The sequence below is a fragment of the Marinicrinis sediminis genome (assembly GCF_042685085.1).
Classification (GTDB): Bacteria; Bacillota; Bacilli; order Paenibacillales; family KCTC-33676; genus Marinicrinis; species Marinicrinis sediminis.
Window position 1 is genome coordinate 1 of sequence record NZ_JBHUMM010000002.1, and the last position, 57,671, is coordinate 57,671.

Here is a 57,671-nt window from a genome sequence, read left to right on the forward strand (position 1 = left end):
CTCTTTCACCACTTGCAGTTTAAATTCTCTTGCATACTTTTGTCTTTTCAAATGAAGCGCCCCCTGACTATGAATAGTATAATCATATGAACTTATATTGTCCAAATACTATAGGGGGCTTAAGAGAAAGGGTGTTTTTATGAGAGAGGTTGAATTTAAGCTATACTTGGAACAAGACAACGCAATAACCAGTAAGAAGAAGTCCGTAAGTTCCAAAGTCGGGAAGGCGTTAATCGTTGAGCGCGAGCTGAGCGTTGACCTAGACGAAATCGTAAAGGACGACGAAAAGACCTATCACTTACTTCTCGCCGTCAAGGAAAAGCTAAACGATGAATTATATCATGGCGTCTATCAAAATTCTGTCAGACGTTACTATGCTATTGTAAACGGCAAGGAGTTCCCGACACTTAAACAGTTTGAGCGCAGTTACAAAAAAGCTACATAACAAAAGTACCCCCTGGAGGGATACGGTGATTTCAATTCGGTGATTTCAATTCACTTCAAGCACAATCCACAACGCTTATACGGCAATTCCTTATCAACCATTTCGCGTTCCAGTTCGCTAATCTCCGTCGAACACAATTTAGGGTGTTCAGGCGTAACAAGGCGCTCGCGATTTTCTGTTCGCGATTCATCCAGCGAAGCACAGTAACGAGCTGAATGAATGACGTTCTTAGTCGAAGAAGATTTCGGATTCCACGTGTTAATGTTCAATACAAATCCGTCCGGGTTTTGCTTTCGCCAATCCAAATACTGTTGTTTTTCCTCTGCTTTCGTAAAATGAATTATCGTCATATAAACTTCTCCGAAAGATAGCTAGCTTTTGTCTATCCTTGACTAGTCTCTGGCTAATCCTTTTTACTATTAAGTGAATTAAATAAGCTTTTAAGTAATTCTTCTCGGCTTTTTTCCAAATACTCTTGTAATTTGAAGTGTACTAAATCTGTTCCCTGCTCAGGAGCGACAGCCTTTGCTTCGAAGCAAAGGTCGTTGATTTTATAAACTTTTGAATCAACGGCTTCACATTTGTCGTAATTAAATATAGTTACATTTCTCCCCCTTCCATGTAACGAACTATTAAATCTAATACCATCGAATCCAAGGTTCTTAACATACTCGGCAATATACTGTGTAGGTATGTAATCCTTCCTATTTGAGTTTGAAGGTTTGGAAAAGTCTGACATAATAAAATAAAACAAATGCTCTTCAATCCCATTGGTTTTTGAAAAACCATCGTATGTAAAGTCAGCCACCCTAAGGTTCTCGTTAACTTGTATTTTGGAAACACTGACCAAACTGTTCAAATAAGGTCTTATTTCTACAAGTGCAGTATAAGCATCCTCCGCCGTATAAAGATACTTTATAAATGCCGGATTTGCCCTGCCATCCGAAACAAAATCATTGTTTTTGGGTACAAATGAACCCTCTGCATCATATCCATTGAACGGACTTTCGTCGTTTCTATCCGATTTAAGTTTATGATAATATCTAAAAAACGCTTCGTCCATATCAAATAATCTTGCGCGATATAATGATTGTCCAGCAGTAACTTCCTTTGTGCTTCTTTCTGTAAATGATTTTATTATTTCAATAACTCTATGGCTTATAAAAAACCTGTTATTATAAAGCACTTCATTAGTAAAGTCTTGCCACATCTCATAAGCTTCCGTAAATTCCTTCTCGTTTATAGCCATTTAGTTTCACTCCTTTCCTCTATTGATACGCATCTTTGTAGTTCTGACCCTGGTGTTATTCTAAGGTAAACTCTTCCAAAGAAATTCTATTCCCTAGTCGGAAGTGGTTATGGATACCTTTCTCGTACTTATACTGCCCACAACATTTTTTGAATTTACGTCCACTACCACATATGCAAGGGTCATTTCGCCCAGCCTTATCGTACCCATCGTTGTATATTAGTTTCTCATACTGATTAAGTGAAAAAATACGTAGGGGGTCTTTATTATTGGCAATAAAATAATCCAATACCATAAACTTTTCTTCTTCGGAACGCGTATCATCGGCTAATTCCATGACACAGCGTTTGTTTGCGGGGTTTTTTACAAGTGCTACGGCTTGTAATTCAGCATCCTTAATGACTCCTACGGCCATTTCACCCCAATAAATCTCGCCAGGGATATGTAAGCAATCAGTATCTAACATTGATTTGTTACAAATGCTGCACCTTTTTTCTCGTACTACGGCTTCGATACTCGCAAAAACATTGTAGGGGTATAACTTCTCTAGCTCATATAAATGGTTCAGAAAACATTCAAAAAAACACTCGTTTTGTTTGTCCAAAAACCTGTAAATTGTACTGACAGTACCAATTGTATCTTGTAATGTTATCCAGGAATCCTTATATTTTTTCTGCAATAATAACTGCCAATATCTTGAGTAATATTTGAAAACGGAGAAGTATTTTTTCAATAAAAAAGAAGTATTTGCTGTTCTTTCGTCATTCATATTTACGGCATTTATTCTAATGATTTGACAGATTTCTATTGCCTCATTGCAGGTCCCTATTACTACATCGTAATTAGAATCTGACAACTCTCGATGTAACTCATTTGACTTTAGTTTTAGTTGAGCATACTCAGGATAAATGGATATTTCCACATGAAACATGGAAATCATACCTTGTCCCTCCAGAGACTATTTACGTCAATTTTCTCAAAACTGCTATTAAAATCTTTTGCTGGACCCTTATAATATAACTGTTTACTTCTTCCTGATTCTTCATCACTTACTATTAGTTGAAAGTGAACGGTTGGTTCTTCTTTAGGTCTGCTCCTCATTCTATCGTAAACATAGCTGCTCACAAGATTAACGACAAGGGGAAGCAGCACACTATTTAATATCGCAATCGTCGGAATCCAAACGTCATATGAATGTAGCACAAGGAATTTTTCTTCGCCTTTATTTTCAAACAGTTCTAGTTTAATCTCACTATCTTTCTTAGCCAATGTATACTTATAAAAGTTAATAGTGTCAGGTTGAAAAGCTCTTTCAACCCCTTCTTTTACATTGAAATCCGGCAATAAAATAACCTGCGCACCTTTTACGCGATTTTTGGTTTCTTCCGTAAAAACATCCAACTCCATATATGTTTGAAAAGTTCTATTTGAGTCATGTATCTCCAACATAAGTATCCCCTCCACTTTGATTTCAAGTAAAACATTCGACAAATAATTCCATCTCCCTTTTATTTAATCATAAAAAATAGCGCTCAAATTTGCGAGCGCTACAGTCTAATGAACTCCACTTTACCACTATCATAAATCCTTATCTCTCGAAACACCTTGCGAAGATACTCCTGCTTGCGTTCAATCGTAAGCAGTTGCGGTGATTCCTCAGTTAAATACTGCTGTATCGTTTCATTAAGAATCTCCTCGTTGGCTTCCTCGTGCTGTTGCGATTCCAGAAGCGCTATGATTTCGTCTTTCTGCTTCAACAAGTTTTCCTCATTCGCCTTTAAGTCTTTTAATTGTTCCCGAATGTCGTCCTCGTCAACAACGTCTATGTTGTTCGTCAGGAACTTAATTAACCGTTGACGCGCCACCTTAATGCGTTCCAGCTCAGCTGTAATCCGTTCCACTTCGTTCTGCTCATACGAAGCCTTATCGTTCTCCTCAGTCGTAGCCGCGGCTTCTGCGGCTGCTTCCCCGCGCGTTACCATTAGATTTACGAACGTTTCCCAAACGAAGTTATCTAACTCCTCACACTTGATTCGCTTGCCACAGCCACGTTTTCTAGCGCCCGCTGTATTCTTAACGTCGGTATACTCCATGACGTATTTGCCCCAATTCTTGCTCTGTCGGCCTGGCATCGTATTACCGCAATCTCCACAGCGTACCAGACCGCTTAGCAGATATTCACGCTTGGGGCTGCCCGCCCAGCGCCTGCGTGATTCCTTCAACAGCTTTTGCGCGTAGTGGAATTTTTCGCGCTCAATAATCGCCGGACATGGTACTGGAATCCATTCTTCTCGTGGACGCAGCTTCATCGAAACCTTTTCATTGTTTTCTCGGTATTTGTTACCGAGCATTCCTTCGGTATTCCACTTGTTATGATAGAAGACGCCAGTATACGTTTCGTTCATAAGAATCTGACGAACGGTTTGCCGATGCCAAACTCCACCACGCTTTGTAGGAACTCCAATATCGCTTAGATAATGTGCTATGCCGTTAATACCTTTAACTCTTCCCTTAGGGTCTGTAAACAGGTCGTAAATAATCTGGACGATTCGCGCTTCGGGTTGATAGATTTCTAGTTCTTCTGTATCTCGATTGAATATGTAGCCATATACTTTCACGTCTTTAACGACCTTCCCTTGTTTGGCTTTTTCTCGGCGACCGCGCGACATCCTTTCGTTAATCTTGGCTTTCTCAAACTCAGCGATTGCTCCGCGCATTTGATAAAACAACATGCCTTCAGGTGTTTTTTGGTAATCGCCATTTACGAAGATTAGTTCAGCATATTTTTCGATTTCTTCCGACACTAGAAGCTGATTCATTAACTTACGTGACAGACGGTCGGGGTCATAAATAATAACCTTATCTATTAAGCCTTCCCGAATGTCATTCCGCAGTTTCGATAATGCAGGGCGTTCCAGAAATTCACCAGAATAGCCTTCGTCAACATATTCGATAACGTTGCTTCCGCTCTCTGCCTTATCACGACATTGGCGAACTTGGTCTTTTAATGAATACCCGCTTTTAGCTTGTTCTTCCGTCGATACCCTTGCGTAAATTGCTATCATTTTTTATCCTTTTCTCCTTTCTGACTAAGTCCCTTATTGCGTTGTAGCAATCGGCTAGGGGTTTGTCGGTCGAATCGGATTCGATGATAGCAGCGTACAGTTTTGAAGTAACGACGCCCTTATCCTTTCTGCTCATACAAAACGCCCCCTTAAACCTTGTCCATGTTGGTTGCGTTTCGTGATGTCGCAAGGTAGGGGGCGTTTGTGACGCTGTATGAAGTTTTTAGCCTTTTGATTTTTCCATTTTCTTCCGCGACCGATTGACCTTACAATCTCATTCTCAATACATCTTGCAGCAAACGTGGCCAGCTTCGTTCCCTTGTCAGGCTGAAAGCTCTCGATCGCCTTAATCAGGCCAATGGTTCCAATCGAAATCAAATCTTCCGTATCTTCGCCTGTATTATCGAATTTCTTGACAATATGCGCCACAAGCCGCAAATTGTGCTCAATCAGGACGTTCCGGGAATAGGCATCTCCTTCTGCCATTCGCTTCAAGTGCTTCATCTCGTCCGCTTCCTTCAGCGGCTGTGGAAAAACGTTGTTCTTCACATAAGACACAAGCAGCATAAATTCCTTCGTAAACCAGGCGATTGCAGACAAAAAACTAGGCACAGATGACACCTCCTGATGGATTCAATGAACTCCGGCCTTGCGTTACCAACGGTTCCGTAACGTCATCACACGATAATCCTGTGCGGTAGTTCATTGTATGTGGGCGGAAGCCTATCTGTGCCTGTACGGAGAAAATATCAGGTCACTTTATCGATGAATGGGTGCATACAGAACAGGCATGCAGAACATCATCGGCCTGTTTTCATATGGGAGTGTGGCTGCAAATGAGGCAGCACATCTTCTACGTATGCTCTTAAAATCTCACCCACGCTCCAGGCCTGGGAGTAGCAGCCTCTGCTCACCGAACTGAAATCCCCATCGAAAATTTCGGCAATGCCGTTGATGCAGCCATCTCTCAGATGATCCTCGAACACGGCACACATTTCGCGGGCCGTCTGAACCGCTTCCTCCGCATAATCATGCACCTTGCAGTAAGCCGTGATGAATCCGCCTAGCGGGAATGCCCAGGTCGTACCCATATGATACGCGGCATCCCGATCCATCAGTTCACCCAAGTAGATCGGCTTGTATGCCTCATCCATAAAGGAAAGAGAACGAAGTCCGTACGTCGCGTACAAGTGCTTGTATACGGCTTGCACCACCTGCTTTTCCTTTTCTCTCGGCAGCATCGTATGCGGCAAGGACACGGCCCAGATTTGATTCGGACGGATTTTCCCGTCGTTCTCATCGATGACATCGTACAAACACTGGGTCTCCGTATTCCAGAACTTTTCATTGAACGATTGATGAACACGCGCAGCCAGATCTCGGTATTCGCCTGAATCCTCGCCAAACCGTTCCGCAAGTCCGGCCATCACACACAGGGCATTGTACCAGAGCGCACTAATTTCGACCGGCTTGCCATGCCGAGGCGTAACGACCCAATCGTCTACCCGCACATCCATCCATGTCACCTGATCGAGGCCATCTCCAGCCATGATGAGGCCATCCTCATCCATTTGAATGGAAAAGGCCGTTCCTTCCCTGTAAGCACGTATAATTTTCTTCAGCGTCGGATAAATCCGTTCACGTATAAACGCATAGTCTTCCTCTGCTCCCGTATAGGCGAGGTATTGATCCACCGAATGGAAATACCACATGGACGCATCAACCGTATTGTACAACGGCTCTGTGTTCGCATCCGGGAACATGTTCGGGATCAGTCCGTTTTGCTCATATTTGGAAAACGACTCCAGAATCTCGCGCGCTTCTGCAAAACGTTTGGTAGCCAGGGTCAGCCCCTGGAAGGCAATCATCGTATCACGACCCCAATCGGTAAACCACGGGAAACCGGCCAGGATCGTCTTGAGACCGGTAGACTGACGATCCACAATGAAAGGATCGGCTGCTGCCACCAAATGACGGGCAAACACATCCTCATAGCCGGCCTGTTCCACCAGCTCCCGCATCCGCTTCTGGTAAGCCCTGGCGATGTCAAATCCGTTCACTTCCGGCAAAGTCTCGGTCGTACAGACGAAGTAGAAGGTGGCATGTTCGTTTGGAGCCAGCTCGATTCGAATGTCATACGGCGTAAAATGGCTGTCCGTCCCCTTGAACCCTGTGCGATTGTCAAAGCGGTAGGAATGTTCCTCTTCATATAATGCGTCCTCGCCCTGCTCAGCCCGGCTTACGAACGTCCCGTGAGACGCAAAAAATTGAATGTTCATGTCTTTGTTTTGATGGGGAACCAGCTCCAGCAAGCGATCCTGCTGACGGAGATCAAATTGCAGATCTGACCGACTCGAATGCTCACCAGCCGAACGATAATTAAACAGCGGCACGACATTCAGGCTGCTTGCCTCTTGCCCATTTTGGATGTCATAACAAACCACCGCAGTGTTATGCCCGTAGTCGAGGGCAATGGTTTTGTGAATCCGGATGTCCTCCACCTGGTAGTGATAGGTGGGAATATGAGCGAATGTGAATCGCTGCAAATAATGCTGGCCATGCTTGCTGGGCTTGTTCGCATATTCCTGGGAAGTCAGATCATAGGCTCTGTCCCCGATGGTAATTTGCTCCTGGGTACGGGTGAAGACGAGATAGCGCTTGACTGGAGCCACTTCTGCCGCTGTCAGGTAACCGTGATACAGTCGATATCCCCCGCCGATGATCGAATGGTTGGCATAACCGCCCAGTCCATTCCCGAGCAGCCATTCCCGTTCGTTGCCTTCCTCGATAGACTTCCAGTCTCCTCTTCCAAATGCATATACCTGTTCCATGTTCCTTCTCCCTTCTCATTATGTATGGATGACGTTGTGGAGGCGTTTATGTGGTGATATTCAAGATGGTAACGTTTGCATCTTGCTATGTATGTGACTCATCTCACCGTTCATGATTTGTGTTCCTTTTAGGATGTGTGCCCATTGTAAACTTCCAGATGATGGCATGTCAATGAGAAAAGGAGCCTGTCACGTTCTCCAGGCTCCTCTAGCTCTTGCAGGCGGTTTTGCAGTTGTTTTTATCTCTGCTTGGTCCACATCCTGATCAGGGTCAGGAACATATTAATCTATCTGCAGGGTTACGCTTTGCCAAGAAAGCGCCAGAAGTTAACATCCAGCATATCTTCCACATCACGCTGAATCTCTGCTTCTGTCAATACCCAGCCTTCCTGCATGAGGGTCGCGTACTTTTCATTCAGAACGTTCGCCAAAATTTTGCGGGAATGCTCCCATTTGTATACCAGTTGCTCGAACACACGACAGTCCGAATGCTGGGGAATAAAGCTCGTTCCCAGCAGTTCCAGACGAAATCTCGTCATTTCCTCCACCATCGATTCAATATGAAGGAACCACCAGCAGCCAAACACCATCAAATTTCTGAATTTGCGGGCCAAGACCGTCAGCTCATGCTGATTCTCACGGGACAGCATCGTCACCAGGAATTTTTGATCCGGATACCGGTTGCACAAGTTCTGTACCGCTTCAATGTTGGAGCGCATACTCATATCTCCCGCCAGACGAAGCTGCGGGTTCACCTGTCTCTTCACCCCGATCATCAGCCCGAACGGAATCCCCTTGTCCTGACAGACCGGGATAATAACATCATCGATCATGCGCGAACGATGATCTTCGGACGGATAGGAGAAATCACCTGGCATGGAGATCGCCAGATAGAGCGCATCCATCCGCTCAATCCACTCGGAAAGAAAGCGCCGGGTTTCCTCAATCGTCCGCGTTTCCCACTCTGCGGATACGTCATAGCCCAGTTCATTCAGCTTGCTTACGGATTGATCCCACTGGTTGACAATCGGATCGACGCGCAGCGCCGCATAAAACCGGCTATCCTGATTACCCTGCTTCTCCGTCCATACGGCTCTTTCCTTATCATCAAACGGATCGTTGGTCATGACAATCTTCTTGACCTTCGCCGCAGCCATGACATCATCGACTTGCTGCTCTGCTGACTTCTGTGCCCACTGTGCGCGGTAGTCATTCAGATTGCGGGACGAGGTGTCCAGCCCGAGCCGATTGAAGATAGTAATGACCCCTCTGGCGGCTTCGCTGATCGGTGAATGTTCAACAAACAGCTTCTTCCATACCCAATCCGCCTGTTCGGTCTTGCTCATCTCCCAGAATGAGGCATAATCCTGCTCGGTCCAGCGAAACGTCTCCGATATGAGGTAATGATAGATTAACAGCTCGTCTACTCCCCACAGGTTCAGATCGCCAAAATCCGGCGAGAACAGATGGGTATGCATATCGGTCACTTCCGTCTGATAGACCAGTCGATCCACAATTTCCTTCAGTTGCGCTTCGTTTTGTATCGTCAACGTATTCACCGCTTTCTGTACATTTGGGTTGTTTAGTTGTTCTTCATCCATTCCACATGGAAGGTCCCTTCCTGATCCACCCGTTGAAAGGTATGAGCTCCGAAATAGTCACGCTGGGCCTGGAGCAGATTGGCTGGCAATCTTTCACTGCGATAGCTGTCATAATAGCTGAGTGCCGAAGAAAAGGCCGGAACCGGAATTCCTTGCTTCACAGCCGTGGCAATCACGTCCCGCCACGATGACTGATAGGTTTCAATGATGTTGCTGAAATATGAATCTAGCAGCAGGTTGGTCAGTTGCGGATTGCGGTCATAGGCTTCCTTGATGTTCTGCAGGAAACGGGCACGAATAATGCAGCCTCCACGGAAAATCATCGCAATATCCCCATAGCTGAGCTGCCAGCCATACGCATCAGAGGCTGCTTTCATCTGAGCAAATCCTTGTGCATAGGAGCAAATCTTGCTCGCATACAGGGCCTGTCTGACCTGCTCTACAAAAGCTTCCTTGTCGACCGAATCTGCTGTTGCCTTAGGTCCTGACAACACTTTGCTGGCTGCTACTCGTTCTTCCTTCATCGCCGAAATGAAGCGGGAGAAGACCGACTCGGTAATCATCGACAGCGGCACACCCAGGTCAAGCGCACTCTGACTCGTCCACTTTCCTGTCCCTTTTTGACCGGCTGCATCAAGAATGACATCCACCATCGGTTTCCCGGTCTCCGCATCCGTTTTCGTGAATATATCAGCCGTAATTTCAATCAGATAGCTGTCGAGCTCCCCTTCATTCCACTCTTTGAAAATCGTATGCAGTTCCTCGGCCGTACAGCCGAGTACATCCTTCATGACGTGATAGGCCTCGCCGATGAGCTGCATATCTCCGTACTCGATTCCATTGTGCACCATTTTCACATAATGGCCGGCCCCTTCTGCGCCAATGTATGTGCAGCACGGCTCTCCATCCACCTTCGCTGCCATTGCCTTCAGAATCGGCTCAACCAGACGATAAGCACTTTCCTGACCGCCCGGCATCAGGGAAGGTCCCTTCAGCGCGCCTTCCTCCCCGCCAGACACCCCCATGCCAATAAACCTGATGCCTTGCTTCTCGAGTTCCCTGCTGCGACGGTTCGTATCTTCAAAAAAGGTATTTCCGCCATCAATGAGAATATCTCCTTGATCCAGATGAGGAACAATCTGCTCCATTGTCGCATCTGTAGGGGCCCCGGCTTTGACCATCAAGATGATTTTACGGGGAACCTCCAATGATTGCACAAACTGTTCGATGGAATACGCTGGAGACAGGTTGCGATCTGGGTATTCAGCCAGCATCTCGTCCACCTTGTCCGCACTCCGGTTGTAAATGGCCACGGAATAACCTCTGCTCTCGATATTCAAGGCCAAATTTTTGCCCATTACTGCTAACCCGACTACACCAATCTGTTGCTTGGACATTCGTATCATCCTCGTTTCTCTAGGTTCGTATTTTTCAGGTTATCCATGATTCGATTTGTTGAAGTGCATGTATGCTTCCACTCTTGCAAATCGTGATCGCGTCATACTGTTTAAATTGTCATCGCGCCAAAACCGCCGTCAACCCGAATCAAGGAACCGGTGACAAAGCCTGACGCCTTGTCAGAAGCCAGCCACACCGCTGCCCCTTGCAGCTCTTCGGGATTGCCGAATCGATTCATCGGCGTGTGGCCCATGATCGCCTCGACACGCTCCGGCTTCAGGATCTTGCGATTCTGCTCAGCAGGGAAGAAGCCCGGAATGATCGCATTGACACGAATTTGGTGAGGAGCCAGTTCTCTCGCCAGAAACTGGGTCATATTGTTCACGCCAGCCTTGGAAATGGAGTACGTAAATACTTTGGAGAGAGGCGGGCTGGAAGACACAGAAGAAATATTGATCAGGCTGCCGCCTCTGCCCTGTTCAATCAACTTCTCGCCGAACACCTGGGAGGTTAGCATGACGCTTTTCAGATTGACGTCCATAATCGCATCCCATTCCTCTTCAGGAATGTCGAAGAACGGGGTGGCGCTATTGCGTCCCGGACAGTTGACCACAATGTCTACACCGTTATTCCAGCCAAATACTTCCTCTGCCAATCGAACGAGATCTTGCTTGCTGGTCGCATCTGCCTGAAATACTTCACTCGTACCCCCTGCGTCCTGTATGCGCTGCTTGACCGCTGCAGCCGTTTCCTGATTGCGTCCCACAACTGCGACCGCACAACCGTGTGAAGCCAGTCCCTCTGAAATGGCGCCCCCAAGCACCCCGTTTCCACCAATTACAACCGCTGTTTTTCCTGTCAAATCAAATAAATTCATCTCTTTGTCTCCCTTCATTTATGTCAATGGTTTTTTAGGTCTATACGTTTTTTGGTTGTATGATTTTATGTTCGTTCCTGCGGCTTGTATCTGCTCTTCTGAAACGCTGTAATCTGCTCAAAGGAATCACCCAGGCGTTCATAGACTCCAAGATAAATCGGAAGAAGCTGTGTATAAATCTCGTGATGATCGGCATTCACTGTATATCGGCTGCCTGCCTGACGTGACCAGCCTGCATCCAGCGATGAGGTAACGCCCATGGCGAACAGTCCAAGCTGGGCCGCCCCCAGTCCGGAACTCTCAATTTCATCAGGAATCAACGTCTCCACCCCTGAAATGTCAGCCATCATTTGCCTCCATACGAGGGAATTGGCGAACCCGCCTGATGCGCGCAATTCGGTCAGCGAGCCTCCCACTTGCTCGACGGAACGGATGACCCGCTCCAACTGAAAGAGCACACCCTCCATGACCGCACGAACCATATGACGCTGTTTGTGAGACAAGGTCAGACCGAAGAATACCCCGCGGGCGTTGGCATTGTAATCCGGTGCCCTTTCCCCGGTGAAGAGTGGAATACAGAGCAAGCCGTCCGCTCCCGGCGCTGTCTCCGCCGCCCATTCATTTAATCTCTCCAGCTTTTCCTGACTGGACTGCGCCTGGCCGGAAGTCTGCTCGTCCTGCAACAGATCCTGCACCCATTGCAAGGCGACTCCGCCGTTGTTGACTGCGCCTCCAGTCACCCAGTAATCCTCTGTCAGACAGTAGCAGAACAGATCCCCTTGCGGGTGGGTCTGCGGTTTCTTGAGCGTTGTGCGCACGGCGCCACTTGTGCCGATGGTGACGGCTGCCACTTGCTGATCCAGAATACCCAGTCCGAGATTGGCCAATACACCGTCCGAAGCGCCCACCACAACGGGAATGTCTCTCGTCAACCCGAGCTGCTCCTTCACGGAAGCCTTCATGCCACGAAGCACTTGCGTGGTCGGAACGGGCTGTGAGAGCTGCCCCTCTTCAATGCCGGCCACAGACAACGCCTCGCTGTCCCAGGTAAGTTGCTCCAGGTTAAACAGTCCCGTTGCACTCGCCAGCGAATAGTCAATCACATATTGGTCAAACCACTGATAGCACACATATTCCTTGATTCCGATAAATTTACGGGTTTGTCTGAATACTTCGTCATCATGCTCCCGCATCCACTTGATTTTGTAGAGAGGCGACATGGGATGAACCGGGGTGCCTGTCCGCCGATAGATCTCCAGTCCCAGCCCGTTCGCCTTCAACTCATTGACCTGATGAACCGCACGCTGGTCGGCCCAGGTTATGCAAGAGGTTAACGGATTGCCCGATGCATCCATCGCAATGAGGGAATGCATGGCCGAGCTGAACGACACGCATAGAATCTGTTCCTCCTGCACGTCAGCTGTACGCATAACGTTGCGAATGGCCTCCAATGCGGCTTCGGCAATCTGTGCCGGGTCCTGCTCGGCATACCCCGGTCTCGGGACATGCAGCGGATATTTCACGGAATGCGTCGCATGAACCTCACCCTCACGGCTGACGATCAGGGCCTTCGTGCTGGTCGTTCCGATATCGACAGCCAGTACGACTGATTGTTCGGCATTTGTTTGGGGTTGTGCTTCAAATGGCCGCTTCATGGATTCCTTCATTTTGTCAAATACCCACTTTCATCAAATTCCAGCTCGTAGCTGTCAGATATGATTTCAATCTCTGGGTGCTGCCTGGCTTCCTCCAGCAGCGTGGTAGAAATCTCGATCTCGCCCAGATGGAGCGTATCTCGGATACGTGCCAGCCGGCAGGTTGTATAGTCCAGAATATTGCAGGTCTTGACCGCAGCTTTTATGGCATCTCTGTCGCTCGGGAGGGTGGTGGCAATCTTCGTTGGTGCACAGACCGTCGAGGTCAGTCCGTTCGCATAGGTCACAGGCCAATTGGCCTGATCGACAAGGCGCTGGGTTGTGAAATCAGCCGTCCCTACCCCGTTGGCATTTCCTTTCGTCTCCGGTGTCAAGTCCAGGACGACCATTTTGTTCACCTCTGGCCCTCCGTGCGCATACGGAGTCGGATACCTGCCCGTCACATTCGGGTCCATGCCGTCGCCGCTGATGTTCTTGCCGATATAATCGATCACCAGCACATCCAGTTGCTTAAACAAGAGCTTCGGCAGCCGTCGCTTGGCTTCTTCAAGCAGTTCCGGCTCTTTGTGTTCAATCTCCTGAGCACCCAGCACTTCAATGCGGCAGGTTTCATCGTAAGCATTCTCTACAACGGCCACTCCGAACACGATCGGCAGCGCCTGCAGCATGAGTTTGGCCATGGCTGGCACATTCTCCGCCATATATTTAAATCCAAGCTGATGACAAGCTTCGGCTCCCTTCTGTTTGCCGAGGCCAATGGCAATCATTTTCATGATCCCGCTTTCAATTGGACCGCGAAAGGCAGTATGCGGTTTTACCCGATTGAGGACCACAATGGCATCCGCTTTGGAAGCGATCTGATCCACATAGACTGGGAGACCATTATCGAGTTGGCCCAGCTTGACGACTTCCATGGAAGAAAGAATGGGGGCACCTGTGGAAGCTTCGGTGATGCCCAGATGAGCCAACACCTCTATCTGTCCATCTGCCGTAGCCCCGCCGTGACTGCCCATGCAAGGCACAATAAACGGCTCCGCACCCTGGTTTTTCAATGCATCAATCAAGGTTTTCGTCATCGAAACCAGATTGGCAATCCCTCTGCTTCCAACTGCAACCGCGACTTTCTGACCGGACTTTATCTCCTGCAGGGAAGCGCTGGATGCCAGCTTGTCCGCTAGCTCCCGGGCGGGATCATTCAGTTTGGTCTGATCAAATCGTTGTCTGATCCTCACCATACGGGGTACCGGAATCGGCTCCAGCAGCTCACTCAATATATTCATGTGTGCGATCTCCTCTCTCATTCCATCCATGGTATCTTCCATACACGGTGTCAAAGGTTCACCATGTCTATTGTCCTTCATACGTGCCATTCCCATCCCGGACAGGATTGAGGTGGGAAAGGAAACCAAGTCGATTACCTCTATGCTATCAAAAAAAGAAACAGAAATCTTGCTCCCCGTTTCTGAATTGAATCTCATATTTAACTCTCATTGGTGTTTCCCTTTCTACTCCCTGCACGTAATCGATAAAGAACTCCTCTTTTTCTCACCTGACAAAATGACAAACAATTTAAACAGGAAGCCATTCTCAATTAAACCGGTCCTGCCTACAATTAAATCATAGCAGACAGGAGGGCGCAGCAAATGAAAAAACCGAACATATTGCTTATTACAAGTGATCAGCAGCACTGGAATACCCTTGGCGCATTTCAGGAAGAAATCCATACCCCCCATCTGGATCGGCTCGTCAGTGAAGGAACCACCTTCACACGTGCCTACTGCCCGAACCCGACCTGCACGCCAAGCCGGGCCAGCATCATCACCGGCATGTACCCGAGTCAGCACGGAGCATGGACGCTCGGAACTAAGCTGCTCGAAGATCGACATACCGTCGGCGAGGACTTCAGCCGCGCAGGCTACCAGACCGCTCTGATCGGGAAAGCGCACTTTCAGCCGCTTCGATCCACGGAAGCCTATCCGTCGATGGAAGCCTATCCCGTCTTGCAGGACTTGGAGAAATGGAAGCATTTCCAGGGACCCTTCTACGGTTTTGATCATGTCGAACTCGCTCGCAACCATACCAATGAAGCGCATGTCGGACAACATTATGCGCTATGGATGGAAGAAAAGGGATGCCTGAACTGGCGAGACTATTTTCTTCCGCCTACCGGAACCATGGACAAAAGCCAAACCTATACATGGCCCATACCGGAAAAATACCATTACAATACGTGGATTGCAGAACGGACGAACGCCTTGCTGGACCAATACGCACAAAATGAAGAGCCGTTTTTTCTCTGGTCCAGCTTCTTCGATCCCCATCCCGAATATCTCGTCCCGGAGCCATGGGATACGATGTATGATCCAGACAAACTGGACATCCCCTCTCTCGTGCCCGGAGAGCATGAACAGAATCCTCCGCATTTTGGCATGACGCAGGAAGATGACCCTGATTTTTCTCATTTACTGGAGAGCGGTTATGGCATCCACGGTTACCGGTCCCATCACGAATATGAATACGGTGACAAGTTCAGGTTGACCGATGAAGACCGCAAGAAGCTCGTTGCCACTTATTACGGCATGATCAGCATGATGGACAAATATATCGGTCACATCCTGGACAAGCTGGATGAGCTGGGTCTTGCTGACAATACGATTGTCGTGTTCACTTCCGATCATGGACATATCTTCGGACAGCATGGTCTGCAAGCCAAGGGCGGCTTTCATTATGAAGACTTGATCAGGCTGCCATTTATCGTCCGCTATCCTGGACACGTCCCAGCAGGTCAGACATCCGACGCCATCCAGTCTCTGGTTGATCTGGCGCCGACCTTTCTGTCCCTGTGTGATTTGCCTGTGCCTCATGCCATGACCGGTGTCAATCAAAAGGACGTCTGGCTTGGCAAACAGAATCAGGCGCGGGATCATGCCATCTGTGAATTCAGACACGAAGCCACGACCATCCACCAGAAAACCTATGTCAACACGCGTTACAAAATAACCGTGTACTACAATCAAACGTATGGAGAAATCTTCGACTTGCAGGAAGACCCGCACGAGCTTCACAACCTGTGGGACGATCCTGCCCATGCCGGATTGAAGAGCGAGCTTCTGCTCCGCTATGCATGGGCTGAACTTGGCAAGGAATCGATGCCTATGCCTCGGATCTGGCACGCCTGAATGTGTCTTCCTATGCTGTTTGCAAGATTTGTCCCACAATCAACCCGGTCACAGACCACAAAAAAACGAGTATACGAGCTTGCTATAGCTCTATACTCGTTCTTTTTATTCACTTCATTTGCATCCCCATTGGCATTTTAACCTCGTGATTGGTTGTGTCGTGATGTCTGCAACCTCTTAGTCTGCAAGCTCGTAATCTGCCGCCACGCGGAATCCGCAATTGCTGGTTGAGCTGTCAGGGGTATTGGAACTTCTCGCCGCCACCCGATACCGATTGCAGTACGATCGGTGACAGAGAAAGGAACCGCCGCGCATGGATCGTCTTCCTGAAGGCTGATCCGCGAAGGGATTCTCGCCTGCCGTGTCGGTATGATAACGCGGGGTAAACCAGTCCGCACACCATTCCCATACATTTCCAGCCATGTTGTACAGCCCGTATCCGTTCGGCTCGTACGCATCGACTGGTGCCGTTCCGACATATCCGTCACTGGCATGATTGACCGTCGGGAACTTTCCTTGCCAGATATTGCAGCGATGGTGCTTGTCCGGCTTCAGCAGATCCCCCCAGGGGTAAGTCTTCTGCTCCAGTCCCCCACGGGCCGCATACTCCCATTCGGCTTCAGTCGGCAATCGTGTACCCGACCATGCACAGAAGGCGGCTGCATCGTTCCACGAAATATGAACAACGGGATGATCCATCCGATCTTGAATGGTGGAGCCTGCTCCTTCCGGCTGGTGCCAGCATGCGCCTGTTACATTCAGCCACCACGGCACATCCTGTGGAACTTGCTCGACAGCAGCCTTTACTTCATCAGACGCCAGCAGATGAAATACGAATGACCAGCCAAACTGCTCGGCTTCAGTCACATAGCCTGTCTCCTCGACAAAAGCTTGAAATTGCTTATTGGTGACGGCATGAGGAAAAATGGAAAACCCCTTTAACCTTACGGTTCTGATTGGGCCTTCTCCGTCCGCAGGAAAACCGTCCCTGCTCTCGGTACCCATTTTAAAGGTACCGCCTTCCAGTTGCACCAGCTGTTGCTTGATCTGTTCGGCTGCCGATGAAGAAGCCGTCGAGCCAGCCTGTGCCGAACCATTCGACAAGGAAACAGATTGCGGCTTGGTCTCGCCCCTGCTCGCCGCGCAACAGGCTTTCGGCTTGGATGCTCGCTGCTCTGTCATGATGGGTCCCCTTTCTAGTTGAAATTGGATGTCATGCTGTCCCTGCGATCTCTGGTATCCCTGACTGGCCTAGCCATACACCGTCACGCCGACCAGACCGGACATCACAATGACATAAACCGGGTGAATACGATAACGAAGCAGCGCCAGCAAGGAGAGCCCGAAAATCAAGATCAGGCTGAACGTATGCCAGGAGATGGAGGAAACCAGTCCGTTATTCACCGCAAACAAAATCGCAGCATAGACGATTAGGCCAGTAATGATGGAGCGCAGTCCGTAGAACGCGGATTTAACCATCATGCTTTTCTGAATTTTATAGAAAATGGCGCCGATTGCCAAAATGATCATTAGGGAAGGCAAGATCATGCCAAGTGCAGACAGCACCGCCCCTGTCAGTCCCATCTGATTATATCCGATAAATATGGCGGTATTCGTGGCGATTGGACCCGGAGACATACCCGCTACCGCGATCACATCCGTAAATTCCTGGGCTGTCATCCATCCGTGATTATGGACGATCTCTTCCTGGATGAGCGGGATCATCGCATACCCGCCTCCGAACGAAACAAAACCGATCATGAAAAAGGTTATAAACAAATCCCACAGCATTTCTCTCCACCCCCTCGCTTAAATTCCGTCCCCGATGTAATAGTCTGAATACTTGAAAGGAGCGTTGTCCTCCTGCTCCAGATCAACCTTCATCCCGAGCTTCTGCTTCAGCGCGATAATGCCAATACCGGTCAAGCCTCCTCCGATAATAAGCAATACAGGATGAATATGAACAAAATACATGATCCCAACGGTCAATCCGATCAACGCAACCGTGGTTTTATCGACAGCTGCCGTTTTCCCGATCTTGATGGCAGCATAAGTGATAAGTGCAACAATGGTCGCGCGTATGGCAACAAAGGCAGCTTCTACTTTCGGGTGATCCTGCACCTGTAAAAAGAACAGGCTCAGCAACACGACGATAAAAAAGGTTGGCAGCATGACCCCGATCATGGCTGCGATCGCCCCGGATACCCCTGCCAGCCGATAACCGATAAACGTGGCGGAATTGATGGCGATTGCACCCGGAACCGATTCGGCCACAGCAAATATGTCTGTAATATCCTTGGTTTTCACCCATCCCCGTCTTTCTACTACTTCCTTCTCAATGAGCGGAATCATCGCATACCCGCCGCCGAAAGTGACAGGACCAATTTTCAGAAAGGTCATGAAGATCTGTGACAGCAGTGTCAATTTGCCTGGATTCGAGTTCATTCTGATCACATCGTTTCTGTGCTAGTTTCCTTTATTATACGTTACTTTCATTCAAAATGAAATAATCTTATTGGATTTTGTGAAATTTTTTTTGATTTATTTGATTTCAAGTCATATCTTGCAAGTCTTAATCTCAAAATAAATAAAAGTGACGAAGCCGATCGACTTACTTGGTTTTTGGATGGGTTTGCTACGATTGTCCACAGCATTTCTTGTACTTCAAACCGCTTCCACAGAAACAGGCTTCGTTGCGGCTTGGCAGCGCATGGCCCGCCTTTTGCCACTGTTGCTTCCAGTCAGTGCGAATCCGCGTTGCGACAACTTCCAACGGGGCCTGGCTATGGGCGTAGAGCTGACGGTAACTCGCACAAAAATAGTCTGGAACCTGTGGTTTTTCCGCCATCCAGTTCCGATTTCTCGGACATCCGCCATGGCATTGGGACAGGTACTCACAGTTCATACAGGCATCAGGAAGCCTGGATTTCAAAGAGAGGAACTCTGCATATGGTGTGCTGTCCAGCAACGCAGTCAATGCATCGGTCTTCAGGTTGCCCAGCCTGTTCCCCTCATCCATGAAAAAATCACAGGGAAATACATCTCCATTGCTCTCAATGACCAGAGACAACGGACAACGGGCGCGATGTGTACAAAGCTCCGCAGGATGATTCAGCGTCTGGGACAACAGGTTGTCAAATTGTCGGACAGAACGCTGCGGCCTTCCATTTTGAAGCCATCGATCAAAAGTGCGACACAGAAAATCGCCATACTGCTGTGGACTGATCAGATAATCTCCGGCTTTCTCTGTTTCCTGTGCCTTGAAATTCATGGCCGGGATGAACTGCACATAATCAAGCCCTTCCCTTTCATAAAAATCCATCAGTTCATCAGCCTTGTCCACATTGTCTTCATGAATAACCGTCAGGACATTGAAATCCACCTGATGCCTGCGCAGCACTTCCAACCCTTTCATCACAGCGTCATAGCTGCCAGCACCCGAACCAAACGGACGGCGTTTGTTGTGGATCATCCGACTTCCATCCAGACTTACACCGACCAGAAAGCGATAGTGCTTGAAAAATTGCGCCCATTCATCGGTGATCAGGGTACCGTTCGTTTGGATCGCATTATTAAGGGTTGTATGCGGCGGCGCATAGGTCATCTGCAAATCCACCACTCGCTTGAAGAAATCTAGCCCGGCCAGCATCGGTTCACCGCCCTGCCACGCAAAAGAAGCCACTCCTGATGTGAGCGGCATATATTGCTGCATAAATGATTCCAGTATAGATTCCTGTATTCGTACCTTTTCCATATCCAATCCGTTACAGCCATCAAAATAACAATAGTCACAGGCTAAATTGCAAGAATTGGAGACCGTTTTCCACATGACACTCAGACCCGGATAGCGAGTCCCCTTCCTTTCATTGTTCATGGCTTGTCATCCCCTCTCATTTCTTTCAAGGTAGATGATTTTTACGATTCTGCATGTGAGGAAGGTCACGCTACAAATCAAGGTGTTTATTCCGGTTGTTTCCGATAAGCTTGCGGAGTTTGGCCGGACAGGCTTTTGAATACACGGCTGAAATGGGCGGGATGCTTGAAGCCCACTTCATAGCTGATTTGCGTAATGCTCAACTCGGGGTTCAGATGCAGCAATATCTTCGCCTGATTCACACGGCGCTGATACAGGTATTCGAAGATGGTGAGGCTGGTCGTTTCCTTGAATCGCTTGGACAGGTAATATTTGTTGACATGCAAAGCCTGCGCCAGATCATCGAGATGAATATCTTCCCGGTACATCTCTTCCACATAGGAAATGATCGCCTGTACCTGCTTGAGCCCAACCGAGGAATATCGGCTTTCATCGCCCTGCTCATGACCGTCGCTGAAGCGGTAGATCAGCGTGAGCAGCTCAAAAAACGCCAGATGAAATCGCTGACGTGATACCGCATCTTGCTGGCTGTTGCATGCATTCATTTTTTCGAGCAAGGGGAGTAATTCGCTCTGCTGCTCTGAGGTTAATCGGAAACGGGCATTCCGATGCTGCTTGAAGGGCATCAGCACATCGAGGGAAAAAGGAGCTCGAATCGCGTCTTCCACATAAGTGGAATTAAAATGGATGACAGAACGGACATACGGCTGATCCGGGTCAATGTTCGCACAATGAAGCGTCAGGCCATGCATGATAATCAGGTCGCCTTCCTTTAGTTCGTACAGCTGATCCCCAATTAAATAACTGCACTGCCCCCGGTGGAAATAGTAGATTTCATAATTCGGATGGGAATGGAGCTGAGTCGGGTGGGGCTGATCGTCCATATACTTCATAAAAATATTCGTCGTGTCAATGCCAGGTTCCCAAAGGGTCACGTGTTGCACCGTCCTTTACACTCAGTCGTTGCAACTGTATTCCCTGCACAGCCTTTATTCTCCTGCATGCTCCGGATATTTGCCTCCCTGCATCCAGGCAATCACCAGCAGGGACAGGAGAATCGACACCAACGTCCACGACCAGGCCAGTGTCATCTGTCCTGTCTCAGCCGCCGAATAGATGGCAAGCGGAATCGTCTGTGTTTTGCCAGGGATGTTGCCGGCGACCATCCAGGTTGCCCCGAACTCTCCGAGCCCCCGTGCCAGTCCCAGCAAATATGCGGTACGACAAGCCTTCCCCATCATCGGCAGCATGATATACCGCAAACATTGCCACTCGCTCGCGCCCATGGATCTGGCTGCTTCTTTCACATCCGTGCTGACAGCGGAGAAGCCAATCTTCAAGGTCTGGTAGACAAGTGGAAAAGCCGTTACAATCGCCGCGATGACCGCCGCCCACCAGGTAAAAACAAGTGTACCGCCGAACAGCGATTGCAGCAGATGACCTGCAGGCCCTTGCGTTCCGATCCCGTACAGCAGCAGGAGACCGATCACGGAGGGCGGCAGCACCAGCGGCAGCATGAACAGCGTTTCCCTGATCATCACTGCTCGCCTCGATCTCACCTGCGGACGATCCTGACGCCAGGCGGCATACAGGCCGAATATAAACACGAGCACACTGGCCACACCCACCACTTTTACGGAAATGAATAAGGGAGACAATCCGCTCATCCTTCCTCACCCCCGTCTAACCTCGCTTGCCCTGATAAACGGTTCGCATCTGTACCTGTGTCCACGGCGTTAAAGCCATACCTGCGAAAATGCTGTTGCCCCGCTTCGCTGGTCAAATACATCAAAAAACGAATGGCCTCACGCGGATGACGACTGTCCCGAGTCACGGCACCGGCATAATGGATAGACGCATACAACGACGGTGAGAGGTGACATACCACCCGAACATGTTCAGAGCGCATGGCATCAGTCGCATAAACGATGGCGGCATCTACCTGTTCGGTTTCTGCATAGGTCAGCGCCTGGTGGACACTTTTTGTCCAAACTGCTTGGGGTGCAAGCTTCTCCCATACCGCTTTTAACGGTTCGCTTTGCCGAATATAATCCCTTGCCGGAACGCCTGGCTGTCCAACGGCAATTGTATCCAGATTAATGTGCAGCAAATCCGGCCAATCCATCTGTTGCACGGGGGATGCCTTTGGTACGACAACGACCAGTGAATTGGCGATAAACAGACGGTGCGAAGACTCATCAAGTTCACCATGGGCCATCAGCTCATCCACTTGATAACGCGAGGCAGAGAGCAGCAGATCAACCGGAGCGCCATGCCGAATTTGCTCGGCTAACCCTCCCGAACCGCCAAATTGGAAGTGAAGCTTCACACCCGGATGCTTTTCTTCATAGGCCTGCCCCGCTTCTGTCAGGACTCCAGCCAGACTGGATGCAGCCGAAATGGTCAGCTCCACAGAGGAAGAGGAGCGGGATGCACCTGCCTGCAACAGCCAGCCGATTGCCATGACCGCCACAACCACAACGCAGACCGTCAGCCCTCTACCAACTGGAAACTTCTGTACATCACGCAGTCGGCTCATCTCCAACTCCCCTTTCGAATTTATTTTTGATTCGCAACGTTCAGCCTTACCCGGTGCTTTCACTTCGCCCGGCATGCTGCCCCACATACCTCAGATACAACTGTCTGGCCTCTTCCAAATCTGATAGTCCATCCATAAATACTCGGCCATCGAAAAAAAACGTGAGTTGGACCGTCATGCTACCGGGCCTGAAGCGCAACCGATAACGGTTCAGCTCAATTACTCCCTTGGATGCAAGCTGTTCTGCCAGCTCCTGCAAATTCAGGGTCAACGGACGTAATGAAGTGATCTGCACCTTTCCTTGCTTGCATAGCAGCCTGACATCCAACTCCGGGACAGCCAATCCTCCCCGATGTATCAGTTCCGCCTCCATCTCCACCTTCTCGTGATCGCGCTGCGCACATTTGCACACCATCCGCTGCTCCTTCCCGTCCTGACGCAAATCAATGCGATAGCGAAAATCCTCCCACATGGAAAAATAATGCGCATAAGGCGTAACAGCATCCGTCGCCCCCGTCAGCAGCTTGATCGCCTCCATCGCCTGATACGAAGAAGTTACGGCTACGGCAGGACTCAGCACACCCTGTGTCCTGCAAGCATGAGATTCCCAGCCATGAGAGGCAAACAGACAGCGAAAGCAGATCGTCCGGGAAGGTTGAAACACTGCATACATGCCTTCATCTCTGACCACTCCCCCATAAATCCACGGAATGTCCAGCTTCAAGCTGACATCATTTAGCAGCAACCGTGTATCCATTCGATCAGAGCCATCAAGTATCAGGTCTATATCCGCCAGCAGTTCTCTCGCATTCCACGCATGCAATTCCGTAAAGATGGCAGACAACTCCACTTGGCTGTTGATGCAGGAAAGCTTGTCGGCTGCTGCGATCACCTTGGGCTTGCACACAGCCGCATCGGCCTCATCATAAAGCAATTGTCGCTGTAAATTGCTCAGCTCTACGGTATCGCCATCAATGAGACGGACATAGCCGACTCCGCTGCGAACCAGATGCTGGGCAAGCATGCATCCCAGTGCACCCATGCCTACGATCGCAATTCGGCTCGAGCAGAGCTTCTCCTGACCGTCCTGTCCGATATTCCTTACTCGCATTTGTCTGTCATACCGCCTGGTGTCTATTTCGCTGTAACCATGTTTCTGATGGTTCCCTTCCTTGCATTGGCTTTGTTGGCTTTGTTGGCTTTGTTGGCTTTGTTGGCTTTGTTGGTTTTGTTGGTTTTGTTGGTTTTGTTGGTTTTGTTGGTTGACTTTGTTCACTTGCTTGACTTGATTTGGTTGATTCTGATGGCTCACTTGTTTCTTTTGAAACTTTTTACTCTTTTGACCCACTTGGCTCTCTTGTTTTTCTAGCGTCCCCAGTCTCCCTTCTCTACTCTGCATCTCCTGCTTTTCCCACATTTCCACCCCACCTTCCCCTTGTCTCGCCTGCAACCTTTGCTTCCCTTTATCCCGCCTATCCCTTTTTTCGCGAATCGATCGCCTCCGTGTCTGCGACCTGCTGATCTTCTCTGCCAAATTCACAGATTTTGAGAATCTCCGCATTACTGCTCCAGATTTCAACGTGTCCAGTTTTAGTATGTGATTTCAGGACTACTCGACTTCAGATTGCCAGGTTCACACTTTTCAAATGGATGAGATCTTGAGAAATCGATCTACACGAACCTGAACGTCTTTGGTTATGTTAGTTTTTCTTACATATCAATAAAATGTATGCTACAATGACCCTGGAACCGAATAGAGAAGGGTTGCCTTTTGAACCCAAATGGAAAAGAGGAGGGTATACCTATGTCGATCGAGAAGCATCGCAGCCAAGCACCTCGTTTCACCGACTGTAGCATTTTGACCATTTCCGACAGCCGTACGAAGGAAGATGACAAGAGCGGCGCCTGGCTCCAGCAGGCTCTTCTTTCAGCCGGGCATCAAATCATTCACTATCGCCTGATCCCCGATGATATCGCACAAATTCGATTCGAAATCGATCGTATCGCGTCAGACAGAAAGACGAGAGTGCTGCTGCTCAATGGAGGAACTGGCATTGCACGGCGGGACTGCACCTATGAAGCCGTTAACGGGATGTTGGAAAAGCAGATGCCCGGGTTTGGCGAACTGTTTCGCTATTTGAGCTTTACCGAAGAAATCGGAAGCGCCGCGATTTTGTCCAGAGCCACTGCCGGTATCTATCAACAGATGGCCATATTCTCCATGCCCGGCTCCACGAAAGCTGTTCAGCTCGCGATGACAAGACTGATTTTGCCTGAAATTGGACACCTTATTGGCGAACTGGATAAAGAGGGCTAAATCCTTCACAATGTCCAGGCCTTGGCGTTTACATCCATAGAACCGTCATCTCGTCCCCTGCTTCAGGAGGTTCTTCGGAAGGAGGAACGATCATCAGCGCATTTGCTTGGGCCAGAGCCGCCACCATGCCGGGATGATCCACAGGAAGGGGTTCTACTGTCCAGCCCTCCTGCTCTTGATGCACGATGGCACGCATATACCGGGTATAGGCATTGCCGCTGCTCAAACTGCACCGAAGCCTGGCCACCGTTTGTGGCAAATGAAGGTCTGACAACCCCAACTGATGGCGAAGCAGCGGTCGCACAAACAATTGAAATCCTACATAACAGGAAGCGGGGTTACCCGACAAACCAAATATCCATTTCCCCTCGCTGTCTCCCTTGCCGCATGCTACGGTGGTCACACTCCCCGGTCTCATCGCTACTTTGTTAAACAGGATGTCGGTATCGAGATACTTCAAGAGCGAAGGCAAAAAATCATAGTCACCGACAGAAGCACCACCGGACATAAGCAGAATGTCCACCTCGCTCCATGCCTGCTCAACTTCCGTCACGCATCGATCCCACTGATCCGGCAATGACGAATAACGATGCGGAAAGATCGCTTGTTCCTGAACCAGACTATCCAGCATCCAGCTGTTGCTGTCCCGAATGCGGCCCGCCTGTAAGGGCTGGTTCACCTCCAGCAGTTCACTGCCCATCGCCATGATACCCACCACAGGCGGACGATACACGCATACTTGTTGATAGCCAAAAGCAGCCAATGCCGCCACCGTTCCGCTGGTAATGACGGTTCCTGGCTCCGCTATGCACGACCCGACAGATGTGAAGGAACCTCTGCCAGCCACATGTTTCCCCGCTTTGTAGGGAGATCGGATAACCAGCGTTCTGGCTGTCAGTTCGTGCGGTTTATCTTCTTGCCTGTCGTCCTGCCGAGCAACCTGATCCCCGCTATCCTCCTGCGTGCAGATCTCCGCTTCTTCAAACGGGATCACCGCATCCGATCCTTCAGGCAGCATCGCCCCTGTCATAATCCGTACCGCTTCACCTTTTTGCAACGATGCAGGCCAACACGCTCCAGCGGGCAAGGTACCGACAATCTGACACGTTACCGGCTGATGATGGGCTGCCAGTTCAGTATCTTGGGAACGTATGGCATATCCATCCATTACCGCCCGATCAAAGGGAGGGTCATCGTGCTCGGCTACCAACGGCTCAGCCAAGACATAGCCGTAAGCATCAGACAGAGACACCTGAACCGTATCCGGTCTTGACCAGCGGGAAACGATTCGCCTGCCTGCCTCTTCCACTGCAATCGGAATCCTCACCTCACGTACAGACAGATTGAGATCCGTCACCGTCCTTCACCCTCTTCCTGATCGGGGGTGCGTGTGATCGTGCCCGAAGACCCTCCCCGCTTCTCCTGCAAGCAGGTAGGTCCGATCGTCATAAAGGGATCGCTTGCTTTGCTCATATCATAAATGGTGAGAGCAGCGGCACTCACTGCCGTCAATGCTTCCATCTCAACACCGGTTTCTCCTTTCGTCTTGACCGTAGCTTGAATAGAAATGACGCCCTCTGACGGAAACTGGAACGTCAAATCCACTCCAGTCAGCAGCAGGGGGTGACACATCGGAATCCAGCTGGACGTTTGTTTGGCTGCCATAATGCCTGCAACCTGAGCAACCGCCAGCACATCCCCTTTTTCCATCCGATGATCCTGGATCGCCTGCCACGTATGAACGTTCATGGCCACTTGTGAGCTGGCCGTCGCCTGTCGCATGCTCACGGACTTAGCTGAAACGTCGACCATTCTCCCGCGTCCCTGCTCATTAAAGTGAGTCAGTTTTGCCATCCGATCAACCTCCATTCACGGGAGGCAGGATCGCCAGTACATCACCATGCCCTACCTCATCGTCTTGATCCACAACCCGTTCATTTTTTGCAAACAAACAAGTTCCTATCTCATCCCTGATTTGCGGAAACCGCATGACTAGCTGCTCCACCACCTGCCCTACCGTCCCCTGCCCCAGCTCCGGGCACCATTCTCTCCGACCCGTTTTCTCGGCAATCGCTGCAAACAACAAGACCTTCACCATCTTCCTTCCCCCGTTTCTGTATGTTCGGGCCGAGCGGTCAAGCCTTCATGCGCACAGCATGACGTGACCCAGAAGGTGCCATCAGGCGCATATTCCTGTTTCCATATAGGCAGCCTCGACTTAACTTGCTCAATCGCATATTGTGAGGCTTCATAGGCTTCTCGGCGGTGGGGACAGGAAACGGCAATGAGCACAGCGATCTCTCCAATCTTCAGCATGCCGGTACGATGATGAATGGCTACCTCAGAGCCCGGCCATTTACACTGGATTTCCTCCCCAATCTCACGCATGATACGCAGAGCCATGGATGGATAGGCTTCATAACGCAGTTGAAGGGTCTCTCGTCCATGTGTAAACTGTCTGACCGTCCCCAGGAATAACAATGCGGCTCCGGCAGATGCATGCATCACCGTCTTCATTACAGCCTCCACGTTCAACTCTTCTTCCGTCAAACAAAAAAATTCAAGCGTTTCACATGCCTGTTCCATTTCCTCACTCCTTCCTGCACCTAATAGGTTGAATACAATAGATAGAATACAGTAATTCCAATGAAAATGTGTTAGTTATATTGACATTATATAGCGACAGGGATTGATATTCAATAACTATGTAAGGTATACTATCATATAAATAACACAAAGAACGTGAAAGGAGGGGTAGGCATGGAATTGCAATTGGTGGGTTTCTCAAACAGCGGAAAAACAACGCTGATTCAATATTTGACTCGCGAGTTAACCAAGCAGGGGTACCGCATCGGGGTAATCAAGCATCATCATCTCCCCGTTCCGCTGGACACCCCCGGCAAGGACTCAACCACGTTTCTGGCAGCAGGAGCAAAAGCAACCGCCTTGCTCTCTCCCCTGGAAATGAAGGTGCAGGTCGCAAGACCTTATTCCCTCAGAGAAATGATTGCCAATATGTATGGCGTATACGGCGCGCTGGATCTCCTGTTCATAGAGGGCTTCAAAACCGAATCATTGCCCAAACTGCTGCTCGTGCGAACAAAAGAGGAATACCAGCAATTGAAGACGTGTTTGAACATACAGGGAGTCGCTGTATGGCCTACTTTCAAATGCGAAGCTCACCTGCTGGAAGGACGGCCTTTATTTTCTGTTCAGCAGCCGGAAGACCTGTTGATTTGGGTGCAGCAGCGATTGCATCAAGAACAGTCCAGCAGACTCCCGACATCCACAAAACCGCATGATGCAAGGGACCGCACACCCCCAATCCCGTTGTTCAAGTCCTCCGAAAGCCCTGTCGAGGGCTGAATGCAAGAGAGGTTACTTCTGAGACCAAGCGGTTCATCTGAAATAAAGTCTGTGAATGGAGGAATGAGAATGACGAGCCTGTACGAACAAGCTCTTAACCTGAATCCGTCTTCAAAACTCGTTGATGCCTACGGACGTGCACATGATTATTTGCGTATTTCAGTGACAGATCAGTGCAACCTGAAATGTGTCTACTGCATGCCGGAGGAAGGCATGACCTTTGAACCCGCTTCTCATTTACTCACCCCGCAGGAACTTACTGTAATCGTTGAGACCGCTGCGAAGCTGGGCATTCGCAAGCTGCGTCTTACCGGAGGAGAACCGACCGTACGCAAGGATCTGATCGACATCATCGAGCGTCTGTCCCGGATTCCACACATCGAGGATATTGCACTGACGACCAACGGCTTGCACCTTGCTCGTAAAGCGCGGGCACTGAAGGAAGCTGGCATCACCCGTCTCAATATCAGCCTCGATTCGCTGGTTCCGGAACGGTATCATGCCATCACTCGCGGTGGCCATTTGAAACAGGTGTTCAAAGGCCTGGAGGCTGCCTTTGAAGCTGGCTTTTCTCCGATCAAACTCAACGTGGTCGTGTTGAAAGGGGTAAATGACGATGAAATCCTGTCCTTTGTATCGTTAACGAAGCAATATGCGATTCAGGTTCGTTTTATTGAGTACATGCCTATCGGCCACGCCGATGAACAGTGGCGCTCTCAATATGTATCCATCGATTCCATTCATGCCTTATGTGAACAGAATGGTATGGTTCTCGTGCCAGCTGAACATGTTTACGGGAATGGCCCCTCTGAAAACTGGAAGCTCGAGGGGGCACCAGGTACAGTCGGTCTCATCCATCCCTTAAGCCGTCATTTTTGCGACAGCTGCAATCGTCTTCGTCTCACCGCTGACGGACAGTTAAAGTCCTGTCTCTACTGGGAGGAAGAGATTGCGCTCAAGCCGGTCTTGCATGATGAGCAGGCTCTCATCGATCAATTCCACAAGGCGATCAATGGCAAGCCGCAAAATCACGAAATGGCCGAAGCACTTCTGAAGCAATCCCTCTCCCGCACCCCCACGGCCAGAAGAATGTCGCAAATTGGCGGATAGCGTGTTATGGACGCATCGTTCTCAGCAAATCTGCAGCGGTCTCATCAACCTCAGAATGGAGCTCGTCCTCAGTTGGATCATGTTGGATGCGAAGCAATTCTTCCCTCAACGCTTCTTTTACATCGGGAGGGAGATTGCTGACTATGCCTAGAAGCAAAAAGTATTTCCACTCGCCATCATCTCCCCTTGTTTCAATTTTTCAACATGCTCTTCATCATGCTTATCCCGAGGGAGGTATCGAGAAACATCACGTATTTTCATGGGACTAACCTCCATCACCGAAGATTGTATTTTCCTATACTTTGACCCTTCATCTTGCCTTTTCATTTACATGCTCACTCTTTTTTACGATCATGAACGTTCTGCCTTCCTCTAGCAGATGACCATCATGCAAAATCATCCCTTCCATTGACTCCGAATCTACATCCTTCTGCGATTCCTAGGCCACACGCACATAACGCTCCACCTGCTGTTCCTCGATATCATGACTCGCCATCATGACTCGCAAAAAATGCCCGAATCTCCTCTTCAACCCGGTACACATTCCTTGCAAATAACAGCCTTAACGCAATACGGTGTGATCGGCTTGCGGATCATGCCGCGCCAGTTCCATAGCCGCATGATGAACTCGCCGAATATGATCCTCATTATGCATGACATCTTTCTTGCCATATCATTGCCGAACAAACTTCAGCAACTCCTCCTCCACAGTCCCCGTCGTTTCCATCACATCATCACTCCTTCAATGAATCCTTCAATGTCTATCTAGATTATTTTGCCACGCATCATATCCTGTGTGATTCCAAATTTAAAGCGTTTCACTCGTGAAAGAAATGGTTAATCCATGATTAACTACAGAACAAGCATGAAAGGGTGTCGATGATGAAAAAAGCCATCAAACTAAAAAAAATCAATCCACTCACTACCATTTTCCTCACGTTTGTCTTCCTGATCCTGCTCACCGGACTGCTGGCAAGCCAGGCTGGTGCTTTCACACCCGTTACCCTGTTTATTAACGGTGATCAGGAGCAATACGCCCCAGCGCCTTACATCGAAGACAATCGCGTAGTCGTTCCACTTCGTGATTTGCTTGAAGATTTAGGCGCTACCGTCACGTGGAAAGGAGAGACCAGTCAAATCCTCATTCAGGATGAAGAGCACGAAGCCATCCTCACCATGAACAGCAAGAAAGCAATCGCCAACGGAAATCCCATCACACTGGATATTCTCCCCTTTATGGTAGACAACCGCGTATTTGTTCCACTTCGCTTTGTCAGTGAATCCCTCGGCGCAGAGGTATCCTGGAATGCTCAAACCCGTGAAATTCGCGTCAATCATGAGTTAAAAACGTCCACAGATTTTTCAGCAGACTTTCTTCCAATGGCTGCCGAAGGCACACTGATGGGATGTGATTACAAACTCTCCAATGAAATCAATGCCCAAACCATCCTGACGGATCTGGGAGAACCAGCCGGAGAAGGGGCCATGGAAGGCTCATACTACCTGCAATACGATAACTGCATGTTCCATTTCGACTATGCGGACTACATAGAAAAGGGACCTGCTGCAGCCCAGTTGCTCGCCATTGATTATTATCCGGCTGAACCGATCTCGACCCCTGCCAACGCTAAAAAAGTGCTTGGCCAACCCCAATTTGAGGAAATGAGTGAATTGGACAATCAATGGATCATGCACTACTTGGTAGATGATTATCACATCTATTTATACGCAAATTCTGAGACGTCCACCATCACCAAAATGCGTTTGAAATTCAGCCAATAATCCGTGAATTCTCGTAAATGTGCATAAGCGTACACATGAAACCGCATGAACGCAAAGAACCTTCCAAACACTGTCCAGGACAGAAGGAAGGTTCTTTGCGTATGACTAGGTCAACCAGCATCATCTCTGGCTGAACTTTTTTTAAAAGTTGTTTTTTACTGTTTGATCATCACAATGTGGATAGTTACGCCGGGTTCATTTCGAGCTGATCTTCTTCATCCCGATTGAAGGCTTCCCGGTCAAACTCACCCTCTGATTCCGCAACCAGCAACGCACTGACTGTCGTTCCTGTCGCATTGACGGCAGTTCTACCCATATCTACTATCGCATCAATCGCCAGCACCAGACCCAGGCCTTCCAGCGGCAAGCCAAGTGCAGTCAGGACAACGGTCGTGGAAATCGAAGCAGGACCAGGCACACCTGCGACCCCGATGGAGGAAATCATGCTGACCAGTACAATCAGGACGTATTCCGACAGCCCAAGATCAATGTTGTAGACACCAGCGACGAAGATCCCTACAATCGCCGGCCAAATGCCGCCGCAGCCGTTCATGTTCATCGTAGCGCCAAGCGGGGCCACGAAGCTGGCAATCTTGTCCGATACCCGGATTCGTTTCGTAATAACCTCCAGATTGACAGGCAAAGTTGCGTAACTGCTGCGTGTCGTAAAGGCAACGGCAATGGTCGGGTATGCTTTACGGAAAAACTTGATCGGATTGACTTTGGCAACAAAAGCAACCAGGCCGCCGAAGGTCAAAATAAAATGCAAGCCGAGCGCCACGTAAGTCGCAACAATCACTTTCATCAGCGGGGTAAGCGTATCAATCCCGTAGCGCGCCGCCATGGACGCGATCAGCGCGAATACCCCGTATGGAGTCAGACGAATCACGTATTTGGTTACCTGGTTCATCACTTCTGCAAACGAAGCAACGAAAGCTTTCACAGGCTCCACCGCTTCCGGCTTTTTCGATCCGACGTGAACAATCGCCACGGCAACAAAGATGGCGAAAATCAGCACAGGCACTACTTTACCTGCTGCCATATCCGCAATCGGATTCGAAGGCACCAGATCCAGAATAACTTGCGAGAAGGTTGGTACTTCCCTTGCTGTGAACCCTTCCGGCACGGATTGGGTAATGCCGGAGCCCGGATTAAATACCAGGGCAACCAGAAGCCCGATGGTCGCCGCGATTCCGGTCGTAATCAGGAAGATGGAGATCGTCTTAATCCCAATCTTGCGCAGATGACCGAGATTGGAAATGGACGTAATACTCTTGATGACCAGCACCGCTACAAGCGGCATCACGAGCATCTTGATCAGATTCACATAAATGGTTCCGATCGTCTGGACACTCGTAGCATCCTGATCGAATATATTCAGCGAAAAGCCGGCAATCAGTCCTAGTCCCAGCGCGATCAGGACTCGAGTTCCGAACTTCACTCTCTTTTTCGCCAGCACATATAGCGCGGCAATCATAATCACCGATACGAGCAAGCTAACCCAGTTGGTCTGGATGGCCTGTATCAAATTGTTTTCCAATGCAATCAGCTCCTTGTATTCCTACCTTTTTAATCAGATTTTTGTTTGACAGGAACCAATGATACGCCCGGAAAATTCATTTGTCAATAGGTAAGCGAGCAGGACCGATTCAGACCGCAAAAAAAGCCCGGGAAACCTCCTTCGTTTCCCCGGCTCTTTGGCTCCTTAGCTCTTTAGCTCTTTAGCTCTTTAGCTCTTTCCTTGTGATTACAATGCTTATTTGAATTTGAGCGGCGCTTGAACAACCGATGCCTTTGCACTTGTGCTCACGGGAGAGGCCGCCGGCTGAATCACTGGTTCCGTCTCCATCATTTCGCGATCCACCGAAGACATCTCATATTCGTCAGCAAAACTGTTCTTCGGCTCCTCAATCATCAGCCAGCAGCACAGCAGACTGATCAGCGCCCCTGCCGAGAGGATCATGAAAAACTGGTTAGGCGATACGAAGGTCAGAATGGTCAAGTACGTCACAGCACCCACATTCCCGTAGGCACCTGTCATTCCGGCGATCTGTCCGGTAATTCGTTTCTTGATATTCGGAATCATCGCAAAGGTGGCCCCTTCCGCTCCCTGTACGAACATCGAAGTCAGAATCGTCAAGCCGATGGCCAGCACGAGCGGGAAGGCAGAGCCAATGAAACTCATCGCGAAAAATCCGGCCGTGATCCCCAACATGTACACCAGCATCACATTTTTTCTGCTGTTCAACCGATCGGACAGAAAGCCACCCAGCGGTCTGGCAAACAAATTGACAAAGGCGAATGAGGAGGCGATCAGACCTGCTTTCTCCGGCCCCATCGCATACGTTTGCTGAAAGAACATTGGCAGCATGGAGACGACGGCTAGTTCCGCCCCGAAGTTCGCAAAATAGGTGGTATTCAGGGCGGCTACATTTTTGAATTTGTAGCGATCATCCTCCGGAACGCCTTTCTTCAATATCGGTACATTCACCTGCAAGATGCGAATCAGCTGATACAGGAAAACCAGACCGAGCAAGACATACAGCGCTGTGATCCACGTCCCGGACAAAAACGACTTGTTATCCAGCTTCCATACGAGCAGCCCCAGCACACCGACGAGCGGGAAGGTCCAGGCGATCAATTGAAGCATATCCCCCCAGGTACTGACCTCCATGGCTGCCGATTTGCGCGGGCGGGCGTACACCTTTCCCTCTGGCGTATCCTTCACGACTGCATAATAGATAAATCCGTAAACCAGACATATCAAGCCGGTCAGGGCGACACTCAACCGCCAGCCCATGTCTCCGCCAATGAGCGAGAGCGCAATCCAGGGCAAGGTCATAGCCGCGAAGGCCGAACCGAAATTCCCCCATCCTGCATAGAACCCCTCCGCAAATCCGACCTGCTTGGGTGGAAACCACTCCGACACCATGCGAATGCCCACCACAAACCCCGCACCAATACAACTCATGAATAGCCGGGAAATGGCAAGCTGTGCGACATCATTTCCAAAGGCAAACACAAAAGTCGGGATGGACATCGTAACGAGCAAAGCCGAAAAGACAATCCTCGGTCCAAAGCGATCCAGCAAACTTCCGATCACGACACGTGCCGGCACAGTAAGGGCCACGTTAATGATCCCGAAAATGGCGAGCGTTTCTTTCGTCAGCCAGCCCGTGCTCTCGATCATCGTCGTCGCAAGTGGAGCCATGTTAAACCAGGTAACAAAGGTAATAAAAAAGGCAATTGTCGTAAAATGCAAGACCTTTACTCTCTCATCACGAAATCGAAACAAATCCTTCAGCATGCCATCTCCTCCTAGAATTCCTCAGAATACGAACCGATTCAATCAAAAAAAGCCAGCTCTGCTCGGAATTCGAGCAAAGCTGGCCCCATCGCCAAACGTCCCACGCCTTTGTGGAACAATTACGTCAATTTACTTAACATTAGTTTATGAAAAATGTCTCCATACGTCAAGTAAAAAACAGATTTCATCATCAAAACGGATGAATACTTTCAAAAAAACTGTTAAAAGCAGATGAATTCCAATTGTTTATTCAAATATCTTCTTTTCGTTGTACTTATGTGTTATATTTATTTACATATTATGATATGTAGGTTCTGCTTGGAAGGAGGCGATCTGTTGAGTGAATTCGCTGCGACGGTCATTTTGACAGCAGGCGGCCAAAGCCGTCGGATGGGAACATGCAAGGCCTTTCTTCCCTTTCAAGGCGTTCCCTTGATCGAGCATCAGCTCCAGACGTGTTTGTCTGTAGCCACTCAGGTTGTGATTGTGGCGTCCTCACGCCATTTTGCGGCTGTCCAGGACATCATCGGGCGGCAAGAACCCATTCATCATTCCTGTTCTCACGTTCCTGCTGTATCGGCCGTAACGGATCATCCCTCCTTTTCGGGAGAAGGACCGCTCGCCGGACTGTTTACCGGACTTTTTCACATTCACTACCGGACGAACCAAATCCCGTTTCCTGGTGTGTTTTTTCTCGGTTGTGATCTGCCTTTCATCGACACCGATTTTCTCCATCATTTCCATAACTACGTCAGACAAGATCAAGCAGATGGAGGCGAATATGATGCCTATATCCCGTTTTGGAACGGACAGCCTCAGCCGCTCTCATCCTGGCTTACCCTTTCCTCATCTACCCTGTTGCCCTACTTGCAGCGCGGCATCCGCAGCTGGAAAAACCTCATCCCGCTGCTGCGTGTCCATTGCATAGCGGAAAAGGTGTGGCGAACTTGGAGTCGATGGCCGCAACCCTTCCTGAACCTGAATACGCCTCGAGATTATGCAAACGCCCTCCGAATGAATCAGATGCAGCGTGACAGGCCGCCAGAAAGTGAAAGGAGAATCCATCATGCTTCACCGCAAAATGATGACCGTTGAACAAGCCCGGCAGCTGATCCTGCGGCACAGCCAGGTCGGTCCATCCAAACGGGTACAGTCAGAAGCATCCCTTGATCATGTCATCGCCAGAGACTGTACGGCCCCTTCCCCCATTCCGGGATTTGACCGTTCCCCATATGACGGCTATGCTGTTCGCGCAGCCGATACCACGCAAGCGAGCCGTTCTGCACCTGTGCAATTGCAGGAAGTTGAAACATGGCCCGCAGGCTACTGGTCTGACCATTCATTGCAGGCGCAGACATGCATCCGAATCATGACAGGGGCTCCAATTCCGGACGGCGCAGATGCGGTAGTCCCGCTCGAACAGGTTCAGCATGACCCGCAACTACAGACTATCCAGGTGTTTCGTCCCCTTTCCCCCGGTGATAACGTGTCCAGAAAAGGGGAAGACATTGCCGTCGAGCAAACGGTGCTCCGAGCCGGACACGTGATCGGTGCCGGAGAGATCGCGGTGCTGGCGGCTTTGGGTCTGTCACATGTGGACATTATCCAGCCGCCGATCATCGGCATTGTTGCGACCGGAACAGAACTGATCGACCCTTATGCAGATAAAGCCCTGCGTGCACCATTGCCCTATGGAAGCTTGTATGACAGCAATTCAATCATGCTGCAAGCACGAATCGCACGCTGGGGAGCGCAGAGCATTCGCTTCCCCATCCTTTCCGATCAGGAACCGGATATCTACGAAAAATTAACTCATTGCTTGCAGCAGTGCGACATCCTTGTGACGACAGGCGGCGCCTCTGTCGGTGATTTCGATCGCATTCCCGCCTGGCTTCAGAGCATAAAGGCGCAGGTGCTGTTCAACAAAGTCAACATGCGGCCAGGCAGCGTCACAACCGCGGCCCTGACCCGGGATCGACAGTGGGTATTCGGCTTGTCAGGCAATCCATCTGCCTGTTACGTAGGCTTTGAGCTGTTTGTCCGTCCACTTATCCAGGCATGGCTGACCCAGCCGACAGCTCCCGCAACCGTTCAAGCTGTATTGCTGCACGATATCGCCAAATCCTCTCCCGTCCACCGCTATGTAAGGGCCCGACTACGCTATTGCGCCGTGCGAAACAACTGGGTCGTGCAAACGAGCGGTCTGGACAAATCCGGGGCCTTGTCCTCTCTTCTCAACTGCAATGCCCTGCTGCATCTCCCGCCTCGTCCATTACATCAGCCCCCGCTTTCAGCAGGTAGTTTCGTCGAGGTGATCCTGACCGAACCAGGCTCTTATGTGTCTCCTTCTGCTTCGACCTGATCCGGTTCGATCAGATGGTGCTTCCGACCTGCCAGAACGGCTTCGCCACCTGACGCCGTTCACAAGCCGGAGGTGAGCCCGCCATGTTGTTCGGACTGAATGAAATCCCCCGCTAATAGAGCGGACACCTGAACCGCACAGGCTTTAAACCCCGGCATTTTACAGGTCGGGTCCAGCTCAGGCAAGGTCAACCGATTTACATTCTGATATCCGCCCCAGTGCATCGGTACAAAAACCGTATCCTTGCGGATAGAATCTGAAAAACGGGCGCGCAGCACACAGTCTCCCCGGCGCGAGGACAGCTTTACCCATCCCCCGTCTGTCAGGCCATATTCACGACCTGTTGACGGGTGTACTTCCATATATGCATCCAGTTCCCTTGCTTTCAGCGCATAGCTGCCTCTCGTCTGCACACCGGTCAAGTAGTGAGTCAGCACCCGACCTGTCGTCAAGTAGAGCGGATAGTCGGAACATGGTTCTTCCGGAAGTCTGGGATGAGCGACCGCCAATAGCTCTGCCCTTCCCCCATCTCTTGCAAAACGTTCTGCAAACAGTCTTCGTTCGCCTGGATGACTAGGGTCCGGGCAAGGCCAATATACGCCCTCCTCCTTTCTCAAGCGCGCATACGTAATCCCGGCATAGTCAGCCAGCCCACCTTGACTGGCCACACGCAGCTCTTCAAAAATCTGCTCGGCACTGGCATAGTCAAAATAGGACTCGGCCCCCAGCACCCTCCCCAACTCCGTCAGAATTCGCCAGTCCTGCTTCGATTCCCCTTGCAAAGGCGTCGCCGCCTCTCGAAGGAGCACCCGGCCTTCCAGATTCGTCATCGTTCCTTCGTTCTCCAGGAAAGGAGCAGAAGGAAGAACCAGATCCGCGAGCTCCGCCGTTTCCGACAAGCAAAAATCTGCTACCACCAGAAAATCCAGCTTGCGCAGCGCTCTCTCGACAAGCCGGGCGTTGGGATTGGAAACGACCGGATTGGAGCCCATGACAAACAGGCTTCGAATCTCCCCTTCCTGTATGCGCAGCATCATTTCATAGGCGGAAACTCCCTTTCGCGGCAGCAGGTCTGCATCGATCCCCCATACCTTTGCAATCGTGGCCCGATCCGATTCATGCTCGATTGAACGGTAGCCAGGAAGCTGATCCGCCTTTTGCCCGTGCTCTCTTCCTCCCTGACCGTTACCCTGTCCAGTGACCGCCCCGTATCCACAACCCATTCTGCCGATCTTGCCTGTCAGCAGCAGCACATTCAGGAAATTGCGTACCGTCTCATAGCCATGGACCTGCTGTTCCACCCCTCTAGCTGTAAAGATCATGCCGGTTCTCGCCCGGGCAAATCGCTCTGAAGCCAGTTTGATCTGCTGCAGCGGCACGTCTGTCAAACGCTCGACCTCCTGCAAATCCACCCCTTCAAGAAAATCCTTCAACGCTGTAAAGCCTTCTGTTCGTTTCGCAACAAAGGAAGCATCCACCCATTGCTGATCGACCATCCACTTCAGCCATCCATTCAGGAGAATGGCATCCGATCCCGGCCTGATCTTGAGATGCAGGTCGGCCAGGTCGGCCGTCTTCGTTACGCGGGGGTCGATCACAATGATGTAGGCCCCTTTCGCTTTCGCTCGCTGAAAATAGGAGAGCAGAGTAGGCTGGCACTCGGCTATATTCGTGCCCGCCAGCACGATGCAAGACGCAAACGGAATGTCCGACAGCGGATTGGTCAGCCCCCGATCCATACCAAAGGCCCGCTGAGCTGCAGAAGCGGCAGCAGACATGCAAAAGCGTCCATTGTAATCAATATACCGGGTGCGAAGTGCAAGGCGAGCAAACTTTCCTAGCAAATAGGCAGATTCATTAGTTAATGAGCCTCCTCCATAGACACCAATCGCATCCCTTCCATCCGTCTGCTGCAACTCGTTCCAACGCGACCGGATGATCGTCAGCGCCTCTGACCAGGTGATGGGCTTGAAACCGGCTTCCGTCTTCAACAAAGGCTGCTTCACACGCTGCTCATGCCAAGCGTGCTGGTGGGCATACATCCCCTTGATGCAAAGCCTGCCTTCCGAAGCCTGGTTCATTCGCCCGGTTGCTTCATACGCATCCTGAACCGGCCAGGAAACAGGCAGCACCTCCTCCCTTTCAGTCCGTTTTTTTTCAATCTGCAGCTTGCACTGTACGCTGCAAAACGGACACTGCGAATGCAGATTGGCATTTGTGTCCATCCGTACTTCGGGATTCCTGTCCATACGCATGCTCCCTTCTTTTTAACCAGACAGCCATGCTGCGGGTGACTGACCGTGTTCTGGACTGTTCTCGCAATCTTGCCTGGAACGAACCTCGGAATCATAATCCAGACGATTTTCAGCTGTACGTTGAACGCCAAACTCAGCAACCTCCGCTGCAAACGTCCGATGCTGCTCATGGTTCGAACACAGTGAATCAAAAGACGAAATCCACGCGGGCTGCAACAGCTTCTCCTTCAGATCAACCCACCCCACACGATTTCCCCAGTCCCATATCTGCTCCATGTAATATGCCGTGAAACGATAATATTGCACGATCGCCCGAAGGAGAGGCAACAACTCGTTTTTGTTCAACCCTGCAGCCACCCTGATCCGCACCGCCTCTCCCGCAGCTCCCAATGAGACATTCGAATCCGCAGGAGACCACTCCCCTTCCGTTTTCTGAATACATACTTCCCATCCGAGCGGAGATTCCCTCACCATCAGCTGCGCGCTCCGCTCCGTCAGCTGGTCTTCGATGGCGGTCGTTCCACTCATCATGAACATCAAAGGCGCGGGTGTATGAAGGAATGCGAGGCTTCGCTGGAACTCGGCAGCCATGCTCACCGCTTCTCCCGTCGATACCTGCCACCTCATTGTCCCCGTCCATCCGGCTGACGCAGCATGACCTGATTTCGCAGCAACACGAACCGGGTATCCTGTCGAACTCGTGAGCGGTTGGCCCATTCCCGCAATCGCCGCCAGTACGGCATCTGCATCCGCCTCCTGAATCCCTGCCAGTTCAAGATCCCCGGATCGCAAAGTTCTCACGAGGGGCACTTTGCACTCATCCACGACGTGAAGCAATCGATTCAGCAAGCCAGCCGAAACCACGCCACCGGGCAGCGGAAGAATGACTCGAATCGTACCGTCCTGTTCTCGCAAACAGACATCCCCTGCAATTCGTCCCTCCTTTAACGACTGATAATAGTCGAAGGTTTTCCTGCACATGTCGCATCCTTCCGGGTCACGCCACTCCTTCCGGACGCTCATTTGCGAGAATGTTATCTTTTCACTTTGATAGATGATCTCCTTAACCTCTGCGTGACTGAGGGTTGTACATGCACAGATCGCTTCTTGCCTGTTTTCCTCTGCTGGCGCTTGATCGTCTGACAGCACCTGGGTGAGAATCGCTTCGACCAATGGCTGACAGCCTCCACACGAGGCAGATGCCTTCGTACACTGCTTCACCTGTTTCAGCGAGTGACAGCCTTCTGACTGAATGGCGGTGACAATCCTGCCCTTCGTAACGGCATTGCATGCGCATACGGTCTCTGTGACAGCCATGTTCGCTGCCCGCTCTGAGATCCCGCCGCCAGAGGCCCGGGCTGCCGTCTCGACTTCCTGCCATTCTTCCACTGTACTTTCCTGCCGAATCGCATCCAGCAGGAGATTGGAGCGTGTCGTATCGCCTACCATCACACCGCCCGCTATTCTGCCATTGTGCGTCGTAATCCGGCTGTACACCCTGGTAACCGGATTGTGATACCGAATGGACAGACTGTCTTCTCCTCCCCTGAAATCCCCTGCTGAGAACACATCGACTCCCGATACCTTCAACTGCGTATAGAGGATAGAACCCTCGTAAGGCAGCGTATCCAGCTGACATATTGATCGCGCCAGCACCTCGCCCTGTTCATAAAGCGGAGCCACCAGCCCATAGGCAATGCCACGATGCTGCGCACATTCCCCCACCGCATACACACGAGGTACGGAGGTTCGCATATAGTCATCAACGACGATGCCCTGATCAACTTGCAACCCCGCTTGGCGTGCAATATTTACATTTGGCCTGATCCCTACCGCCATGACAATCAGATCGGCTTCTTCCTCGGTCCCATCTGTAAAGCGCAAGCCCGTAACCTTGCGCGTGCCCGTAATTTCCATGGAGCGCTTGTTCAACAGAAACGTCATGCCTTGCTCTTCCAGTTCAGAGCGCAGCATGGTGGATGCCGTCTCATCCAGCTGTCTCTCCATCAATTGATGATGAATATGCACCACGCTCACAGCCATACCCAGATTCAACAATCCTCTTGCCGCCTCCAGGCCGAGCAGTCCGCCTCCGATCACAATCGCCTTGCGGCAAGTACGGGCAAACTGCACGAGCCGCTCACAGTCTGCAATCGTACGAAAAGCCGTCACCCCAACCTTGTCAGCACCGGGGATTGGAAGTATGAACGGAGAAGAACCGGTCGCCACAATCAAATGATCATATCGGACCTGCCTTCCCGTTACGGTCATCACTCTGCTGTGATGCGTGTCGATCTCCTTCACCCGTTCATTCGCATACAGTGTAATGCCATGCTGCTCATACCAGTCCCAGGGATGAAGCGTAATATCCTCCAGCCTGGTGTCCCCCTGCAACACCTTTGATAACAATATGCGATTATAATTCGGATGGGGCTCGTTGCCCAGCATTACGATATGAAACCGATCCGATGACAGTTCGAGAATGTTTTCCACACATTTCACACCTGCCATGCCATTTCCAATGACAACCAATTGCTCTTTCTGTTCCATCTCTGCGTTCATCTCATCTCACCCTTTGTCATGCTATCCTTGCCTGCCGTCTTTTCTTTTCCTGTTATCTCTGCTTCCCTGTTATCCCTGCCTTCCCAGTCCTCAATCTTCCTGTCATCTCTTCCTTTCCGTCATTTGTACCACAGCATCTCCTGTCGCAGTCGAACCACCTCACCCACAACGATGACCACCGGATTTTGCAAAGGTTGCGCAGCCAGACGATCCATAATCGTCCCCAAATCCCCCTCGACAACGCGCTGCTCCACCGTCGTCCCCTGTTGAATGAGGGCGATCGGAGTAGATGGCGGTTTGTAGGCCATCAGTTGCTGATGAATCCAGTCAAACCGTCTCATCCCCATTAAAATGACGAGTGTATCAGACTGACAGCTGGCTTCCCAGTCGATCTGCAAGGCATTCTCCTCGCAATGGTGGCCGGGAATGACCGTAAACGAAGCCGCCTTGTGTCGGTGTGTAATCGGGATTCCCGCATAAGCAGGAACGGCCGAAAAAGAACTGATACCAGGTACCACTTCAAATGGAATGCCGACTTGCTGCAAATAGACAGCCTCCTCCCCTCCTCTTCCAAATATGAAGGGGTCCCCGCCCTTCAGCCTGGTAACCAGCTTGCCCTGCATGGCTTTCTCGACGAGAAGTGCTTGAATTTCTTCCTGTTTCTTGTGATGACAGCCAGGCTCCTTGCCCACAAAAATCTTCTCCGTATTGGCAGGCGCGAGCTTGAGCAGATGCTCGGAAACCAGTCGGTCATAAATGAGCACATCTGCCAGTTGAATCGTCTCCATACCGCGAACCGTAATCAGTTTTGGATCACCAGGTCCGGCACCTGTCAGATACACTTTCCCCACTCCTGCCATCATCGCGATCCCCCCTTTACCTGTCCGTTGCCTGTGCACGTATCCCTGATTTGCGTTCCGGTTCGGGTGTATCTTCTCCTTTTTCCTCCATTCCAGACTATCTGTATATGCTGCCAGATCTATTACCTGTACTTTTTTATATCTGCTCTTCTTTTCTATATCTCTGCTCTATCTATATATCCCGCAACTTCTTTTTATCCTGCACGCTTTCCATTCACCACTTACCACTCACTACTTGCTATATTGCCCGCCCTCTCTTCTATTCCACCGCTCTCTTCTTCCCGTCACTTTCTTCATTTCCCTTACTTTGGGTTTCATTCAGAAAGCAAATGGCTAAATGACAGATGGCGGCAGAGATGATGAAGCGGACAGTGAAGTTCGCGGCTGAACCGACAGGCTTTTGGCCAGAGACACCAGCATCGCGCCCATTCGTTCATGCTGCGGAAAGATACAGCGTTCAATCTGATGACGAAAAATGGCCTCAGCGGTCAACTTGCCAACGGCTGCGGCGACCACTTCCTGATGAAAAGCCTCCATCACCGCCTGCTTGCAGCCAAGCCGTTCCGCACTCTGCATCAGATTATGGACTTGGGGAGCGCTGGTAAAGGCAACAGCAGCTATTTTTCGCTCTGCAATCTCCATGACAAGCTGCTGGACAACCTCGGGGTCTGGCGGAGTATAACGGTAAGGAAAAAATTCTACAACGCGAGCTCCCTCTTCCAGCAACCATTCGATCAACTGCTCTGCACGATCCCCATAAAGTTGAATGGCAACCGTGGCCCCTCTGAAATCCACACCCTCCAGTGCCTTCATCAGACTGAAGGTCGTCCCTTCCGTATCCTTCAAGAAATGGTGAATACCATACTGTTGCAGCACGTTCCAGGTCTTGTAGCCTCTGGCCGCCAGTCTGCATGCCTCCAGCTTTCTTCTCCAGAGCCACCAAGATTGTTCGCGTGTGATGGCCGATAACATCGCTTCGGTTCCGACCCCAGTCGTAAACAAAAACCAGTCCAGGGACATTTCTTGCAGCTCATCCATTTGCTTCTGCATGATTTCAGGCTGCAAGAGCAGAGAACCCTGACAGGAGCGGTGAACCGCCTTTCCCCCATGCCGCTCTACAAGCTTTGCCATTTCCGGAAAACGCCGCTGGCCTGCTATCGCAATGATCTTCTCCTTTTCTGTACTTCCCACGACCGATCACCTTCTTCCTCGTGTCCTGACATGTCTGTATGTTGGCTGTTTAATCGCCAGTCTTGCCTGCCTATTTCTTCGCCAGCTTTGTTCACCAGCTTCCTTCGTCCACTACGAGGCTTCCCGGGTAACAGGCTGGATGAAAACGACGACCTCTCCGCTACCTTCATCCACTTCCACCGGGTACGTTCTGACACACCCTTTATCTGGCGCGAGGGCCTGACCGTGTGCAAGATCTATGCGCCAATCATGCAACGGACAATAGACAACCTGCCCGCATACCATTCCCTCTGACAACTTCCCATGCTTGTGCGGACAACGGTTTTCAATAGCAAACAAACTGCCATCGCTACACTTGAATACCGCAATCTCCTCTCCTTCTGCCCGCACGATGACAGCTCTGCGTTCCTGCAACTGCTCCAGTTTGCCTACGATGACCTTTATCATCTTATCCCCTCCTCGGTTTTGGCAACGGAATGGACCTGTGGCATAAAGGTCTGTGCCTTTTCCTTGCTTTCGATCATTTCCTTCCAGGGATCTACTGTGTGACTTAACGTATGCTCAATTCGTTCCACAAGGACGGTCCTCGTCGCCTGATCCGACAATACCTCGCGAATCGCATCCAGTCCTACACGTTCGATCCAGTGGGCGGTCCGCTCACCGTAACGAGCCTGTTCCCGGTAATATTGCAAAAAGGCGCCACACCATTCCATGACTTCCTCTCCACTTTTCACCTTGGTCAGCAGTTCAGACACCCTGACCTTGACCCCGCCATTACCAGCAACATATATCTCCCATCCTCCATCTATCGCCACGATCCCGAAATCCTTGATTGTCGCTTCCGCACAATTGCGTGGGCAGCCGGAAACGGCCATCTTCACTTTTGCCGGTGTATACAGACGCTCATACTTCTTTTCCAATTCAATGCCCATCTGAATCGCATCCTGCGTCCCGAAACGGCAAAAGGTGGAGCCGACACAGGTTTTGACGGTCCGGAGCGCCTTCCCATAGGCATAACCGGATGGCATGTCGAGATCACTCCACATCGCCGGCAAATTTTCTTTTTGTACGCCGAGCAGATCAATGCGCTGCCCGCCCGTAATTTTGACCATGGGAACCGCATATTTCTCTGCAATTTCGGCAATCCGTTTCAATTCGCTCGGCGAAGTGACCCCACCGTATATGCGCGGGACTACCGAATACGTCCCGTCCTTTTGAATGTTGGCATGGTTCCGTTCATTTACAAAACGTGACTCACCCTCATCCTGATAAATCCCTGGCCAGATCATGCCCAGATAGTAATTGAGCGCCGGCCTGCACTTGGAACATCCCTCAGGCTCCTTCCACCCCATCACATGCATGACTTCCCGGGTGGACATCAGCTCCATGGCGCGTATGGCATCCACGATTTCTTCTCTCGTATGCACGGTACATCCACATATACCTTCCGGCACTGTCTCCATCTGATCCTGCCCGAGTGCCATGGCCATCAACTGCTCCACCAGGGGTTGGCAGCCTCCACAGGAAGCCGAGGCTTTGGTGCATGACTTGATATCGCCAACCGACTTGCAACCTTCCTCCTGTACCGCTTGCAAGATCCGGCCTTTGCTAACGCCATTACAGCCACAGACGATCTCATCCAGTTCCATCATCGCCACTTGATCCTGCATATCGCCTGCATTCCCGGAATTTACGCTCTCTCCAAACAATATCTCCCGTTCACGCCCGGCTACCTCTTCCCGTTTGCGAATCAAGCTGAACAAGCGGGTACTGTCGGATGTATCGCCATAAAGCACGGCGCCCACCACTTTCCCGTTCTCGAAGACGACTTTTTTGTAAATGCCGGCCATATCGTCCTGTATGCGCAGAGACTTCGAATCCGGTTGATCGGCAAATCGTCCAGCGGAAAAGACATGAATTCCGGACACTTTCAATTTGGTCGAAACGACCGATCCCTCATAAGGCTTCGTATCGACCCCTGCCAACCGTTTCGCCAACACTTCTCCCTGTTCATATAACGGCGCTACCAGACCATACGTGGCCCCGCGATGTTCGGCACACTCTCCAAGCGCATACATATGTGGTTGACTCGTCTGCAGCCAGTCATTGACTACAATGCCTCGGTTTACCTCGATCCCCGCGCTTATCGCCAGCCCTGTATTGGGCCTGATACCGACGGCCATCACGACCAGATCGGTCGAAATACGCGAGCCGTCCACAAACTCAAGTCCCTCTACACGATCCGTTCCGATCATGCGCTTGGTTTGCTTTTGCAGCAGGAAGTCCATCCCTTGCTCTTCAAGTTCCTTTTGCAGCAGCTTGGCAGCCGGTTCATCCAGCTGTCTCTCCATCAAATAATGATGCAAGTGAACGACCTGAACTTCCATACCGAGCTGCAGCAGACCTCTCGCTGCCTCCAGCCCCAGCAATCCTCCCCCGATGACGGTCGCTTTCTTGTACTGCTTGGCAGCTGCGACCATCGCCTCGCAATCGGAAATATCCCGAAAGGTCAGAACTCCTTCCAGTTCTACTCCAGGGAGTGGAAGGATGAATGGATCTGAACCGGTTGCCATAATCAGTTTGTCAAAGTCTTTCCTCGAACCGTCCTGGAGTTCCAATTGTTTCTCAAGTGGATGTACGGCCACGACTTCTGTACTCGTATGCAGCCTGATTTCATTCGAGTCATACCAATTCCGATCCTGAATGACAATATCCTTCAGTTCGGCTTCACCAGCCAGCACCGACGACAACATGATACGGTTGTAGTTCGGATGAGGCTCTTTGCCATACACCGTGATTTCATATTTGTGTGGTGCCAGCTTGACCAGATGCTCCAGACATCTCATACCAGCCATCCCATTTCCGATGAGTACCAATTGTTCTCTCATGCCCACACCTCAATCCAAGATCTCTAATTTTCTTGTCAACCAAACAGAAAAAGCCCATCCTCGTAATCAGGATAGGCTTCATTGCCTGCAGATCGAACGTACGCCTTTGTACGGATCGATGAAATTTGCTATTTGCTTGATTGTACTGGTCATCCATATTTGTATTATAGTTGTGGGACACCTCTTATGTCAATATTACTAACATAAATTCTTTCAAAATTCCTCTTTCCAATGTCAATCAATCAAGATATACTGTTAAAAAGAAATAAAATTCCAGTTTGAGTAAGGTTTACTTACATGAAGATTAAATCAGTGAGGAAAGACAAGTGAAAGAAGGTGCATCAAAAGCAGAAGAAGCGAGTAAAAAAGAGAGAAAGCAAACTAAAAAGAATGGAAAATAAAGTAGGTGATGCGAATGATGAAAAAGCTGCTCTGGGTACCATCGGAATGCGATGCATTTATTCCAGATGCTGTGAAGCACAGCGTCCAACGAATTCATATTCTGGATCCTTCCGATTCATTGCATTCGTGGCAGCATGCAGCTGAAATGTGTATCTTTCAAGGTAACTTGAATGAACTGTTGAACTGGTTACAGGAACAACCCTGTCCATCTCCATTGCCCATATGCTGGTGGTGCGATGAATACGAATCCAACCGATTGCCGGACTTGTATGTACACGGTATGCTGACGAGTGAAATGAGTCTGAACCACCTGCGGTTCTCTATGCAGATGACGAGGGAAAACTTTTTTAGGGAGCAGCAGCTGCGCACCGAGCGTGATGAGTTAATGTATAAATTTCAGGAACGCAAATGGGTCGATCAGGCAAAAGGGATTCTCATTGAACTGAAAAATTGCTCAGAAAGCGAAGCTTACCAACTGCTTCGCAAACAAGCGATGAATGAACGAAAAAAAATGATGGACATTGCCAAATCCATCGTGAACGCTTACGAGCTCATTCATAAACAGAGCTGACCCCGTTCTCCCCATCTTCGGAAGGGGGCGGGGTCAGTTTGAAAATTAAAAGAGAAGAGAAGATATCGTAACCTGTAGATGGGTATGCAGCAATCAGTCCGCGGGTTGATCAGGGATTCGTATTTCTACCGGTTTGGATCGAGATTCGAAAGTACCGTCTCCCAACTGACCCCATTGATTATCGCCCCAGGTATAGAGTTTGTTATTCTCTGAATAAGCCATGCAATAATTCAGTCCACAATCGATCTCGATGACAGGGGGCAAACCCTCCAGCTTTTGCGGAGCTGTCTGCTCATGGGCTGGAGAACCTTCCTGATCTGTCCCCCACTGCCATACCTAATGGGTTAATTTTTCATCGCTTCAGACAGGACCTGGCCTACACGTTCATGGATGACCAGATCAGCCTGTTCGTCAAATGACGTCTTTTCCTTGTTGATGAGAACGAGCGTATGTCCTTGGAAATACCGGATCATGCCCGCAGCCGGATACACGGTGAGCGAAGTGCCAGCCACGATGAGCACCTCGGCTTTTGATATGGATGAGATCGCCTGTTCCATCACTTGCTGATCGAGATTTTCCTCATAGAGTACAACATCGGGCTTAATGATGCCTCCACATGTCTCACAGGTCGGAACCATTTGTGCAGAATGAATCACTTCTTGAATGGGATAGGCCTTTTTACACTTCACACAATGATTGCGATGGACAGAACCATGCAGCTCGAGAACCTTTCGACTGCCGGCTAGTTGGTGCAAGCCATCAATATTTTGCGTAATGACGGTTTGCAAGCGTCCTTGCTGCTCCAGTTTCGCTAATGCAAGATGAGCGGCATTGGGCTTTGCTTCCACGTGGATCATGTTAGATTTATAGAAAGTATAGAATGCTTCTGGCTCCTTCAGAAAAAAAGAACGACTCAAAATATCCTCCGGGGATTGAAGACGATTTGTCTGATTGGAATAAAGACCGTCTGCTGATCGAAAATCCGGAATTCCGCTCTCTGTAGAAGTGCCGGCACCGCCAAAAAAGACGATTTGAACACTCTCTTGCAGCACTTGCTTCAGCTGTCTTAAATTGTCCATGCAGGTTTCTTGCCTCCTTTTTGTTGCAGATATGTGAGTATGGATTCCTGCCACAATCCTTTCAGGAAACGAATCTTGCACATCATAAAAGCCCGCCTCGGTTCAGAAGCAGGCTACGTGTTATGATCGGATACATAGATACCAAAGAAAGATGCAGATCCAACTTTTACGGATTCATCAGCTTGCGAACATCGGTCTCTACCTTGAATAACCGTTGGTTCAACACATCAACCCGGTAGTCCAGTTGTTCTCCTTTTGCGGACTGCTCTGAAACTTTGCTATACACAAGCTTCATCATACCCATCACGTCTTCATTTTGATTGTGTTCAATCCGGTCTAGCTGTGTGTGTACATGATCGAACCTGTCATCCATGTGCTGTTTCATGTTGTCAATCTTCTCATCCATGCCTTCCATCCGCACATTCATGTTGTCGAATTTCTCATCCATCCCATCCAAGCGATGATTGATGTCCACAAACTTTTCATCCATGCCATCCAGACGTTGATTAATGCCCACGAACTTTTCATCCATGCCATCCAAACGATGATTGATGCCCACGAACTTCTCATCCATCCCGTCCATCCGCTGGTTCATAAGATCCATTTGCTCGGTCATGTTGTCGAACTTCTTATCCATCCCGTCCATCCGCTTGTTTAATCCAGAGATGTCTTGTCGGATCTCTTGCTTGAAGGGATCGAGCTCATCCTTCAATACCGTACGTAAAAGGTCTTTTAAATCTTCCATTCTCCTTCACCTCATATGTAAAATTGATGAAGTCGCTTGATGTGATTCTCATTATAATATAAACCAACCTATTCATAAATACAAACAAATGTTCGTAAAAATGATATTTTAATTTCATTAACTTCATGTAACAAGGAAAAGAATAAATGTAAATTTACAATGATTCACTTTTATTTACGAAACATGGATTCAATTCTTTTTCATGATATCCACCAAGCGTTTTTCCGTTTGCGAAGAATGACAGGATCCTATAATGTGAAGAGTAGGACGTTTTTAGGAGAGGAAGGAGAAAATAAAAATGAATTCAACCGTTACGATGAAGTGGCTGCTGGCCCGTTTGTACGAGAACGATATCATCATTGTAGATTGCCGTTTCCAGCTTGGAAATTCGCAGGCAGGCAAAGAGGCGTATGAAGCTTCACATCTGCCTCGCGCCATATACATGGATTTGGAGCAGGACTTGTCATCTCCGGTTCTAAAACATGGAGGTCGCCATCCCCTCCCGAACATGGAAGCATTCATTGATGAGCTTGGCAAGAGAGGGATTCGTTCTGATTCACGCGTTATTGCGTACGATGATCAAGGCGGTGCGATGGCTTCCCGGCTTTGGTGGCTGCTGAAATATGTGGGTCATGAACATGTCTATGTCATGGAGCAGGGTTTTACAGCATGGCAAAATACGGGTTATCCGGTCACGCAAGATCCGGCGCCTGTGGCCATACCTGGATCATATGCCGCACAGTTGCAACCCGATATGCTGGTCAGTATGGAAGAAGTACGGGAGCAGTTGAACCAAGCTCATACGGTACTAATCGATTCCAGGGAAGCGATTCGATTCGCAGGAAAACAGGAACCGATCGATCCGGTTGCTGGACATATTCCAGGCGCGAGAAATTTCTTCTGGAAAGAGGTACTGAAAGAGGATGGAACCTGGAAGTCCGAACAAGAGCTGCGCGAATTGTTCTCGGATATCGATGCTGCCTCCACGATCATCGTATACTGCGGTTCCGGCGTAACAGCCTGTCCTAATGTCATCGCCCTGCAATCAGCCGGGTTTCCCAACGTGAAACTCTATGCGGGTAGTTGGAGCGATTGGATCTCTTATCGTGACAATCCCGTGGCAACGGGAGAAGGAAAGTGGGTTTAGAGTCACGTGAGACATTAATAAAGTACCTCAGTAAATTTATAGAAGCTAACTAATTGAAATAATCAACAAACGGAGAAAGTCTAATAATGATGTAGGACGGACATTAGTATTACTTCTCTTAATTGCTCTTGATTAACCAACCCCATTAGCAACCATCAGGTTACTAGTGGGATTGGTTAATTATATTTAGGGATTCCTAGTTCAGTTACAACAATAAGTAATATTTTTCAATTAAACTTTATATATCAAAAATCAAGTAATTTAATTTCCTTTGAGGTATTAATAAAGCTACGCGGTTCGTAATTTGGCGTAACGCTTAATACAAAACTTTCACACACTTTATGGGAATATTAATCAAATATATGTTTTAATAAAAAATGTAAATAGATGAGATGACATACTGATTTAGACTTGGATTTCTATACTCACATTTAAAATAATACAAAATGCATGATACCGTGAGCAATATTATTGAGATAAAATCATAAATTCAACTTCACCTTTACTCTCTTTAGCATCCATATACGAAAAACCTAAATATTTATTAGAATTGAATATTTTCGAAGTTATAATTCTTGAATTTGTTACTTCTTTTACATCACCGGTTTGTAAATTCATTTGTAAAATCTGATGCATTGAATATCTAAAGTAAAGAGTTTCATTAATAATGAACAGTGAATCGAATGTAAAGTCTTTGTCTTTACCTTTATAAGTATATTTTATCTCTCCAGTTTTCCTATCTACTATGTTGATTTGTCCGAATTCACTCCAGACAAACCAATCTTTATTAGCTGTAAAATCAACTACTTTTTCTCCTTCTCCTAATAAAACAGACTTCGTTTTGTCATATGGATAGTATACAATCTCCAGTGATTTTTGGGATTCCTCATCCAGAATATTAAATACAGATTGTTGAATGATCATTCCATCTTTAATAGGTCTTTGAATTATCATAAACTTCCCTTCCCTATTAGTACTTTCGTCTAATCTAACTTTTGCTATTTCTGAAAATGAATTTTCAATTGCATCATATAAAATTGCAGTACTGTAGACTTTATTATTCACTAATGTTTTTTCTATCCAAGTGATACGATTGTTATATATTCTAAGTACCGGTGGTAATATTTGATCTGCGAGTTTCCCCCTCCTTAAAATTTTTACTTCTTTTGTGTTTAAATCTATGGATTTAATATACCAATTAAAATCATGATGTATGTCTCGATCATTTTCAACCCAATACAGTGTACCATCTATCCCCACCATTGAATTGATTATCTTTCCTTCATCAGTAGAATAAATTCGCATGTATTCTTGATTTTTTTTTGAAACAGTAGCAATGTAACTTTTAAATTGTTCACTTTTATCATATTCAAATGCAATTAACTCTTCATCAATGTAGCTCGGTGCAACAAATGTAGAAGTGAAGTCTGAGTGAACTACATTATATTTATCGATTTCATACAGATTATTTGTATAACTAGTTTCTCTATCAATGTTATTGGAAATTATTGAATTACTAGGAGCTTTAGACTTAATTTCTTTTTCATTCTGAAAAATCATCAATATTATAACCAAGCTAAAAATAATGAAGATAACTGAAGCAAAATAAATAACTACTTTCTTCTCCATCTAGTTGTCATCCTTTCATCACAAAAAGGAGGGACACCCTCCTTTTTGTGATTGTTACTTTTAATAGATTACTGCCTTACGGAAATGCGCTTGGTTAGCATTCCACACTCCTTCCATCGGATGCCATACATTCCCAATTGTTACACCACGACCACCTTGATCAAATGGATCAGTTAGCCTTATTTTTTTATTATTTGAATCTGAAATATCATATCCTGAGTTATTTAATATATGTCCAGCGACATTAGAAGTATAAAGAGGCATGTTAGAAGGTGTAATCTTTAAATCTAATACAGCAGGAACATAAAATAGATCAACTGCTGCCATCATAATAGATTCCCAAGTATTATACTCATTCGATTGAAAATCTGTATAAACATATGTTGTATCGGTTTGATGATCATTTAAAATGTCATCAACTAGAGAAAATACAGTTCCAGAAGTTGTAGTCCCTAACTCATTCGCATAATAAGATTGTGAATTTGAAGAACCATTGATAGAATCGAGAACTTGTTTTACTGTAGCTGGACCACACCAATAATAAGTCTCCTGTTCAAAACTTGGAACAGAGAGGGTTTTTACTGAAGAGGACAAAGTATTCAATTTGTTATCATTAGAAAATTGAGTTTTTCGTTCTTTTTCATATTGTTTAACTAATTGCATTTTTTCTTGAAGTGCCTTTTGTTGTTTCTCCGTAGGTATATCATTAATTAAAGAAGGGTTATCACCACTTCCCACTCCATACACCGATGTCGGTAGTGCTAGTGTTAACGCTAGAAAAATAGATAAATAAACTTTGCTAAATTTGGGCAAAAATATTCTTGTGTTCAACTATGTGCACCTCCAAATAATTTCACCTAGTACTCTATTTTTTCCACTTACCTCCTTTCATTTCAATGATTTAGGTGATTACATCTAAATAATACTAAATTTTAACTTCTTACTCAAGTAAAATTACTGATAATAGCTATATTATTTTATTTCATCCATTTCCCCATATAAAAAATCATACCCTCTATAATAAAAAATAATTTACATCACCGTGATTCAAACGAACTGACCCCATAACGTGAGACAAATCAAAACACCTTCAAGAAAAGACTTCCATATCATACGATATGGAAGTCTTTTCTTGAAGGTGTTTTGGCATTGGCAACTAGAGTGAGTTATCCAGTGGAAACAAAGATGAAGGCGATTGAAATGAGGTTGGCGAGTGTCCCGGTGAAGGAGATCATGGAACAGCTGGTCATAAAAAATAAGACACAGATTAAGACCTGGTTGAGATGGTACAACGGTGAGTTAAAGCAACTAAAGCAGCCAGTGGGGAAACAGTACAGCTATTTAAAATGACCAGCGTACGCTTCAGAATTCGAGATGATGAAAGCCGAGAATCGCTTTTGAAGCAGCAAATAGACATTCTAAAAAAGTACAAGGAGATCGAAAGGAGGTGGAACCACGAGCCGTCATCGCCTGGATGGCATTCTATCCGAGGAGAGGTCAACATATCCGAAGCCTGTAAGTAGCTCGGAATAGAACGGGCCTCTTCCTTATTGTTGGAAAGTCGAGTACGAGCATAGAAAGCCGAATAAAACGTTTTACACGGAATGGCTGCCTACGGCCGGCTACGAGCAGGTGGACGGGATCGTATTCGAAATGAACGGAACAAAAAACGACCTGAATTATATTGAACTCTGGTTCGCAGTCCGCAAATTGTAACGAACTCACAGATAAGGCCTAATGGCTTGTGTACTCTTCATCCAGTCAAGCAATGGAAATTTTGATGAGAACTGCAACGGACAGGCTGACAACAGCCTGTCTATTTTCTGATTTCATAAGCAGACAAGACCAACTTGATCTGCTTGATGATGATGCGGACGTGTCTGTTGTCCCGGGTAAGCCTGCTCGACATGACGCCACCTTCCAGGGAGGACACGACAAAGGAAGCCAAATCCGCAGCATCCAACTCCGCCTGGAGCTCTCCAGTCTTGACCCCATCACGTAACAGATTCTCGATGAAAGAAACAAATATTCCATGTGCTGCAATGGCACTTTCCCTTAACGGAGGATACCCGTCATCTGCCTCAACAGCTGTATTCAACAACGGGCATCCCCCGTCAATCAACGAATTGTGAACCGGATCTCCATGCACTTCACACACCGCCACAACCTTATCGATGGCCGTTTCCGCGTCCCGGACTGCTTCTTCGAACTTGTCCATCAGCAAACGCCCTCCATAAGCAAAAGCTTCAGTGGCGATTTCGTCTTTTCCGGAAAAGGATCGGTAAATCGCACCCTTACTTAGACCAGTAACCTCCATAATATCCTGAATGGATGACCCGGCGTATCCTTTCAAATTAAATAATTCTGCCGATTTGGCAATAATCAGTTGGCGTGTTTTCTCGCCTTTTCGCATCGTGATCAACCTCCTGTCCACATCATTCTCACGATCATTGTACCATCGGCATTGTCATTTCGTAAAAAGACTGCTAAAATAAAACCGAACCGTTCGGTTTTATTTTATTTGCAAAAGGAGAGATTCCTATGAAAACCCCCGTCAAAATCATTCGCATTCCAATTCTGCCGATGCATATGGTCAACAGTCACTTGCTGATTGGACCGGATGGCTGTGTCCTGATGGATACAGGGGTGCCTGGATCAGAAGAAAAGGTGCAGCGAATTCTGAAAAGAGAAGGATTGACCTTTCGTGACATCAAGCTCATTATCGTGACGCACGCCCATATTGATCATGCTGGAAGCGCAGCCAGATTGCGTGAGTTGACCCAAGCTCCCATACTGGCTCATGAAAAAGACGCGAAACATTACAGTCAGGAGACACCGATGACTTTTTGTCCAACAGGTTGGGCGGGACGCGTTCTGCTCCGAAATTTTATTACGCGCCCCTATACTGGGTTTGCACCAGATGTCATCGTCTCTGGAAAAGCCCCCCTCTCCCTGGAGTCGTACGGCATACCAGGCCAAGTGACCCCAACGCCCGGTCACACATCCGGTTCCATATCGGTTGAGCTTGATTCGAAGGAGGCCTTTGTCGGCGATCTCGTCGCTTCGGGTATCTTACTAGGTGGAATTATGCGAAAAAAACATGCCATTCGTCCCCCATTCGAAGACAATCCGCACCAGGTTGCGCGTGAATTGCAACGGTTGCTGGCATCCGGTCACGAGCATTTTCATGTTGGACATGGCGGTCCATTGAAAGCAGAGGAAGTTCGTAAGCACGCACAATCTCTCCTGAAGCTTCCTTACGAGAGAACGGAACCATGAAGGATACTCCCATACCTCACCCTGTCACCCAGACTTCGATGACAATCTGTCGCTCACCCTTTTCTATGCAACCATTCCCATCTCGAGATGATCGGAACAGGTCTTCCTTCATACCTCTACAGCGCAGAATGATAATAGATGATGGCGTTATGGACAGGAAATAAACTTGACAAGTCGAATCCTGCTTCACTCATAATAAAGAAGAACTCAAAAAAGCCGCCAGTCTGTATGGCGGCTTCGTGATGTCGATACCATCGTGCGTTCAGGGGAACATGCTCAGAAGATGACGAATGCATCTTCGTGCATACTGGTACACACATTGAAACTTATACGAGCAAGGCATCCAGCTTGCAATGCTTCAACATGCTCTGTGTCAGTTCCTCCTTGTGAATCAGGACAAATTCACCAAACATTTGAACCAGATCCTTGTCATACTGAACGTCACTCCACATATAAAGCTCATCGAGTGCATGGGTCAGACCCGATACTGAAGGGTAGTCATGCACACTGCGGCAAAATGCATCCATGATGCGCATGAGTCGGGCTTCGAACGTGATATCTTGCCAGTCCACAGCAAACGGATAGCCTGTCCCGTCCAGATTCTCATGATGATACAAGATCGCATCCGGATCTACTAGATGTAACATATTAAACTGGGCGAGCAATTGAACCGAACGTTCTGGATGATGCTGAACATATTCGTAAAAGACACTGGGATTGCGTTGTCGTTCCATTTGATCTTGATTCAGCCACAATTTTCCGATATCTCTGAGTAGCAGAGAGCGTAAAAACAGCTCCCGGTCGATCGTCTCGTCACCGCTATGATCCAGAAATTTATCTGCGAGCATGACACTGGACCAGGCCAACTGGTAACTGTCCGGGTCGTGCTTTTGCAATTTTTTCAACCAGAATCCGATACCGTCCTTAACAAGCAACGGAGCAACATCACGTAATGATCGTTGTATTCTTTCCATCTTCCATCCCTACTTCTATCTTTTTTGACGAGGAGCTGTACGATGATTGATTCAAACATCTTCAACACGCCCGTAGTAGATGCCGAACGCATCCATCGTATAAAACAAATGCTAAATGACGAGAAAGTAGAAATAGCAGAACTATTTCTCATTTTTCTGACACAATCCAGTGAACAAATCCGTGCACTGTCGTCGATGCTTTTGACACCTGAAGACCAGGAATCAAACATGGCTGGCATCGCCCATCAATTAAAGGGAGCCTCTCTCAACTTTGGCGCCTTGCGGCTTGCTGCCTGCTCCGCATATATCGAACAGCTGTGCAGTGCCTTGCCTTCTCCGGATCATGCCCTACACCTTTCTGAAGCTCACAATGCGCTTATGCACATTTGGGCAGACACAGAGCGTAGCTATGAAACCATACTGAATAAATAATCTTTACCAACATTAACCACATTTTTGCACGAGGAAACAGGTCCGTAAGGTTTATATTCTTCATTTGACCGTGGGTGATTCGCTCGTTTGCAGCATCATCCTTATATGAAAGTTGAACGATTATGTAAGTTCCAAGGTGTCACTATGATATTTATACCAAAACTTCCTAATTAAATTGTGAAGGAAAAATAAAGTTTTATAAAGATTCGTTCGTTTCCCATCATCCGCAAGCCGTACAAATATGATAAACTAACTCCATGTTCATTCGTTAGTGACAGGAAGGGAGGAAGATCATGAATCACAAACTGCTGATCGTCGATGATGATCAGGCTACTCAGGCGCTGCTGAAAAGTGCGTTGAAAAGGGAAGGCTACGAGATCATTTCCACAGACAATGGAAAAGAAGCGCTGCATCGATGTACAGACCCGAACCTTTCTCTCATCCTGCTTGATATTATGCTCCCGGATATGAGCGGGCTGGATATTTGCAAGCAAATTCGCGATCAGGTGTCTGTTCCCATTCTCATCATGAGTGCCCGGGATCGCCATGTGGATAAAATCATCGGACTGGAATTCGGCGCAGATGACTATATTACCAAACCCTTTAATCTGGACGAGATTGTTGCCAGGGTCAAATCTCACTTGCGAAGAGAAATGCGTGCCAAGTCCCATCGGAGCACCGAAGTGCTTCAGTTTGGAGA

General features: G+C 48.7%; 52 protein-coding genes and 2 pseudogenes (1 of these 54 running past the window's edge). 14 read left to right on the plus strand and 40 right to left on the minus strand.

Annotation, left to right across the window (positions count from 1 at the left end):
• Window positions 1–139 precede the first annotated feature (139 nt).
• Window positions 140–445, plus strand: coding sequence for a hypothetical protein (locus tag ACFSUC_RS01625; RefSeq protein ID WP_379927658.1), 306 nt, complete (start codon window positions 140–142; stop codon window positions 443–445).
• A gap of 50 nt (window positions 446–495) precedes the next feature.
• Here ACFSUC_RS01625 and ACFSUC_RS01630 read toward each other — a convergent pair whose 3' ends face one another.
• The 12 genes and pseudogenes from ACFSUC_RS01630 to ACFSUC_RS01685 form a co-directional block, all read right to left on the minus strand.
• Window positions 496–795, minus strand: coding sequence for a hypothetical protein (locus tag ACFSUC_RS01630; RefSeq protein ID WP_379927659.1), 300 nt, complete (start codon window positions 793–795; stop codon window positions 496–498).
• A 53-nt stretch (window positions 796–848) separates the two neighbouring features.
• The gene (locus ACFSUC_RS01635) at window positions 849–1,694 is read right to left on the minus strand and encodes an RES family NAD+ phosphorylase (protein ID WP_379927660.1); all 846 of its coding nucleotides are present in this window, start codon (window positions 1,692–1,694) and stop codon (window positions 849–851) included.
• Window positions 1,695–1,749: 55 nt separating this feature from the next.
• Entirely contained in the window at window positions 1,750–2,634 is an 885-nt protein-coding gene (locus tag ACFSUC_RS01640; RefSeq protein WP_379927661.1) for a YecA family protein, read from the minus strand.
• Window positions 2,631–3,143, minus strand: coding sequence for a hypothetical protein (locus tag ACFSUC_RS01645; protein WP_379927662.1), 513 nt, complete (start codon window positions 3,141–3,143; stop codon window positions 2,631–2,633). Before ACFSUC_RS01645 ends, ACFSUC_RS01640 begins: the two co-directional genes overlap by 4 nt.
• Window positions 3,144–3,241: 98 nt before the next feature.
• Complete coding sequence (locus ACFSUC_RS01650) at window positions 3,242–4,759, minus strand: recombinase family protein (RefSeq protein ID WP_379927663.1); 1,518 nt, start codon at window positions 4,757–4,759, stop codon at window positions 3,242–3,244.
• Between the two features lie 243 nt (window positions 4,760–5,002).
• Window positions 5,003–5,371: pseudogene (locus ACFSUC_RS01655) on the minus strand (sigma-70 family RNA polymerase sigma factor); the annotation flags it as partial.
• A gap of 188 nt (window positions 5,372–5,559) precedes the next feature.
• Window positions 5,560–7,590, minus strand: coding sequence for an amylo-alpha-1,6-glucosidase (locus ACFSUC_RS01660; protein WP_379927665.1), 2,031 nt, complete (start codon window positions 7,588–7,590; stop codon window positions 5,560–5,562).
• Between the two features lie 299 nt (window positions 7,591–7,889).
• Entirely contained in the window at window positions 7,890–9,191 is a 1,302-nt protein-coding gene (locus tag ACFSUC_RS01665; protein ID WP_379927666.1) for a glucuronate isomerase, read from the minus strand.
• Entirely contained in the window at window positions 9,173–10,588 is a 1,416-nt protein-coding gene (gene gndA, locus ACFSUC_RS01670; RefSeq protein ID WP_379927667.1) for an NADP-dependent phosphogluconate dehydrogenase, read from the minus strand. The genes ACFSUC_RS01665 and gndA overlap by 19 nt, the downstream gene beginning before the upstream one ends.
• Window positions 10,589–10,698: 110 nt before the next feature.
• Window positions 10,699–11,466, minus strand: a complete 768-nt coding sequence (locus tag ACFSUC_RS01675) for an SDR family oxidoreductase (RefSeq protein WP_379927668.1) — start codon at window positions 11,464–11,466, stop codon at window positions 10,699–10,701.
• Between the two features lie 65 nt (window positions 11,467–11,531).
• Window positions 11,532–13,121, minus strand: a complete 1,590-nt coding sequence (locus tag ACFSUC_RS01680; RefSeq protein ID WP_379927669.1) for a gluconokinase — start codon at window positions 13,119–13,121, stop codon at window positions 11,532–11,534.
• 8 nt (window positions 13,122–13,129) lie between these two features.
• Complete coding sequence (locus tag ACFSUC_RS01685) at window positions 13,130–14,401, minus strand: lactate racemase domain-containing protein (RefSeq protein ID WP_379927670.1); 1,272 nt, start codon at window positions 14,399–14,401, stop codon at window positions 13,130–13,132.
• 363 nt (window positions 14,402–14,764) lie between these two features.
• On the opposite strand from ACFSUC_RS01685, the gene ACFSUC_RS01690 reads away from it, so the two are divergent.
• Complete coding sequence (locus ACFSUC_RS01690; RefSeq protein WP_379927671.1) at window positions 14,765–16,300, plus strand: sulfatase family protein; 1,536 nt, start codon at window positions 14,765–14,767, stop codon at window positions 16,298–16,300.
• Window positions 16,301–16,477: 177 nt separating this feature from the next.
• Here the strand turns inward: ACFSUC_RS01690 and ACFSUC_RS01695 are convergent, their stop codons facing one another.
• The 8 genes from ACFSUC_RS01695 to ACFSUC_RS01730 all read right to left on the minus strand — a co-directional run bounded on the left by ACFSUC_RS01695 (window position 16,478) and on the right by ACFSUC_RS01730 (window position 23,824).
• Window positions 16,478–17,482 carry a formylglycine-generating enzyme family protein gene (locus tag ACFSUC_RS01695; RefSeq protein WP_379927672.1) on the minus strand — a complete coding sequence of 335 codons (1,005 nt, stop codon included), beginning with the start codon at window positions 17,480–17,482 and terminating at the stop codon, window positions 16,478–16,480.
• A 69-nt stretch (window positions 17,483–17,551) separates the two neighbouring features.
• A complete protein-coding gene (locus ACFSUC_RS01700) occupies window positions 17,552–18,091 on the minus strand; it encodes a chromate transporter (protein WP_379927673.1) in 540 nt (179 codons plus the stop codon).
• Between the two features lie 18 nt (window positions 18,092–18,109).
• A complete protein-coding gene (locus ACFSUC_RS01705) occupies window positions 18,110–18,745 on the minus strand; it encodes a chromate transporter (protein WP_379927674.1) in 636 nt (211 codons plus the stop codon).
• Between the two features lie 190 nt (window positions 18,746–18,935).
• A complete protein-coding gene (locus tag ACFSUC_RS01710; protein WP_379927675.1) occupies window positions 18,936–20,174 on the minus strand; it encodes an anaerobic sulfatase maturase in 1,239 nt (412 codons plus the stop codon).
• A gap of 86 nt (window positions 20,175–20,260) precedes the next feature.
• The gene (locus tag ACFSUC_RS01715) at window positions 20,261–21,109 is read right to left on the minus strand and encodes an AraC family transcriptional regulator (RefSeq protein ID WP_379927676.1); all 849 of its coding nucleotides are present in this window, start codon (window positions 21,107–21,109) and stop codon (window positions 20,261–20,263) included.
• 54 nt (window positions 21,110–21,163) lie between these two features.
• Window positions 21,164–21,841, minus strand: coding sequence for a molybdate ABC transporter permease subunit (modB, locus tag ACFSUC_RS01720; RefSeq protein WP_379927677.1), 678 nt, complete (start codon window positions 21,839–21,841; stop codon window positions 21,164–21,166).
• Window positions 21,838–22,713 carry a molybdate ABC transporter substrate-binding protein gene (gene modA, locus ACFSUC_RS01725; protein ID WP_379927679.1) on the minus strand — a complete coding sequence of 292 codons (876 nt, stop codon included), beginning with the start codon at window positions 22,711–22,713 and terminating at the stop codon, window positions 21,838–21,840. Before modA ends, modB begins: the two co-directional genes overlap by 4 nt.
• A 46-nt stretch (window positions 22,714–22,759) precedes the next feature.
• Window positions 22,760–23,824 (minus strand): ThiF family adenylyltransferase, encoded by a 1,065-nt coding sequence (locus ACFSUC_RS01730; RefSeq protein WP_379927681.1) that lies wholly within the window; start codon window positions 23,822–23,824, stop codon window positions 22,760–22,762.
• A 693-nt stretch (window positions 23,825–24,517) separates the two neighbouring features.
• Between ACFSUC_RS01730 and ACFSUC_RS01735 the strand changes: the two genes are divergently transcribed.
• Window positions 24,518–25,030, plus strand: coding sequence for a MogA/MoaB family molybdenum cofactor biosynthesis protein (locus ACFSUC_RS01735; protein WP_379927683.1), 513 nt, complete (start codon window positions 24,518–24,520; stop codon window positions 25,028–25,030).
• Between the two features lie 28 nt (window positions 25,031–25,058).
• Here ACFSUC_RS01735 and ACFSUC_RS01740 read toward each other — a convergent pair whose 3' ends face one another.
• From ACFSUC_RS01740 to ACFSUC_RS01755, 4 genes are read right to left on the minus strand one after another with little or no spacing between them, the layout of a single operon-like run.
• Window positions 25,059–26,387, minus strand: a complete 1,329-nt coding sequence (locus ACFSUC_RS01740; protein ID WP_379927685.1) for a molybdopterin molybdotransferase MoeA — start codon at window positions 26,385–26,387, stop codon at window positions 25,059–25,061.
• Window positions 26,384–26,884: a cyclic pyranopterin monophosphate synthase MoaC gene (gene moaC / locus ACFSUC_RS01745; protein ID WP_379927687.1), complete on the minus strand. Its 501-nt coding sequence runs from the start codon at window positions 26,882–26,884 to the stop codon at window positions 26,384–26,386. Before moaC ends, ACFSUC_RS01740 begins: the two co-directional genes overlap by 4 nt.
• A 4-nt stretch (window positions 26,885–26,888) precedes the next feature.
• Window positions 26,889–27,128: a MoaD/ThiS family protein gene (locus ACFSUC_RS01750; protein WP_379927689.1), complete on the minus strand. Its 240-nt coding sequence runs from the start codon at window positions 27,126–27,128 to the stop codon at window positions 26,889–26,891.
• Window positions 27,122–27,616, minus strand: coding sequence for a molybdenum cofactor biosynthesis protein MoaE (locus ACFSUC_RS01755; RefSeq protein WP_379927691.1), 495 nt, complete (start codon window positions 27,614–27,616; stop codon window positions 27,122–27,124). The genes ACFSUC_RS01750 and ACFSUC_RS01755 overlap by 7 nt, the downstream gene beginning before the upstream one ends.
• A 174-nt stretch (window positions 27,617–27,790) precedes the next feature.
• Between ACFSUC_RS01755 and mobB the strand changes: the two genes are divergently transcribed.
• Both mobB and moaA read left to right on the plus strand, forming a co-directional pair.
• On the plus strand, window positions 27,791–28,396 hold the full coding sequence (gene mobB / locus ACFSUC_RS01760; protein WP_379927693.1) for a molybdopterin-guanine dinucleotide biosynthesis protein B: 606 nt from the start codon (window positions 27,791–27,793) through the stop codon (window positions 28,394–28,396).
• A gap of 69 nt (window positions 28,397–28,465) precedes the next feature.
• A complete protein-coding gene (moaA, locus tag ACFSUC_RS01765) occupies window positions 28,466–29,506 on the plus strand; it encodes a GTP 3',8-cyclase MoaA (protein WP_379927695.1) in 1,041 nt (346 codons plus the stop codon).
• Window positions 29,507–29,510: 4 nt separating this feature from the next.
• On the opposite strand, the gene ACFSUC_RS01770 is transcribed toward moaA, so the two are convergent.
• The gene (locus ACFSUC_RS01770; RefSeq protein WP_379927958.1) at window positions 29,511–29,702 is read right to left on the minus strand and encodes a DUF5071 domain-containing protein; all 192 of its coding nucleotides are present in this window, start codon (window positions 29,700–29,702) and stop codon (window positions 29,511–29,513) included.
• 686 nt (window positions 29,703–30,388) lie between these two features.
• Between ACFSUC_RS01770 and ACFSUC_RS01775 the strand changes: the two genes are divergently transcribed.
• Window positions 30,389–31,288 (plus strand): copper amine oxidase N-terminal domain-containing protein, encoded by a 900-nt coding sequence (locus tag ACFSUC_RS01775; protein ID WP_379927697.1) that lies wholly within the window; start codon window positions 30,389–30,391, stop codon window positions 31,286–31,288.
• 184 nt (window positions 31,289–31,472) lie between these two features.
• Here ACFSUC_RS01775 and ACFSUC_RS01780 read toward each other — a convergent pair whose 3' ends face one another.
• Both ACFSUC_RS01780 and ACFSUC_RS01785 read right to left on the minus strand, forming a co-directional pair.
• Window positions 31,473–32,828, minus strand: a complete 1,356-nt coding sequence (locus tag ACFSUC_RS01780) for a dicarboxylate/amino acid:cation symporter (RefSeq protein WP_379927699.1) — start codon at window positions 32,826–32,828, stop codon at window positions 31,473–31,475.
• A 216-nt stretch (window positions 32,829–33,044) separates the two neighbouring features.
• Complete coding sequence (locus ACFSUC_RS01785; RefSeq protein WP_379927701.1) at window positions 33,045–34,595, minus strand: NarK family nitrate/nitrite MFS transporter; 1,551 nt, start codon at window positions 34,593–34,595, stop codon at window positions 33,045–33,047.
• A 336-nt stretch (window positions 34,596–34,931) separates the two neighbouring features.
• Between ACFSUC_RS01785 and ACFSUC_RS01790 the strand changes: the two genes are divergently transcribed.
• Together ACFSUC_RS01790 and ACFSUC_RS01795 are read left to right on the plus strand one after the other, a co-directional pair.
• Window positions 34,932–35,690, plus strand: a complete 759-nt coding sequence (locus ACFSUC_RS01790; protein ID WP_379927703.1) for a molybdenum cofactor guanylyltransferase — start codon at window positions 34,932–34,934, stop codon at window positions 35,688–35,690.
• Window positions 35,662–36,957, plus strand: coding sequence for a molybdopterin molybdotransferase MoeA (locus tag ACFSUC_RS01795; RefSeq protein ID WP_379927705.1), 1,296 nt, complete (start codon window positions 35,662–35,664; stop codon window positions 36,955–36,957). Before ACFSUC_RS01790 ends, ACFSUC_RS01795 begins: the two co-directional genes overlap by 29 nt.
• Before the next feature lie 59 nt (window positions 36,958–37,016).
• Here ACFSUC_RS01795 and nasC read toward each other — a convergent pair whose 3' ends face one another.
• From nasC to nirB (ACFSUC_RS01825), 6 genes are all read right to left on the minus strand, one after another.
• Window positions 37,017–39,206 carry an assimilatory nitrate reductase catalytic subunit NasC gene (nasC, locus tag ACFSUC_RS01800; protein WP_379927707.1) on the minus strand — a complete coding sequence of 730 codons (2,190 nt, stop codon included), beginning with the start codon at window positions 39,204–39,206 and terminating at the stop codon, window positions 37,017–37,019.
• A gap of 18 nt (window positions 39,207–39,224) precedes the next feature.
• Window positions 39,225–41,774, minus strand: coding sequence for a nitrite reductase large subunit NirB (gene nirB, locus ACFSUC_RS01805; protein ID WP_379927709.1), 2,550 nt, complete (start codon window positions 41,772–41,774; stop codon window positions 39,225–39,227).
• A gap of 119 nt (window positions 41,775–41,893) precedes the next feature.
• The gene (cobA, locus tag ACFSUC_RS01810) at window positions 41,894–42,625 is read right to left on the minus strand and encodes a uroporphyrinogen-III C-methyltransferase (protein WP_379927960.1); all 732 of its coding nucleotides are present in this window, start codon (window positions 42,623–42,625) and stop codon (window positions 41,894–41,896) included.
• A gap of 342 nt (window positions 42,626–42,967) precedes the next feature.
• Window positions 42,968–43,825 carry a uroporphyrinogen-III synthase gene (locus ACFSUC_RS01815; protein ID WP_379927711.1) on the minus strand — a complete coding sequence of 286 codons (858 nt, stop codon included), beginning with the start codon at window positions 43,823–43,825 and terminating at the stop codon, window positions 42,968–42,970.
• A gap of 111 nt (window positions 43,826–43,936) precedes the next feature.
• Window positions 43,937–44,272, minus strand: coding sequence for a nitrite reductase small subunit NirD (gene nirD, locus ACFSUC_RS01820; protein WP_379927713.1), 336 nt, complete (start codon window positions 44,270–44,272; stop codon window positions 43,937–43,939).
• On the minus strand, window positions 44,269–46,713 hold the full coding sequence (nirB, locus tag ACFSUC_RS01825; RefSeq protein ID WP_379927715.1) for a nitrite reductase large subunit NirB: 2,445 nt from the start codon (window positions 46,711–46,713) through the stop codon (window positions 44,269–44,271). Before nirB (ACFSUC_RS01825) ends, nirD begins: the two co-directional genes overlap by 4 nt.
• Window positions 46,714–47,131: 418 nt before the next feature.
• Here nirB (ACFSUC_RS01825) and ACFSUC_RS01830 point away from each other — a divergent pair, with 418 nt between their 5' ends.
• The gene (locus ACFSUC_RS01830) at window positions 47,132–47,686 is read left to right on the plus strand and encodes an ANTAR domain-containing response regulator (RefSeq protein ID WP_379927717.1); all 555 of its coding nucleotides are present in this window, start codon (window positions 47,132–47,134) and stop codon (window positions 47,684–47,686) included.
• Window positions 47,687–47,779: 93 nt separating this feature from the next.
• Here the strand turns inward: ACFSUC_RS01830 and ACFSUC_RS01835 are convergent, their stop codons facing one another.
• The 3 genes from ACFSUC_RS01835 to ACFSUC_RS01845 all read right to left on the minus strand — a co-directional run bounded on the left by ACFSUC_RS01835 (window position 47,780) and on the right by ACFSUC_RS01845 (window position 49,510).
• Window positions 47,780–47,950, minus strand: coding sequence for a hypothetical protein (locus tag ACFSUC_RS01835; RefSeq protein WP_379927719.1), 171 nt, complete (start codon window positions 47,948–47,950; stop codon window positions 47,780–47,782).
• A gap of 80 nt (window positions 47,951–48,030) precedes the next feature.
• Window positions 48,031–48,765 (minus strand): NAD-dependent protein deacylase, encoded by a 735-nt coding sequence (locus tag ACFSUC_RS01840; protein ID WP_379927720.1) that lies wholly within the window; start codon window positions 48,763–48,765, stop codon window positions 48,031–48,033.
• A 166-nt stretch (window positions 48,766–48,931) separates the two neighbouring features.
• Window positions 48,932–49,510 (minus strand): hypothetical protein, encoded by a 579-nt coding sequence (locus tag ACFSUC_RS01845; protein WP_379927721.1) that lies wholly within the window; start codon window positions 49,508–49,510, stop codon window positions 48,932–48,934.
• Between the two features lie 298 nt (window positions 49,511–49,808).
• Between ACFSUC_RS01845 and ACFSUC_RS01850 the strand changes: the two genes are divergently transcribed.
• Window positions 49,809–50,657, plus strand: a complete 849-nt coding sequence (locus ACFSUC_RS01850; RefSeq protein ID WP_379927723.1) for a sulfurtransferase — start codon at window positions 49,809–49,811, stop codon at window positions 50,655–50,657.
• A gap of 468 nt (window positions 50,658–51,125) precedes the next feature.
• On the opposite strand, the gene ACFSUC_RS01855 is transcribed toward ACFSUC_RS01850, so the two are convergent.
• Together ACFSUC_RS01855 and ACFSUC_RS01860 are read right to left on the minus strand one after the other, a co-directional pair.
• Complete coding sequence (locus ACFSUC_RS01855) at window positions 51,126–52,286, minus strand: hypothetical protein (RefSeq protein ID WP_379927724.1); 1,161 nt, start codon at window positions 52,284–52,286, stop codon at window positions 51,126–51,128.
• A 60-nt stretch (window positions 52,287–52,346) separates the two neighbouring features.
• Complete coding sequence (locus ACFSUC_RS01860; protein ID WP_379927725.1) at window positions 52,347–53,117, minus strand: C39 family peptidase; 771 nt, start codon at window positions 53,115–53,117, stop codon at window positions 52,347–52,349.
• Window positions 53,118–53,435: 318 nt separating this feature from the next.
• Between ACFSUC_RS01860 and ACFSUC_RS01865 the strand changes: the two are divergent.
• Window positions 53,436–53,720: pseudogene (locus ACFSUC_RS01865) on the plus strand (IS3 family transposase); the annotation flags it as partial.
• Window positions 53,721–54,102: 382 nt separating this feature from the next.
• On the opposite strand, the gene ACFSUC_RS01870 reads toward ACFSUC_RS01865, so the two are convergent.
• Window positions 54,103–54,699: a TetR/AcrR family transcriptional regulator gene (locus ACFSUC_RS01870; protein ID WP_379927727.1), complete on the minus strand. Its 597-nt coding sequence runs from the start codon at window positions 54,697–54,699 to the stop codon at window positions 54,103–54,105.
• A 128-nt stretch (window positions 54,700–54,827) separates the two neighbouring features.
• Between ACFSUC_RS01870 and ACFSUC_RS01875 the strand changes: the two genes are divergently transcribed.
• Window positions 54,828–55,565 carry an MBL fold metallo-hydrolase gene (locus ACFSUC_RS01875; RefSeq protein WP_379927729.1) on the plus strand — a complete coding sequence of 246 codons (738 nt, stop codon included), beginning with the start codon at window positions 54,828–54,830 and terminating at the stop codon, window positions 55,563–55,565.
• A 326-nt stretch (window positions 55,566–55,891) separates the two neighbouring features.
• On the opposite strand, the gene ACFSUC_RS01880 is transcribed toward ACFSUC_RS01875, so the two are convergent.
• Complete coding sequence (locus ACFSUC_RS01880; RefSeq protein ID WP_379927731.1) at window positions 55,892–56,539, minus strand: HD-GYP domain-containing protein; 648 nt, start codon at window positions 56,537–56,539, stop codon at window positions 55,892–55,894.
• A 42-nt stretch (window positions 56,540–56,581) separates the two neighbouring features.
• Here ACFSUC_RS01880 and ACFSUC_RS01885 point away from each other — a divergent pair, with 42 nt between their 5' ends.
• A complete protein-coding gene (locus ACFSUC_RS01885) occupies window positions 56,582–56,971 on the plus strand; it encodes an Hpt domain-containing protein (RefSeq protein ID WP_379927733.1) in 390 nt (129 codons plus the stop codon).
• A gap of 293 nt (window positions 56,972–57,264) precedes the next feature.
• Window positions 57,265–57,671: the 5' portion of a response regulator transcription factor gene (locus tag ACFSUC_RS01890; protein ID WP_379927735.1), read on the plus strand. It continues 271 nt past the right edge of the window; only the first 407 of its 678 coding nucleotides appear in the window; the start codon lies at window positions 57,265–57,267; its stop codon lies beyond the right edge, outside the window.

Bases quoted from the DNA above. Each gene is read 5' to 3' on its own strand.
- ACFSUC_RS01840 (WP_379927720.1), bottom strand. From the start codon at position 48,765: ATGGACAATTTAAGACAGCTGAAGCAAGTGCTGCAAGAGAGTGTTCAA.
- ACFSUC_RS01735 (WP_379927683.1), top strand. From the start codon at position 24,518: ATGTCGATCGAGAAGCATCGCAGCCAAGCACCTCGTTTCACCGACTGT.
- nirB (WP_379927709.1), bottom strand. From the start codon at position 41,774: ATGAACGCAGAGATGGAACAGAAAGAGCAATTGGTTGTCATTGGAAAT.
- ACFSUC_RS01705 (WP_379927674.1), bottom strand. From the start codon at position 18,745: ATGAACTCGAATCCAGGCAAATTGACACTGCTGTCACAGATCTTCATG.
- ACFSUC_RS01850 (WP_379927723.1), top strand. From the start codon at position 49,809: ATGAATTCAACCGTTACGATGAAGTGGCTGCTGGCCCGTTTGTACGAG.
- ACFSUC_RS01630 (WP_379927659.1), bottom strand. From the start codon at position 795: ATGACGATAATTCATTTTACGAAAGCAGAGGAAAAACAACAGTATTTG.
- ACFSUC_RS01775 (WP_379927697.1), top strand. From the start codon at position 30,389: ATGAAAAAAGCCATCAAACTAAAAAAAATCAATCCACTCACTACCATT.
- ACFSUC_RS01855 (WP_379927724.1), bottom strand. From the start codon at position 52,286: ATGGAGAAGAAAGTAGTTATTTATTTTGCTTCAGTTATCTTCATTATT.
- ACFSUC_RS01880 (WP_379927731.1), bottom strand. From the start codon at position 56,539: ATGGAAAGAATACAACGATCATTACGTGATGTTGCTCCGTTGCTTGTT.
- ACFSUC_RS01675 (WP_379927668.1), bottom strand. From the start codon at position 11,466: ATGAATTTATTTGATTTGACAGGAAAAACAGCGGTTGTAATTGGTGGA.
- ACFSUC_RS01635 (WP_379927660.1), bottom strand. From the start codon at position 1,694: ATGGCTATAAACGAGAAGGAATTTACGGAAGCTTATGAGATGTGGCAA.
- ACFSUC_RS01885 (WP_379927733.1), top strand. From the start codon at position 56,582: ATGATTGATTCAAACATCTTCAACACGCCCGTAGTAGATGCCGAACGC.
- ACFSUC_RS01845 (WP_379927721.1), bottom strand. From the start codon at position 49,510: ATGGAAGATTTAAAAGACCTTTTACGTACGGTATTGAAGGATGAGCTC.
- ACFSUC_RS01685 (WP_379927670.1), bottom strand. From the start codon at position 14,401: ATGAATATATTGAGTGAGCTGCTGGAGCCGATTCCGGTACCCCGTATG.
- ACFSUC_RS01710 (WP_379927675.1), bottom strand. From the start codon at position 20,174: ATGAACAATGAAAGGAAGGGGACTCGCTATCCGGGTCTGAGTGTCATG.
- ACFSUC_RS01730 (WP_379927681.1), bottom strand. From the start codon at position 23,824: ATGCGAGTAAGGAATATCGGACAGGACGGTCAGGAGAAGCTCTGCTCG.
- ACFSUC_RS01875 (WP_379927729.1), top strand. From the start codon at position 54,828: ATGAAAACCCCCGTCAAAATCATTCGCATTCCAATTCTGCCGATGCAT.
- ACFSUC_RS01640 (WP_379927661.1), bottom strand. From the start codon at position 2,634: ATGATTTCCATGTTTCATGTGGAAATATCCATTTATCCTGAGTATGCT.
- ACFSUC_RS01755 (WP_379927691.1), bottom strand. From the start codon at position 27,616: ATGGAACAGGCATGTGAAACGCTTGAATTTTTTTGTTTGACGGAAGAA.
- nirD (WP_379927713.1), bottom strand. From the start codon at position 44,272: ATGATAAAGGTCATCGTAGGCAAACTGGAGCAGTTGCAGGAACGCAGA.
- modA (WP_379927679.1), bottom strand. From the start codon at position 22,713: ATGAGCCGACTGCGTGATGTACAGAAGTTTCCAGTTGGTAGAGGGCTG.
- nirB (WP_379927715.1), bottom strand. From the start codon at position 46,713: ATGAGAGAACAATTGGTACTCATCGGAAATGGGATGGCTGGTATGAGA.
- ACFSUC_RS01750 (WP_379927689.1), bottom strand. From the start codon at position 27,128: ATGGTGAAGGTCTTGTTGTTTGCAGCGATTGCCGAGAAAACGGGTCGG.
- mobB (WP_379927693.1), top strand. From the start codon at position 27,791: ATGGAATTGCAATTGGTGGGTTTCTCAAACAGCGGAAAAACAACGCTG.
- ACFSUC_RS01650 (WP_379927663.1), bottom strand. From the start codon at position 4,759: ATGATAGCAATTTACGCAAGGGTATCGACGGAAGAACAAGCTAAAAGC.
- moaC (WP_379927687.1), bottom strand. From the start codon at position 26,884: ATGGCAAAACTGACTCACTTTAATGAGCAGGGACGCGGGAGAATGGTC.
- ACFSUC_RS01795 (WP_379927705.1), top strand. From the start codon at position 35,662: ATGCTTCACCGCAAAATGATGACCGTTGAACAAGCCCGGCAGCTGATC.
- ACFSUC_RS01785 (WP_379927701.1), bottom strand. From the start codon at position 34,595: ATGCTGAAGGATTTGTTTCGATTTCGTGATGAGAGAGTAAAGGTCTTG.
- ACFSUC_RS01830 (WP_379927717.1), top strand. From the start codon at position 47,132: ATGAAAAAGCTGCTCTGGGTACCATCGGAATGCGATGCATTTATTCCA.
- ACFSUC_RS01700 (WP_379927673.1), bottom strand. From the start codon at position 18,091: ATGCTGTGGGATTTGTTTATAACCTTTTTCATGATCGGTTTTGTTTCG.
- ACFSUC_RS01665 (WP_379927666.1), bottom strand. From the start codon at position 9,191: ATGGATGAAGAACAACTAAACAACCCAAATGTACAGAAAGCGGTGAAT.
- modB (WP_379927677.1), bottom strand. From the start codon at position 21,841: ATGAGCGGATTGTCTCCCTTATTCATTTCCGTAAAAGTGGTGGGTGTG.
- ACFSUC_RS01645 (WP_379927662.1), bottom strand. From the start codon at position 3,143: ATGTTGGAGATACATGACTCAAATAGAACTTTTCAAACATATATGGAG.
- ACFSUC_RS01625 (WP_379927658.1), top strand. From the start codon at position 140: ATGAGAGAGGTTGAATTTAAGCTATACTTGGAACAAGACAACGCAATA.
- ACFSUC_RS01870 (WP_379927727.1), bottom strand. From the start codon at position 54,699: ATGCGAAAAGGCGAGAAAACACGCCAACTGATTATTGCCAAATCGGCA.
- ACFSUC_RS01690 (WP_379927671.1), top strand. From the start codon at position 14,765: ATGAAAAAACCGAACATATTGCTTATTACAAGTGATCAGCAGCACTGG.
- ACFSUC_RS01680 (WP_379927669.1), bottom strand. From the start codon at position 13,121: ATGAAGCGGCCATTTGAAGCACAACCCCAAACAAATGCCGAACAATCA.
- ACFSUC_RS01660 (WP_379927665.1), bottom strand. From the start codon at position 7,590: ATGGAACAGGTATATGCATTTGGAAGAGGAGACTGGAAGTCTATCGAG.
- gndA (WP_379927667.1), bottom strand. From the start codon at position 10,588: ATGTCCAAGCAACAGATTGGTGTAGTCGGGTTAGCAGTAATGGGCAAA.
- ACFSUC_RS01695 (WP_379927672.1), bottom strand. From the start codon at position 17,482: ATGACAGAGCAGCGAGCATCCAAGCCGAAAGCCTGTTGCGCGGCGAGC.
- moaA (WP_379927695.1), top strand. From the start codon at position 28,466: ATGACGAGCCTGTACGAACAAGCTCTTAACCTGAATCCGTCTTCAAAA.
- nasC (WP_379927707.1), bottom strand. From the start codon at position 39,206: ATGGACAGGAATCCCGAAGTACGGATGGACACAAATGCCAATCTGCAT.